49 protein-coding genes and 1 tRNA gene (1 of these 50 running past the window's edge) are annotated in these 56529 nt (G+C 72.0%); 17 read left to right on the top strand and 33 right to left on the bottom strand.

Going from position 1 to position 56529, the window contains the following annotated elements; translation table 11 throughout:
- Positions 1–153: 153 nt before the first annotated feature.
- Entirely contained in the window at positions 154–351 is a 198-nt protein-coding gene (locus ACZ60J_RS12460; RefSeq protein WP_469681171.1) for a hypothetical protein, read from the bottom strand.
- A gap of 98 nt (positions 352–449) precedes the next feature.
- Positions 450–2903 carry a tetratricopeptide repeat protein gene (locus ACZ60J_RS12465; RefSeq protein WP_469681173.1) on the bottom strand — a complete coding sequence of 818 codons (2454 nt, stop codon included), beginning with the start codon at positions 2901–2903 and terminating at the stop codon, positions 450–452.
- Positions 2904–3138: 235 nt separating this feature from the next.
- On the opposite strand from ACZ60J_RS12465, the gene ACZ60J_RS12470 reads away from it, so the two are divergent.
- The 3 genes from ACZ60J_RS12470 to ACZ60J_RS12480 all read left to right on the top strand — a co-directional run bounded on the left by ACZ60J_RS12470 (position 3139) and on the right by ACZ60J_RS12480 (position 4900).
- Positions 3139–3591, top strand: coding sequence for a carboxymuconolactone decarboxylase family protein (locus tag ACZ60J_RS12470; RefSeq protein WP_250740452.1), 453 nt, complete (start codon positions 3139–3141; stop codon positions 3589–3591).
- Positions 3592–3662: 71 nt separating this feature from the next.
- Positions 3663–4136, top strand: a complete 474-nt coding sequence (locus ACZ60J_RS12475) for an iron chaperone (RefSeq protein WP_469681175.1) — start codon at positions 3663–3665, stop codon at positions 4134–4136.
- A gap of 59 nt (positions 4137–4195) precedes the next feature.
- Positions 4196–4900, top strand: coding sequence for a 4'-phosphopantetheinyl transferase family protein (locus tag ACZ60J_RS12480; RefSeq protein WP_469681177.1), 705 nt, complete (start codon positions 4196–4198; stop codon positions 4898–4900).
- 10 nt (positions 4901–4910) lie between these two features.
- Here the strand turns inward: ACZ60J_RS12480 and ACZ60J_RS12485 are convergent, their stop codons facing one another.
- Entirely contained in the window at positions 4911–5939 is a 1029-nt protein-coding gene (locus tag ACZ60J_RS12485) for a phosphotransferase family protein (protein WP_469681179.1), read from the bottom strand.
- A 328-nt stretch (positions 5940–6267) separates the two neighbouring features.
- Between ACZ60J_RS12485 and ACZ60J_RS12490 the strand changes: the two genes are divergently transcribed.
- Positions 6268–7623, top strand: a complete 1356-nt coding sequence (locus ACZ60J_RS12490) for an ABC transporter ATP-binding protein (protein WP_469681181.1) — start codon at positions 6268–6270, stop codon at positions 7621–7623.
- Positions 7624–7646: 23 nt separating this feature from the next.
- Here ACZ60J_RS12490 and ACZ60J_RS12495 read toward each other — a convergent pair whose 3' ends face one another.
- A complete protein-coding gene (locus ACZ60J_RS12495; protein WP_469681183.1) occupies positions 7647–8966 on the bottom strand; it encodes an ROK family protein in 1320 nt (439 codons plus the stop codon).
- 183 nt (positions 8967–9149) lie between these two features.
- On the opposite strand from ACZ60J_RS12495, the gene ACZ60J_RS12500 reads away from it, so the two are divergent.
- The 8 genes from ACZ60J_RS12500 to ACZ60J_RS12535 all read left to right on the top strand — a co-directional run bounded on the left by ACZ60J_RS12500 (position 9150) and on the right by ACZ60J_RS12535 (position 22753).
- Positions 9150–10469 carry an ABC transporter substrate-binding protein gene (locus ACZ60J_RS12500; RefSeq protein WP_469681184.1) on the top strand — a complete coding sequence of 440 codons (1320 nt, stop codon included), beginning with the start codon at positions 9150–9152 and terminating at the stop codon, positions 10467–10469.
- 13 nt (positions 10470–10482) lie between these two features.
- The gene (locus ACZ60J_RS12505) at positions 10483–11478 is read left to right on the top strand and encodes a carbohydrate ABC transporter permease (protein WP_382970055.1); all 996 of its coding nucleotides are present in this window, start codon (positions 10483–10485) and stop codon (positions 11476–11478) included.
- Positions 11479–11521: 43 nt separating this feature from the next.
- A complete protein-coding gene (locus tag ACZ60J_RS12510) occupies positions 11522–12361 on the top strand; it encodes a carbohydrate ABC transporter permease (RefSeq protein ID WP_469681533.1) in 840 nt (279 codons plus the stop codon).
- Positions 12362–12393: 32 nt separating this feature from the next.
- The gene (locus tag ACZ60J_RS12515) at positions 12394–13749 is read left to right on the top strand and encodes a GH1 family beta-glucosidase (protein WP_469681186.1); all 1356 of its coding nucleotides are present in this window, start codon (positions 12394–12396) and stop codon (positions 13747–13749) included.
- A 473-nt stretch (positions 13750–14222) separates the two neighbouring features.
- Positions 14223–16427: a discoidin domain-containing protein gene (locus ACZ60J_RS12520; RefSeq protein ID WP_469681188.1), complete on the top strand. Its 2205-nt coding sequence runs from the start codon at positions 14223–14225 to the stop codon at positions 16425–16427.
- 224 nt (positions 16428–16651) lie between these two features.
- Positions 16652–18826 carry a discoidin domain-containing protein gene (locus tag ACZ60J_RS12525; RefSeq protein ID WP_469681190.1) on the top strand — a complete coding sequence of 725 codons (2175 nt, stop codon included), beginning with the start codon at positions 16652–16654 and terminating at the stop codon, positions 18824–18826.
- Positions 18827–18963: 137 nt separating this feature from the next.
- The gene (locus ACZ60J_RS12530) at positions 18964–21399 is read left to right on the top strand and encodes a glycoside hydrolase family 3 C-terminal domain-containing protein (RefSeq protein WP_469681192.1); all 2436 of its coding nucleotides are present in this window, start codon (positions 18964–18966) and stop codon (positions 21397–21399) included.
- Positions 21400–21604: 205 nt separating this feature from the next.
- The gene (locus tag ACZ60J_RS12535) at positions 21605–22753 is read left to right on the top strand and encodes a PucR family transcriptional regulator (RefSeq protein ID WP_469681194.1); all 1149 of its coding nucleotides are present in this window, start codon (positions 21605–21607) and stop codon (positions 22751–22753) included.
- 14 nt (positions 22754–22767) lie between these two features.
- On the opposite strand, the gene ACZ60J_RS12540 is transcribed toward ACZ60J_RS12535, so the two are convergent.
- From ACZ60J_RS12540 to ACZ60J_RS12585, 10 genes are all read right to left on the bottom strand, one after another.
- Complete coding sequence (locus ACZ60J_RS12540; RefSeq protein ID WP_469681196.1) at positions 22768–24207, bottom strand: carboxylesterase/lipase family protein; 1440 nt, start codon at positions 24205–24207, stop codon at positions 22768–22770.
- Positions 24204–25055, bottom strand: coding sequence for an alpha/beta hydrolase family protein (locus ACZ60J_RS12545; protein WP_469681198.1), 852 nt, complete (start codon positions 25053–25055; stop codon positions 24204–24206). The genes ACZ60J_RS12540 and ACZ60J_RS12545 overlap by 4 nt, the downstream gene beginning before the upstream one ends.
- Positions 25056–25293: 238 nt before the next feature.
- On the bottom strand, positions 25294–26379 hold the full coding sequence (locus tag ACZ60J_RS12550) for a hypothetical protein (protein ID WP_469681200.1): 1086 nt from the start codon (positions 26377–26379) through the stop codon (positions 25294–25296).
- Positions 26380–26448: 69 nt separating this feature from the next.
- Positions 26449–27450 carry a TIGR03842 family LLM class F420-dependent oxidoreductase gene (locus tag ACZ60J_RS12555; RefSeq protein WP_469681202.1) on the bottom strand — a complete coding sequence of 334 codons (1002 nt, stop codon included), beginning with the start codon at positions 27448–27450 and terminating at the stop codon, positions 26449–26451.
- A gap of 29 nt (positions 27451–27479) precedes the next feature.
- On the bottom strand, positions 27480–28880 hold the full coding sequence (gene hydA / locus ACZ60J_RS12560) for a dihydropyrimidinase (RefSeq protein ID WP_469681204.1): 1401 nt from the start codon (positions 28878–28880) through the stop codon (positions 27480–27482).
- 17 nt (positions 28881–28897) lie between these two features.
- Positions 28898–30193, bottom strand: coding sequence for an aspartate aminotransferase family protein (locus ACZ60J_RS12565; protein WP_469681206.1), 1296 nt, complete (start codon positions 30191–30193; stop codon positions 28898–28900).
- The gene (locus tag ACZ60J_RS12570) at positions 30190–31032 is read right to left on the bottom strand and encodes a nitrilase-related carbon-nitrogen hydrolase (RefSeq protein WP_469681208.1); all 843 of its coding nucleotides are present in this window, start codon (positions 31030–31032) and stop codon (positions 30190–30192) included. Before ACZ60J_RS12570 ends, ACZ60J_RS12565 begins: the two co-directional genes overlap by 4 nt.
- A gap of 172 nt (positions 31033–31204) precedes the next feature.
- Positions 31205–32707, bottom strand: coding sequence for a hypothetical protein (locus tag ACZ60J_RS12575; protein ID WP_469681210.1), 1503 nt, complete (start codon positions 32705–32707; stop codon positions 31205–31207).
- Positions 32708–32752: 45 nt separating this feature from the next.
- Positions 32753–33151, bottom strand: coding sequence for a PPOX class F420-dependent oxidoreductase (locus ACZ60J_RS12580; protein ID WP_469681212.1), 399 nt, complete (start codon positions 33149–33151; stop codon positions 32753–32755).
- Positions 33152–33173: 22 nt separating this feature from the next.
- Entirely contained in the window at positions 33174–33602 is a 429-nt protein-coding gene (locus ACZ60J_RS12585; RefSeq protein ID WP_469681214.1) for a MarR family winged helix-turn-helix transcriptional regulator, read from the bottom strand.
- 134 nt (positions 33603–33736) lie between these two features.
- Between ACZ60J_RS12585 and ACZ60J_RS12590 the strand changes: the two genes are divergently transcribed.
- Complete coding sequence (locus ACZ60J_RS12590; protein WP_469681216.1) at positions 33737–34621, top strand: MBL fold metallo-hydrolase; 885 nt, start codon at positions 33737–33739, stop codon at positions 34619–34621.
- 70 nt (positions 34622–34691) lie between these two features.
- On the opposite strand, the gene ACZ60J_RS12595 is transcribed toward ACZ60J_RS12590, so the two are convergent.
- Both ACZ60J_RS12595 and ACZ60J_RS12600 read right to left on the bottom strand, forming a co-directional pair.
- Entirely contained in the window at positions 34692–35909 is a 1218-nt protein-coding gene (locus ACZ60J_RS12595) for an alginate lyase family protein (protein WP_469681218.1), read from the bottom strand.
- Positions 35910–36051: 142 nt separating this feature from the next.
- Complete coding sequence (locus tag ACZ60J_RS12600) at positions 36052–36303, bottom strand: helix-turn-helix domain-containing protein (protein WP_469681220.1); 252 nt, start codon at positions 36301–36303, stop codon at positions 36052–36054.
- Between the two features lie 64 nt (positions 36304–36367).
- Between ACZ60J_RS12600 and map the strand changes: the two genes are divergently transcribed.
- Positions 36368–37135 (top strand): type I methionyl aminopeptidase, encoded by a 768-nt coding sequence (gene map, locus ACZ60J_RS12605; RefSeq protein ID WP_469681222.1) that lies wholly within the window; start codon positions 36368–36370, stop codon positions 37133–37135.
- 18 nt (positions 37136–37153) lie between these two features.
- On the opposite strand, the gene ggt is transcribed toward map, so the two are convergent.
- A complete protein-coding gene (gene ggt, locus ACZ60J_RS12610; RefSeq protein ID WP_469681224.1) occupies positions 37154–38953 on the bottom strand; it encodes a gamma-glutamyltransferase in 1800 nt (599 codons plus the stop codon).
- A 101-nt stretch (positions 38954–39054) separates the two neighbouring features.
- Here ggt and ACZ60J_RS12615 point away from each other — a divergent pair, with 101 nt between their 5' ends.
- Complete coding sequence (locus ACZ60J_RS12615) at positions 39055–39780, top strand: hypothetical protein (protein WP_469681226.1); 726 nt, start codon at positions 39055–39057, stop codon at positions 39778–39780.
- On the opposite strand, the gene ACZ60J_RS12620 is transcribed toward ACZ60J_RS12615, so the two are convergent.
- The 6 genes from ACZ60J_RS12620 to ACZ60J_RS12645 form a co-directional block, all read right to left on the bottom strand.
- Positions 39740–40996: a cytochrome P450 gene (locus ACZ60J_RS12620; protein WP_469681228.1), complete on the bottom strand. Its 1257-nt coding sequence runs from the start codon at positions 40994–40996 to the stop codon at positions 39740–39742. The genes ACZ60J_RS12615 and ACZ60J_RS12620 overlap by 41 nt on opposite strands.
- 61 nt (positions 40997–41057) lie before the next feature.
- Positions 41058–41603, bottom strand: a complete 546-nt coding sequence (locus ACZ60J_RS12625; protein ID WP_469681230.1) for a hypothetical protein — start codon at positions 41601–41603, stop codon at positions 41058–41060.
- The gene (locus tag ACZ60J_RS12630) at positions 41600–43048 is read right to left on the bottom strand and encodes an ATP-binding protein (protein ID WP_469681232.1); all 1449 of its coding nucleotides are present in this window, start codon (positions 43046–43048) and stop codon (positions 41600–41602) included. The genes ACZ60J_RS12625 and ACZ60J_RS12630 overlap by 4 nt, the downstream gene beginning before the upstream one ends.
- Positions 43049–43057: 9 nt before the next feature.
- Positions 43058–43741, bottom strand: coding sequence for a response regulator (locus tag ACZ60J_RS12635; protein ID WP_469681234.1), 684 nt, complete (start codon positions 43739–43741; stop codon positions 43058–43060).
- Between the two features lie 78 nt (positions 43742–43819).
- Positions 43820–45544: a murein biosynthesis integral membrane protein MurJ gene (gene murJ, locus ACZ60J_RS12640; protein WP_469681236.1), complete on the bottom strand. Its 1725-nt coding sequence runs from the start codon at positions 45542–45544 to the stop codon at positions 43820–43822.
- Positions 45541–46716, bottom strand: coding sequence for a lipid II:glycine glycyltransferase FemX (locus ACZ60J_RS12645; RefSeq protein ID WP_469681238.1), 1176 nt, complete (start codon positions 46714–46716; stop codon positions 45541–45543). Before ACZ60J_RS12645 ends, murJ begins: the two co-directional genes overlap by 4 nt.
- A gap of 210 nt (positions 46717–46926) precedes the next feature.
- Between ACZ60J_RS12645 and ACZ60J_RS12650 the strand changes: the two genes are divergently transcribed.
- Both ACZ60J_RS12650 and ACZ60J_RS12655 read left to right on the top strand, forming a co-directional pair.
- Positions 46927–48156 (top strand): L,D-transpeptidase, encoded by a 1230-nt coding sequence (locus ACZ60J_RS12650; RefSeq protein WP_469681240.1) that lies wholly within the window; start codon positions 46927–46929, stop codon positions 48154–48156.
- A 124-nt stretch (positions 48157–48280) separates the two neighbouring features.
- A complete protein-coding gene (locus ACZ60J_RS12655) occupies positions 48281–49927 on the top strand; it encodes a CocE/NonD family hydrolase (protein WP_469681242.1) in 1647 nt (548 codons plus the stop codon).
- Between the two features lie 49 nt (positions 49928–49976).
- Here the strand turns inward: ACZ60J_RS12655 and ACZ60J_RS12660 are convergent, their stop codons facing one another.
- The 10 genes from ACZ60J_RS12660 to ACZ60J_RS12705 all read right to left on the bottom strand — a co-directional run.
- Entirely contained in the window at positions 49977–50864 is an 888-nt protein-coding gene (locus ACZ60J_RS12660; RefSeq protein WP_469681244.1) for an amino acid ABC transporter permease, read from the bottom strand.
- Positions 50861–51505, bottom strand: a complete 645-nt coding sequence (locus ACZ60J_RS12665; RefSeq protein WP_469681246.1) for an amino acid ABC transporter permease — start codon at positions 51503–51505, stop codon at positions 50861–50863. The genes ACZ60J_RS12660 and ACZ60J_RS12665 overlap by 4 nt, the downstream gene beginning before the upstream one ends.
- 17 nt (positions 51506–51522) lie before the next feature.
- Positions 51523–52428, bottom strand: a complete 906-nt coding sequence (locus ACZ60J_RS12670; protein ID WP_469681248.1) for a glutamate ABC transporter substrate-binding protein — start codon at positions 52426–52428, stop codon at positions 51523–51525.
- A gap of 11 nt (positions 52429–52439) precedes the next feature.
- Positions 52440–53183, bottom strand: a complete 744-nt coding sequence (locus ACZ60J_RS12675; protein ID WP_469681250.1) for an amino acid ABC transporter ATP-binding protein — start codon at positions 53181–53183, stop codon at positions 52440–52442.
- A 125-nt stretch (positions 53184–53308) separates the two neighbouring features.
- The gene (locus ACZ60J_RS12680) at positions 53309–53749 is read right to left on the bottom strand and encodes a DUF6278 family protein (protein ID WP_469681252.1); all 441 of its coding nucleotides are present in this window, start codon (positions 53747–53749) and stop codon (positions 53309–53311) included.
- Positions 53750–54017: 268 nt separating this feature from the next.
- A complete protein-coding gene (locus tag ACZ60J_RS12685) occupies positions 54018–54797 on the bottom strand; it encodes an exodeoxyribonuclease III (protein ID WP_274550217.1) in 780 nt (259 codons plus the stop codon).
- Between the two features lie 30 nt (positions 54798–54827).
- Positions 54828–55460, bottom strand: coding sequence for an MBL fold metallo-hydrolase (locus ACZ60J_RS12690; RefSeq protein ID WP_469681254.1), 633 nt, complete (start codon positions 55458–55460; stop codon positions 54828–54830).
- A 43-nt stretch (positions 55461–55503) separates the two neighbouring features.
- Positions 55504–55578, bottom strand: a tRNA-Trp gene (locus tag ACZ60J_RS12695).
- Positions 55579–55608: 30 nt separating this feature from the next.
- On the bottom strand, positions 55609–56199 hold the full coding sequence (locus ACZ60J_RS12700; protein WP_469681256.1) for a hypothetical protein: 591 nt from the start codon (positions 56197–56199) through the stop codon (positions 55609–55611).
- Positions 56196–56529, bottom strand: the 3' portion of a protein-coding gene (locus tag ACZ60J_RS12705; protein ID WP_274550214.1) for an ROK family glucokinase. The gene runs 830 nt beyond the window's last position; only the last 334 of its 1164 coding nucleotides appear in the window; its start codon lies beyond the right edge, outside the window; it ends in the stop codon at positions 56196–56198. The genes ACZ60J_RS12700 and ACZ60J_RS12705 overlap by 4 nt, the downstream gene beginning before the upstream one ends.

Here is a 56529-nt window from a genome sequence, read left to right on the forward strand (position 1 = left end):
AACCCCACCGCCGGACCCGGCGGGCGGCCGGCCCCCGGGTGGACCGCGGATGAACGCACCGCCGGGCGGACGGCGGGGTCCGCGGCCCCCGGACCAGCGGCCGGGGGGCGCAGACGCCGTGGCCGTAGCCGTGGCCGTAGCCGTAGCCGGGGATCAGTGCTCGAAGTTGCCGTCCTGGAGGTACTGCGGGCCCTGCGCCCCTTGCAGGTACTGCGCGCCCTGCTCCCCGAACGCACCGGGCCCGACCTGCGGCGCGACGCAGCTGTGGTTGTCCGCGAAGGCCGGGCCGGCGCCCAGCACGGCCAGGGCGAAGGCGGCGGTGGCGGCCGTGGCAGCGGCTCTGATGTTCATGCGGGTCCCCCCGGGTCCGGCCGGCCCCTGGTCGGGCCGGCTCGGGAACAGGCTGTCAGGACCGGCCGCAGGCCTGCAACGGCATCGGGGAGATGCGCTCAGCCCACCCCGGCTCCGAGGTCCTCCAGGAGCGACAGTCCCGCCGCCCGGTGCTCGGCGGCCGCGGCCGGATCCGTGTCGGCCAGCAGGACCGCGATGCCCTCGTGGGCCAGTGCCTCCTCGTGCCGGTACCCGAGCCCGGGGGCCAGCTCCAGCGTCTGCCGGTGCAGGCCCAGGGCCTCCTCGGGCAGTCCGGCGAGCCGGCAGGTCTCGGCGTAGGCGCCCAGGAAGCGGACCTTCCAGTGGTCCTCGAACAACTCGTCCAGCAGGGCGAACGCCTCCCGGTGGCTGGTCAGGGCCTCCTCGTACCGGCCCATCCGGCGCAGCCCGACGCCCAGGCAGTTGAGGGACCACGCCTCGTTGTTCACGTGCCCGTCCTCGCGGGCCAGGGCCAGCGCCCGGTGCAGGTGCTCCGACGCCTCCTCGGGCGACTCCTCGGCGATGGCCACGCCGAGGGTGATGCGGGCCGTCAGGGTGGGCGGCCACGCGGGGTCGGGGTGGGGCACCTCCAGCACCTCCCGGGCCCGCCGCGCCGCCTCCTCGCGGTCGCCCAGCTGGAGCAGCGCCCAGGCCTCCGAGGCGGCCGCGTGGGCCGCGCCCGCCGGGAGGCCGGCTTCGCCGTACAGCTTCCCGGCCAGCCGGAAGAGTTCGAGCGGCTCCTCGGCACTGCCCCGGTCCCAGCTCAGATAGCCGCGGCGCAGGGCCAGTTCGGCCTCCGAGCGGGTGTCCCCCGCCTGCACCACCCGTAGCCCGGCGGCCTCGTACGCCGCTGCGGCCTCGGCCATCCGGCCCGCGTTGTAGCGCGCGAAGCCCAGGTCGCTGTAGGCCTCGGCGAGGCGCAGCGGGTCTCCCAGGCGTTCGGCGGCGGCCAGCGAGCGCTCGAAGAGGTGGTTGAGGTGGGTCGTGCCGCAGCGCCGTGCGAAGTACGCGCGCAGGAAGCGCGGCAGCTCGCACACGTGCGTGTCCGCCCCGACGGCGACCGCCGTCTCGAAAGCGGCGATCATCGTCTCGTATTCCGAGGTGAGCCAGGCGCAGGCCGCGTGCTTGTCGGCGAACCGCGGCAGTTCGGCCGGGGCGCGGCCCGCGGAGGGCAGCCGTCCCGGCGAGAGGACCGGCATCGCCGCGTCGGCCGCGGCCGCCGCGTGCACGAAGTAGTCGAGGAAGCGGCCCAGCGCACGCTCCCGCTCGGCCGGGGAGTCCTGCTGCGCGCAGGCGCCGCGCGCGTGCTGGTGCACCAGGTCGTGCAGCCGGTAGCGGCCCGCCGCCGGCTGCTGCACCAGGTGCGCGTCGACCAGGTCCTCCAGCATCTCCCGGGCGTCGCGCAGCGGTACGTCCGCCAGGGCAGCGGCCGCGTACGCGTCGAAGGAGCCGCCGGGCAGCAGGCCCAGCATCCGGAACAACCGGGCCTGGGCCCGGTCCAGTTGCCGTACGGACATGGCGAAGGCGGTGTCGAACTCGCTCGTGCCCTCCGCCAGCCGCTCCACGAGAATGCCCACCGTCCAGCCGGGCCGGTGCCGCAGCCGGGCCGCGGCCAGCCGCAGGGCCAGCGGCAGGTGGCCGCAGAGCCGCAGCACCTCGGCGGCGGACTCCGGTTCGCGGGCGATGCGGCCTTCGGGGCCGCCCGGGTCTCCGCTGGCCCGGGCGAGCAGCTCCGCGCTCTCCTGCGGGCTGAGCACGTCGAGCGAGACCGGCGGCACCTCGTCCAGGCCGAGCAGCCGGTTGCGGCTGGTGATCAGGACGACGGAGTCGCCGGCGCCGGGCAGCAGCGGACGGACCTGCTCCGCGTCGGCCGCGTTGTCGAGGACCACCAGGGCGCGCCGGTCCGCCAGCTCGGCGCGCCAGCAGGCCGCCAGCTGGTCGAGGCCCTCCTGCGGGACCCTCTCGGACGGCACGTCGAGCGCCCCGAGCAGCATCCGCAGCGCCGAGTCGGGATCGAGGGGGGCCCGGCCCTCGGTGAAACCGTGCAGGTCCACGTAGATCTGGGCGTCCGGGTAGTCGGCGGCGAGCCCGTGGGCGACGTGCACCGTCAGGCAGGTCTTGCCCACCCCCGCCATGCCGTCGACGACGACGCCCCGGTGGCTTTCCACTGCGGCGAGCACGGCGGCGATCCGGCTCTCGCGCCCGGTGAAGTCGGGGACGTCGCGCGGCAGACCGTTGCGGGGCCGCGGCTGGACCTGGCGGCTGGTCCTGGGTGGTGCCGGCAGCGGGTTGGCGGATCCGCGCTCCCAGAGGGGGCGCAGCGGGCGGGGATCGCGTTTGACCAGGCGGCAGAGGGCGACCACCGCGGGCCAGGGCGGCGCGGTCTGGCCGCTGAGGTAGCGCGAGAGCGAGGAGGAGCTCAGTCCCGCTTCCTTCGCGAGGGCCCGTACGCCGAGCCCGGAGAGCTCCTGGAGCAGCCGGAGCCGTGCGGCCAGCTCGTCCTGCGGGTCGGCTCCGGCCGTCCGCCGTTCCATGTCCACGGTTCCCCCCGTATCCCTGTCCCGCAGCGCCCGAATTATCTCGGCCCTCATCTGCGCTGGTCAAGGATGTTCCGGCTGTCCCAGGGTGTCCCACCGCCATCGTCGCGACGGGCCGCTGCGGCTGTTATGGAGTCACACCCCGAGGGGGGCACCGGAAACCCGGAGCAACCCCGGAGGGCCGCAAGACCCGTAGAAGACCCGCAGCAGACCAGTAGAGGAGCACACCGAGATGCAGTCCCGCATGCAGAACCCCGCCGTCGTCCTGTCCGGTGCGATGCAGCCCATCCAGGAGATCTTCAAGGCCGTCCACTCCGGTGGGGTGGACGGGCAGACGCTGGAACTGGTCCACCTGCGGGTGAGCCAGATCAACGGGTGCAGTTCCTGTGTCGACAGCGGCGCCAAGGCGGCCCGCAAGGCCGGGGTGAGCGAGGAGCGGCTGGCCACGGTCTCCGTCTGGCGCGAGACCCCCTACTTCACCGAAGAGGAGCGGGCGGCCCTCCTGCTGGCCGAGGCCGCGACCCGGCTGGCGGACCGTCCCGACGCGGTGAGCGACGAGGTCTGGGACACGGCCGCCACCTACTTCGACGAGAAGCAGCTCGCGGCGCTCGTCCTGATGATCGGCGTGACGAACCTGTTCAACCGGCTCAACGCCACGACGCGCCAGATCGCCGGCTCGTGGTGACGACGGGGACGGACCGCCCCGCTTCCCAGTCCGACCAGCCCGGCCACCCGACCCCTGTGAGGAAAACCGTCATGCCGAACACGAACACGAACACCGACCGATCCGCGAAGAGCTCGTTCGACGGGTTCAGCGACGAGGAACGCGCCGCGATGAAGGACCACGCCAAGGAGCTCAAGGCGGCCGCGCGCCGCGGATCCCGCGCCGACAAGGCGGCGGAGGAGGAGGCCGCCGTGGTCGCGAAGATCGCCGAGATGAAGGACTCCGACCGGGTCATGGCGGAGCGGATCCACGCGATCGTCAAGGCGAGCGCGCCCGGCCTCGCACCGAAGCTCTGGTACGGGATGCCGGCGTACGCCCGGGACGGCAAGGTGGTCTGTTTCTTCCAGAGCGCGGAGAAGTTCAAGGCCCGCTTCGCGACGCTCGGCTTCAGCGACCAGGCCCACCTCGACGAGGGCTCCATGTGGCCGACCTCCTACGCCCTGACACGGCTGACGGCCGCGAACGAGGAGATGATCGCCACCCTGGTGAAGAACGCGGCACACTGAGAGGCACACTGAGAGGTAGCCTGCCGACGGCCGGCGCCGGACCTAGGAGAACACCGATCGTGCTCACGCCCCACGTCCTCACGATCGGTGCGGAGCTCCCGCCCGCCGCGCAGGCACCGTCCGACGCGTCGACAGCCGTGTGGCTGGTCGACACCGACGACCGGGAGGGTGCGGCCGCCCGGCTGGCTCCGGAGACCCTGGACCCGGCCGAGCAACAGCGTGCGGCCTCCTTCAAGCGCAAGGAGGACCGGCGCCGCTACGTCACCTCCCACGTGGCGCTGCGGGTGCTGCTCGGGGCCTGGCTGGACCTCCCCCCGGGGCGGGTGCGGATCGGCCGCGCCCCGTGCCCCGGGTGCGACGGTCCCCACGGACGTCCGATGTCCGCGGACGGGCCCGTCCACTTCTCCCTGTCGCACAGCGACCGGCTCGCCCTGCTCGCGGTGGGCCCGATGCCGGTGGGCGCCGACGTGGAGACGCTGCCCGCGGCATCGGCCGTGGCCGAACTGGCCGGGCAGCTGCACCCGCAGGAGACCGCGGAGCTGAAGGCCCTGGCCCCGGAAGAGCGGCCCGCGGCCTTCGGCCGCGTCTGGGTGCGCAAGGAGGCGTACCTCAAGGGCCTGGGCATAGGCCTCGCCCGGGGCCTCGCCCTCGACTACGTCGGCGCCGGCGACACCCCGGCGACCGGCCTGCCCGACTGGTCCCTGACGGACGTGGCCGTCCCGGCGGGCTTCACCGGCGCCGTGGCCGTGGGCACCGGCGACTGACCGCGGCGCCCTACCGCAGGAGATCGAGGGCCGCCCGCAGGTCGGTGGCGGCCAGGGTGGTGAGCGGCGCCCGCGCCTGCGGGTCGTAGCCGCGCGGGACTCCTTCGACCAGGACGATCAGGGCCAGGTAGGCGCGGTACATCGCGATCCGCCGGCGCTCGTCGGGCACGAGCGGTGCGGAGCGGTAGCCGGCCAGGAAGGCCGGGTCCCGGGTGATGTCGTCGAAGAGCGCGGTGGATACGAGGTCGGCGAGCGGATCGCCCCAGAAGGACCTCTCGCCGTCGAGGATTCCGGTGATCTCCAGGCGTCCGTCCCGCTCGGCGAGCAGGATGTTGCCCTCCCACAGGTCGAAGTGGACCAGTGAGGGGGTCGTCACCTGCTCGAGGAGCCGACCCCGGGCGCGGACGAGGGCGAGCACCTCGTCCGGGTCGACGGGCAGCGGGGGCCGGAAGCGCCGGGCGTCCGCGCAGACGTCGGCCAGCATGCCCTCGAAGGCGGTCCGCCAGCTCGTGGCGGCGCCGGCCGGCGGACGCGCGTACGGATAGCCGAACGAGGAACCCCGCACCCGGTGGAGTCCGCGGACGAGGCGCCCGAGGTCGGTGCGCAGCCTGGCCCGGTCCTCGGCTCCGATCCCGGGGCTCAGGTGCTCCCAGGTCTCACCGTCCAGGTGGGTCATCAGGAGGTAGTCGCCGTCGGTCGGGCCGTCGCCGTCGGCCGGGCCGTCGCCGTCGGTCGCGCTCCGGTCGAAGCCGGTCGCCACGACTGCGGGCACCGGAAGTCCGGCCACCGTCGAGGCGTGCCGGTAGAAGTCGGCTTCCGTGCGCATCAGCGCGTGCTCGTAGGTCATGAGGGGTGTGCCCGCGGGTGGCGCGACCTTGAGCACGGCCGACTCCCGTCCCGCGCCCCGGTCCAGGGTGATCAGGTGGACGGAGTTGAAGGTGCCGCCCGCCAGCTCCCGGCTGCCGAGCACCTGGGTGTCCGGCCCGCGGGCGTGCGCGATCGCGCGGGCGATCTGCTCGTCGGTCGGTGTCCGCTTCATCGTGCGTGTCCTCCGGTCGGAGAGCGGCCCGAGGCGCCGGTCCGGCATGGGAGAGCGCTCTCCCGCACCGGGAACCTAACGCTTGTTCCCGGCCACGGTCAAGGAAGCGGGACGATCAACTCACCTCCCGGAGAAGGCGGTTTCCCCAGCGGGGCACACGGGTCGCCGTAGACGGCGTGACGGCGGAGCCGGCCGCCGGGGGTGGGCGGGGATCGATTTTCGGATGTTGCGTCAAGGCGTTCCCTCACAGGGGTGGCCTCCGCTAGCTTCTGACCTCAACTCCCCCACCCCCCTCCCACACCCCATTCCCAGCTCCGGGCGGATCGTTATGAGTCGTTCCATCGCGTTGCGCGATGTCAGCAAGAGATACGGGCGGGGCTCCCTCGCCGTCGACCGCGTCTCCCTCACCGTCGAGCCGGGCGAGTTCCTGGTTCTGCTGGGGCCCTCGGGCTGCGGCAAGTCCACCGTCCTGCGGATGATCGCGGGGCTGGAGGAGATCACCGAGGGTGCGCTGTACCTCGACGGCGAGTACGCCAATCACGTGCCGCCGAGCGAGCGGGACATCGCGATGGTGTTCCAGAGCTTCGCGCTGTACCCGAACATGACGGGCCGCGCCAACATCGGATTCCCGCTCAAGCTGCGCGACCCCCGCGGCGATCACGAGCCCCAAGTGGAAGCCACGGCACGGATGCTGGGCATCGAGGACCTCCTCGACCGCTTCCCCGGGCAGCTCTCCGGCGGCGAGCGCCAGCGGGTGGCGATGGGCCGGGCCATCTCCCGGCAGCCGTCGGTGTTCCTGATGGACGAGCCGCTCTCCAGCCTGGACTCGAAGCTCCGCACCCACCTGCGGGCCGAGATCGCCCGGCTGACCGCCGAACTCGGCGTCACCACGGTCTACGTGACGCACGACCAGTCCGAGGCCATGTCCCTCGGGCACCGGGTGGCGGTCATGCGGGGAGGCGTCCTCCAGCAGGTCAGCTCACCGCGGGACACCTACGCCCTGCCGGCGAACGTGTTCGTCGCGGCCTTCATCGGAACACCCCGCATCAGCCTGCTCCAGGCCGTCGTCCACGCGCCGCTGGACGCGGGCATGTGGATCGACCTGGGACGCCACCGGCTCGCCCTTCCCCAACCGCTGAGCCACGACCACCAGTTGCTCCGGATCCAGCAGGGGCGCCCGGTCATCGTCGGCCTGCGTTCGGAGGCGGTACGGATCGCACCGCCCAGCCAGGCACGACCGGGCGAGGTGGCGATGACGGGCATCGTCGAGCACGTCGAGTACCAGGGACACGAGGCGCTGGTCCACGTGGACACGGGCTCGCGCCCCGCGGTGGTGGCGGAGCTGGAGTCGGCCCGGCAGCCGGCCGCCGGTCCCGGACGCTCCGCCCGGCGGCGCCAGAGCGGCCTCGCCCGGCTCAAGGACCGGGCCGCCGGGCGGCTGTCCGGGTCGGTGGCCGTCCTGGACGCGCCGCCGGAGTCCGCCCCGGCGCCCGAGACGGGCATCGACCCACAACGGCTGGGGGCGGTGCGCAGCGACCTCGTGGTGCGCACGGGACCGCACGTCCGGGTGCGGGTCGGCGCCCAGATCCCGCTGCTGGTGGACCTCGCGCAGCTGTACGTCTTCGACCACGCGGGGCGCCGGGTGTCCCCGGCCGGGGACGGGCTCGCCCCGCTGGAGAGGTAGCGCCGCGCGCCGCCGCCCCGGCCTCAGTGCGCCGCCCGCTCCTGGAGCGTGGTCCGCCAGGCCGGGAGCGGCTCCTCGCGTTCGGGTTCCGTGCGGTGCCCGCCGCGGGCGAAGAAGTCGGCGAGGGGCAGGATTCCCGCGCCGACGGTGACGGCGTCGGGGCCGAAGGTGCCCAGGTCGACGCGGACGTTGGCCGCCGGGTACGACAGGGCGTAGGAGGTGGCGTAGGACCGTACGGAGTCCAGGAAGCGGGTGCCGAGCTGCAGGCCGGCCCAGCCGCCGACGAGGATGCGTTCGGGCTGGAAGAGGTTGATCAGGTCGGAGAACCCCGCGCCGAGGTACTCGGCGGTCTCCTCCAGGACGGCCAGGGCGGTCGCGTCGGCCTGCGGGACGGCGCCGTCGGGGCCCGGCCCGGGGTAGGCGGCGGCGAGCATCGCGGTCAGGGCGGTCTCCTCGTCGGCGTCGGCCGGGGGACGTCCGCCGGCCTCGGCCCAGCGTTCCAGGAGGGCCTCGGCCCCCGCGTACGCCTCCAGGCAGCCCTGGGCTCCGCAGCGGCAGCGGCGCCCGCGGACGCGCACGGTCAGGTGGCCCCACTCGATGGCGCGGCCGGTCCGGGTGTCGTCGCTGACCACGCAGGCGCCGACGCCGGAGCCGAAGAGCACGACGACGGCGTTGTGGGCCCCGCGTCCGGCGCCGAACCACATCTCGGCCTGGCCGAGGGTCTTGGCCCCGTTGTCGATGTAGTACGGGACGGCTTCGGGCAGCAGGTGGGAGTCGCGCAGCATCCGCTCCAGGGGGACCGCGTCCCAGCCGATGGTCTGGCCGTGGACGACGGCGCCGTCGGCGGTCCGCGCGACGATGCCGGGGACGCCGATGCCGACGCCCAGGAGCCGTTCGGGGGCGATGCCGGCCCTGCGCAGGACCTCGGCGATGCCCTCGCGGAGGTGCTGCACGACGACGGTGACGTCGTAGCGGTCGATGCGGCGGGGCCCGGCCGCCTCCAGGGGCCGTTCCACGCGGGCGAGTTCGGTCAGGGTCAGGTCGAAGAGCTCGATGCGGATGCGGGTCTCGCCGACGTCCACACCGATCATGTAACCGCTGGTCGGGCTGACGCGGAGCAGGGTCCGGGGGCGCCCGCCGGCCGACTCCACGCTTCCCGCTTCCTCCACCAGGCCGTCGGCGACGAGCTCCGCGACCACGTTGCTGATCGATCCGGAGCTCAGCCCCGTGGCGGGGCCCAGCGAGAAGCGGCTCAGGGGACCGTCGAAATACAACCGTTGCAATACGGCGGTTCGGTTCTCCCGCCGCAGGTCACGCACTGTCCGGCCGCTACGTACTCGCACTCTGTCCCCTGACTCCGATGCCCATAACTGCAAGATACCTGCGTGAACGCTCTTGACGAGTCCTTCGCTTGAGGTTTAACTCACATCCTAAATTAAGCCATGTGGTTTTGGGGGCGAACCGCGGAACGTCCGCCCCCACCCCGCAGTCGGCATCCCGTTCCTTCCTGAAAGGCCCATGGAGCCATGCGCAGAATCAGAGTCGCAGCGGTCGGCGCCGTCACCCTCTCCCTCGTCCTCGGGGCGGCCGCCTGTGGTGGTGGCGGTTCCACCGACGGGAGCGGGTCCAACGAGCAGCCGAAGACGCTGACCTACTGGGCCTCCAACCAGGGATCGAGCCTGGAAGTCGACAAGCAGGTCCTCCAGCCGGAGCTCGACAAGTTCGAGAAGCAGACGGGGATCAAGGTCAAGCTCGAGGTCGTGCCGTGGGGCGACCTGCTCAACCGCATCCTGACCGCGACCACCTCGGGCCAGGGCCCCGACGTCCTGAACATCGGAAACACCTGGAGCGCCTCGCTCCAGGCCAGCGGCGCGCTGCTGCCGTGGGACGCCAAGAACTTCGAGAAGATCGGCGGCAAGGACCGCTTCGTGGAGTCCGCGCTCGGCTCCACCGGCGTCCAGGGCCAGGACCCGGCGGCCGTCCCGCTGTACTCGATGGCCTACGCGCTCTACTACAACAAGAAGGCGTTCGCCGACGCCGGCGTCACCAAGCCGCCGACCACCTGGGACGAGGTGATCGCCACCGGCAAGCAGCTGACCAAGGACGGCAAGGCCGGACTCGGCGTCGAGGGCTCCAACCTGTCCAACAACATCCACCAGGTCTTCGTCCTGGGCAAGCAGCACGGCGCGGACTTCTTCACCGCGGACGGCAAGGCCGACTTCACCTCCGACGGCGCGGTCAAGGCCGTGAAGCAGTACGTCGACCTGATGGCCGACGCGCAGATCGTCGCCAAGGGCAACGCCGAGTACTCGCAGAACCAGTCGCTGAGCGACTTCGCCAAGGGCAAGACCGCCATGGTCCTGTGGCAGACCGCCTCGGCCACCTTCGCCGCGCAGGGCATGAAGGAGGACGAGTGGGGCGTGGTCCCGGCCCCCGTGCAGTCAGGTGCACCGGGGACGGGCACGTCCACCAACTCCATGGTGGCCGGCATCAACATGGCCGTCTTCAAGAACACCAAGAACATCGACGGCGCCACCAAGTTCGTGAACTTCATGACCGGTGACGAGGAGCAGAAGATCCTCAACAAGGCCTACGGCTCCATCCCGCCGGTGAAGTCCGCGCAGACCGACCCCGCCTTCAACACCCCCGGCCTGTCCGTCCTGCGCGACACGCTCGCCAAGAGCGCCTCCGCCCTCCCGCAGGTTCCCGAGGAGTCGCAGTTCGAGACGGTGGTGGGCACCGCGGTCAAGGAGCTCTTCGCCGACGCGGCGGCCGGCCGGCCGGTCACCACGGAGTCGGTGAAGGCCAAGCTCGAGAAGGCCCAGCAGCAGATGCCCAAGAAGTAGGCACGGACACCTCATGACCACCACCGCACCCCCTCGTACGGGCAAGCGGACGGTACGGAAGAACCACCCCGGAGCGGCGCCTCGCACCCGCCGCTCCGGGCGGCTCCGCCGGATCTCCCTGCCGTACCTGCTGCTGCTCCCCGCACTCGTCCTCGAACTCCTGGTCCACCTGATCCCGATGGTCATCGGCATCGTGGTCAGCTTCAAGGAACTCACCCAGTTCTACCTCCGCGACTGGGGCAACGCTCCCTGGTCCGGCCTGGACAACTACGCGCTGACCGTGGACTTCGACGCACCGGTCGGCCAGGCACTGCTGAGCTCCTTCTTCACCACGTGCCTGTTCACCTTCTTCTCCGTCGGCCTGTGCTGGCTGATCGGCACGGCGGCCGCGATCTTCATGCAGGAGACGTTCAAGGGCCGGGGCATCCTGCGCACCATCTTCCTGGTGCCGTACGCACTGCCCGTCTACGCCGCCGTCATCACCTGGGCCTTCATGTTCCAGCGCGACAACGGCCTGGTGAACCACGTCATCCACGACCAGCTCGGGCTCACCGACAGCCCGCCGTTCTGGCTCATCGGCGACAACGCCTTCGTCACCCTGCTGGTCGTCTCGGTCTGGAAGGGCTGGCCCTTCGCCTTCCTCATCATGATGGCCGGCCTGCAGAACATCCCCCGCGAGATCTACGAGGCCGCGGCCCTGGACGGGGCGGGCGTCTGGCAGCAGATCCGCCGCATCACGCTCCCCTCGCTGCGCCCGGTCAACCAGGTGCTGATCCTGGTGCTGTTCCTGTGGACGTTCAACGACTTCAACACGCCGTTCGTCCTGTTCGGGAAATCGGCACCGGCGTCGGCCGACCTGATCTCCATCCACATCTACCAGTCCTCGTTCCAGACCTGGAACTTCGGCACCGGATCCGCGATGTCCGTCCTGCTGCTGCTGTTCCTGCTCGTCGTGACCGGCCTCTACCTCCTGTTCACCTCCCGAGGAAGGAGCGCCACCGATGCCTAGGCACACTCAGGCGGCACTGTCCGCGTCGCGGTCCCGGTCGCCCATGGCGCCCCCCAAGTCGTTCCTCGTGAGCCGGCTGATCTTCCTGACGCTCCTCACCGGGTTCGTCCTGCTGCCCGTGTACGTCATGATCTCCAGCTCGCTGAAACCGCTGCAGGACGTGTCGGGGAAGTTCCAGTGGATCCCCTCCGGCCTGACCGTCCAGCCGTACTTCGACATCTGGAAGACCGTCCCCCTCGGCGACTACTTCATGAACTCGCTGATCGTGGCCGGTTCGGCGACCGTCTTCTCCGTCGTCATCGCGATCTTCGCGGCCTACGGCGTGAGTCGCTACTCCTTCCGCGGCAAGCGGGTCTTCACCGTCACCGTGCTGTCGACGCAGATGTTCCCCGGCATCCTCTTCCTGCTGCCGCTCTTCCTCATCTACGTCAACATCGGCAACGCCACCGGGATCGCGCTGTTCGGCTCGCGCGCCGGGCTGATCCTCACCTACCTGACGTTCTCGCTGCCGTTCTCGATCTGGATGCTGATCGGGTACTTCGACTCGGTCCCCCGGGACCTCGACGAGGCCGCCAAGGTCGACGGCTGCGGTCCGCTCGGCGCCCTCTTCCGCGTCATCGTGCCCGCCGCGATCCCCGGCATCGTCGCCGTCGCCGTCTACGCCTTCATGACGGCCTGGGGCGAGGTGCTGTTCGCCTCGGTGATGACCAACGACGCGACCCGCACCCTCGCGGTGGGCCTGCAGGGCTACTCGACACAGAACGACGTGTACTGGAACCAGGTCATGGCCGCCTCGCTCGTCGTGAGCCTGCCCGTCGTCGGCGGCTTCCTCCTCCTCCAGCGCTACCTCGTCACCGGGCTGACCGCCGGCGCGGTCAAGTAGCCCCACCTCCCACGACTTCAGAAAGGTCTGCTGTGTCGGATTTCATTGACCTCGGCGCCTTCCCCCGGAACTTCGCCTGGGGCACGGCCACTTCCGCGTACCAGATAGAGGGAGCCGTCAAGGAGGACGGCCGCGGTCCGTCCATCTGGGACACGTTCTCCCATACCCCCGGCAAGGTCGACAACGGCGACACCGGCGACGAGGCCTGCGACCACTACCACCGCTGGCCCGAGGACATCTCCCTCATGAAGCGGCTGGGCACCAACGCCTACCGCATGTCGATCGCCTGGCCGCGCATCGTCCCCGACGGCTCCGGACCGGTCAACGCCCGGGGCCTCGACTTCTACGACAAGGTGGTCGACGGACTCCTGGAAGCCGGCATCACCCCCTCGGTGACCCTCTACCACTGGGACCTCCCCCAGGCCCTGCAGGACCGCGGCGGCTGGACCGTCCGCGAGACCGCCGAGCACCTGGCCGCCTACACCTCCGCCGTCGCGGAGCGCCTCGGCGACCGCGTCACCCAGTGGGCGACGCTCAACGAACCGCTCTGCTCGGGCTGGATCGGCCACCTGGAGGGCCGCATGGCCCCCGGCCTGACCGACCTGACCGCCGCCGTCCGCGCCTCCTACCACCTCCTGCTGGGCCACGGCCTGGCCGCGCAGGCCATCCGTGCCGCAGCACCCGGCGCGCAGATCGGCCTCGTCACCAACCACTCCACGGTGGTACCCGTCTCCGACTCCCCCGAGGACGTCGCCGCCGCCGTCCGCATGGACGGACACACCAACCGCTGGTGGCTCGATCCCGTCTACGGGCGCGGCTTCCCCACCGACATGCGCGAGCTGTACGGCGTGGAGCTGCCCGAGCGCCCCGGCGACCTGGAGACCATCGCCGCACCCCTCGACTGGCACGGCCTCAACTACTACTTCCCCGCCACCGTCGCCGACGACCCGGCCGGACCGGTCCCCTTCGCCCGCGAGGTCCGCCTGCCGGACGTACCGCGCACCGGCCTGGACTGGCAGATCGACGCCAACGGCATCGAATCCCTGCTGCTGCGCCTCACCCACGACTACGGCGTGCAGAAGCTCTACGTCACCGAGAACGGCTCCGCGTTCCCCGACACCGTCGGCCCCGACGGCGCGGTCGACGACCCCGAGCGCACCGCCTACCTCGAGCAGCACCTGGCGGCCTGCGCCCGCGCCGTCCGCCAGGGCGCCCCGCTGGCCGGCTACTACGCCTGGTCCCTGCTGGACAACTTCGAGTGGGCCTACGGCTACGACAAGCGCTTCGGCCTCGTCCACGTCGACTACACGACCCAGCAGCGCACCGTGAAGACCAGCGGCCGCCGCTACGCGGACATCGTCCGCAGCCACCGGGAGCTCCACGCGTAGGCCGTCGCCACCCCCTTCCCCCTCCCCGCCTGAGCCCCGGGGCCCTCGCCCCTCGACCCCGCGGAACGCTCGGCCGGAACACCCGGCCGAGCCCGCGGCGGTGCTCCCGGGCAGCCGGACCAAGCATCCGGAACTTCCCCTGCCACATGCCTACCGGCCCGCGCGCGCCGGTGCCTATGGTGTGGCTCCGGAGCATCCCGGGCCCAGCACCCTCCCGGCTCCCCACGGGAGGGTTGCCGTGCGCCCGGGCGCGGACCCGGCCACGCCGGGTCGCCCGATCAGCAGCCGGGCCATCACCACCCCACAGCAGCCGTAAGCAGCCCGAGGCCACCCTTGGGCTGCTTACGGCTGCCCGCTTATCGGAACTTAATGAAAGCCAAAAGAAAAGGCGTCACGGTTCTTGACCGGCCGATCGCGTTACGGGCAAGGTCTGGAGAGCGCTCTCCCGTTTCAGGTTCGTTAAAGGAGCACCAATGCCCACTGGCATACCTGTCGATGCGTTGCCACGCGGACGACGTCCCGCCTCCACCCGCAGGGGGATCGCCGGGGCGGTCACGACCGCCCTCGTCGGCGGCCTGCTCGCGCTGGCACCGACGGTCCCCGCGGCCTCGGCCGAGCCCGTGCCGGTTTCCCAGGGCAAGGCGGTCACGGCCTCCAGCCAGGAGCACTACGGCACCCCGGCGGCCGACGCCGTCGACGGCAACAACGGCTCGCGCTGGTCCAGCGCCGCCTCCGACGCCCAGTGGCTGCAGGTGGACCTCGGCGCCGCGACCGAGCTGAGCAAGGTCGTCCTGCAGTGGGAGGCCGCCTACGCCAAGGCGTACCGGATCGAGCTTTCGACCAACGGCACCGACTGGTCCACGGCCTACTCCACGGCCACCGGCGCCGGCGGCACCGAGACCGTGAACATCACCGGGACCGCCCGCTACGTCCGCATGCAGGGCGTGTCCAGGGCCACCGGCTACGGCTACTCGCTCTGGGAGTTCAAGGTGTTCGGCACCAGCGGCGGAGGCACCGGCCCGACCCTGCCGGGCGGCGGCGACCTCGGCCCGAACGTGCACATCGTGGATCCGTCGACCCCCGGCATCCAGGCCCAGCTGGACCAGGTCTTCCAGGAGCAGGAGTCGGCGCAGTTCGGCAGCGGCCGGCACGCCTTCCTCCTCAAGCCGGGCACGTACAACAACATCAACGCCCAGATCGGCTTCTACACCCAGATCGCCGGCCTCGGCCTGCGCCCGGGCGACACCACCATCAACGGTGACGTGACGGTCGACGCGGGCTGGTTCAACGGCAACGCGACCCAGAACTTCTGGCGCGGTGCGGAGGGCCTGACCGTCAACCCGGTCAGCGGCACCAACCGGTGGGCGGTCTCGCAGGCGTCGTCCTTCCGCCGCATGCACGTCAAGGGCGCGCTCAACCTGGCGCCGAACGGCTACGGCTGGGCCAGCGGCGGCTACATCGCCGACTCCAAGGTCGACGGCCAGATCGGCAACTACTCGCAGCAGCAGTGGTACACCCGCGACAGCACCATCGGCGGCTGGTCCAACAGCGTGTGGAACCAGACCTTCTCGGGCGTCGAGGGTGCTCCGGCCACCGGCTTCCCCGAGCCCCGCTACACCACGCTCGACACCACGCCCGTCTCCCGCGAGAAGCCCTACCTCTACCTCGACGGGAACGAGTACAAGGTCTTCGCGCCGGCCAAGCGCACCAACGCCCGCGGCACCACCTGGGCGGGCGGCACCCCGCAGGGCGATTCCGTGCCGCTCAGCCAGTTCTACGTGGTCAAGCCCGGCGCCACCGCCGCCACGATCAACCAGGCGCTGGCCCAGGGCCTGAACCTGCTGTTCACACCCGGCGTCTACCACGTCGACCAGACCATCAACGTGAACCGCGCGAACACCATCGTGCTCGGCCTCGGCCTCGCCACGATCATCCCGGACAACGGTGTCACCGCGATGAAGGTCGCCGACGTCGACGGCGTCCGCCTCGCCGGCTTCCTGATCGATGCCGGACCGGTCAACTCCCCGACCCTGCTGGAACTCGGCCCGCAGAACTCCTCCGCCGACCACGCCGCCAACCCCACCACCGTGCAGGACGTGTACATCCGCGTCGGCGGGGCGGGCCCCGGCAAGGCCACCACCAGCGTGGTCGTCAACAGCGACGACGCGATCGTCGACCACACCTGGGTGTGGCGCGCCGACCACGGCGAGGGCGTGGGCTGGGAGACCAACCGCGCCGACTACGGGGTGCGGGTGAACGGTGACGACGTCCTGGCCACGGGCCTGTTCGTCGAGCACTTCAACAAGTACGACGTCGAGTGGTACGGCGAGCGCGGCAAGACGGTCTTCTACCAGAACGAGAAGGCCTACGACGCCCCGAACCAGGCCGCCATCCAGAACGGCGCCACCAAGGGCTACGCCGCCTACCGGGTCGACGACTCGGTCACCACCCACGAGGCGTGGGGCCTGGGCAGCTACTGCAACTACAACGTGGACCCGAACATCCGCCAGGACCACGGTTTCAAGGCCCCGGTCAAGCCCGGCGTCAAGTTCCACAGCCTCCTGACGGTGTCGCTCGGCGGCAACGGCCACTACGAGCACGTCATCAACGACACCGGGGCGTCCACGGTCCCCGCCGGCACCTCGACGGTTCCCTCCACGGTGGTCTCGTACCCCTGAGCCGTCCGGCCTCCCCCGCCGGTTCCGCCCCCTGTGCGGAACCGCCTCCCGACACCCCGGGCCCGGATTCCTCCCTGCCGCCGCGGCCCGGGGGCACCACCGCACGACCGGCCCCACCGCACGACCGGCCTCCGCCGACCCGCCGGAGCCGCACCCACTCCCCTGGGCCGGGTGAACCGATCTCCGCGCCCCGGCCCAGGGGCCCCCTCACACCAGGAGCCGCAATGTTCCCCCCTCCCGCCACGAGAAGCACGCTCCGCCGCACGCGCGGCGCGGCCGCCCTCGCCACCCTGGGCGCGCTCCTCGCGTCCTCGCTCACCCTGGCCGCAGCCCCCACCGCGGTGGCCGCCGACTCCCTGCTCTCCCAGGGCAAGCCGGCCACCGCCTCCTCCCAGGAGGGCGAGGGCTACTCCGCGGCCGCCGCCTTCGACGGCAACCTCACCGGCACGCGCTGGGCCAGCCAGTGGCGCGACGCCGAATGGATCCAGGTCGACCTGGGCGCGAGCCGCAACCTCAGCCGCGTCGTCCTCACCTGGGAGGGCGCCTTCGGCAAGAACTACGAGATCCAGGTCTCGGACGACGGGGCGAACTGGCGCACGGCCAAGACCGTCACCGGCAGCGACGGCGGCACCGACGAGATCGCCATCTCCGGCAGCGGCCGGTACGTGCGGATGAACGGCCTGGTCCGCTCCAGCGGCTACGGCTACTCCCTCTGGGAGTTCCAGGTCTACGGCACCACCACGACGGAGCCCCCCGCCCAGGGCGCCGTCCGCGTGGCCGGCTCCCAGGGCAACTGGCAGCTGACCGTCGGCGGGCAGCCGTACACGGTCAAGGGCCTCACCTGGGGCCCGTCCTTCGCGGACGCCCCGAAGTACATGCCCGACGTGAAGTCCATGGGCGTCAACACCATCCGCACCTGGGGCACGGACGCGTCGAGCAAGCCCCTGCTGGACACGGCCGCGGCGAACGGCATCCGGGTCGTCAACGGGTTCTGGCTGCAGCCCGGCGGCGGCCCCGGCTCGGGCGGCTGCGTCAACTACGTCACCGACGCCACGTACAAGAGCAACATGCTGACCGAGTTCGCGAAGTGGGTGGACACCTACAAGTCGCACCCGGCCACGCTGATGTGGAACGTCGGCAACGAGTCCGTCCTCGGCCTGCAGAACTGCTACAGCGGCACCGAACTGGAGGCGCAGCGCAACGCCTACACCACGTTCGTCAACGACGTCGCGAAGAAGATCCACTCCATCGACCCGGACCACCCGGTGACCTCGACCGACGCCTGGACGGGCGCGTGGCCGTACTACAAGCGCAACGCCCCGGACCTGGACCTGTACTCGATGAACTCCTACGGAGACATCTGCGGGGTGAAGCAGGACTGGGTGGACGGCGGTTACACCAAGCCCTACATCATCACCGAGACGGGCCCGGCCGGCGAGTGGGAGGTGCCGAACGACGCCAACGGCATCCCCGACCAGAAGACCGACGTCCAGAAGGCCGAGGGCTACACGCAGGCGTGGAACTGCATCACCGGCCACCAGGGCGTGGCCCTGGGCGCCACGATGTTCCACTACGGCATCGAGCACGACTTCGGCGGCATCTGGTTCAACCTGCTGCCCGACGGGCTCAAGACGCTGGCGTACTACGCGGTGAAGAAGGCCTACACCGGGTCCACCGCGGGCGACAACACGCCGCCGGTCGTGAGCAACATGGTCGTCGACAAGGCCTCGGGCGCCCCGGCCGGCGGTGAGTTCACCGTCCGCGCCAACATCACCGACCCGCAGAACGACCCGCTGACGTACAAGATCTTCCTCAGCGGCAACTACGCGAACGGCGACAAGCGGCTGGTCGAGGCGCAATGGCGCTCGACGGGCAACGGGACCTTCGCGGTCACCGCTCCCGAGAAGCTCGGCGTCTGGAAGGTGTACATCCAGGCCGAGGACGGCCGCGGCAACGCGGGCATCGAGACCAAGTCCGTCAAGGTGGTCGCCCCGCCCGTGAGCGGCACGAACGTGGCGCTGAACAAGCCGACGACCGCCTCCTCCTTCCAGGCCTCGTACGGCGACTGCCCCTGCGCGCCGGGCAAGGCGACCGACGGCAACACCGGCACCCGCTGGGCCAGCGACTGGAGCGACCCGCAGTGGATCTCCGTGGACCTCGGTTCCTCCACCGCGATCCGCACCCTGCAGCTGGTTTGGGACCCCGCGTACGCCAAGTCCTACGAGGTGCAGCTCTCCGACGACGGCACCAACTGGCGCACGGTGCACTCCACGACGACCGGCAACGGTGACATCGACACGATCAACGTGTCGGCGAGCGCCCGCCACGTGCGGCTGAACCTGACCGCCCGCGGCACCGGATGGGGCTACTCCCTCCACGAGTTCGGCATCTACAGCTGACCCGCTGACGATGCGGTCCTGAACGCGGAGCACCGGCCGTCCTGACCCGGTCGGCCCTCCGTACGGGCCCGGCCCTCCCCGTGTGGACAACGGGGCGGGCCGGGCCCTCTCCTGCTGATGACGTGAATGGGGTGGGGATGAGCGAGGACGTGCTCGACCGGCTGCTGGACAAGCTCGACCTGACACAGAAGGTACGGCTGCTGTCCGGGGCCACGACGTGGCGGACCGCCGGCGAACAGGCGGTCGGGCTGCGGGAGATGGTGACATCCGACGGCCCGGCAGGGGTGCGGGGGGAGGCCTGGGACGAGCGGCTCACCTCCGCGCTGCTGCCCTCGGCGTCCGCGATCGGCGCGCTGTGGGACGAGGACCTGGTCGAGGAGCTGGGGGGCCTGCTCGCTTCGGAGGCGGTGCGCAAGGGCGTGGACGTCGTCCTGGCGCCGACGCTCAACCTGCACCGCACGCCGCTGGGCGGCCGCCACTTCGAGTGCTTCTCGGAGGATCCCGTACTGACGGGCCGCACGGGCGCGGCGCTCGTACGGGGCATCCAGGCGGCGGGGGTGGCCGCCACGGCCAAGCACTACGTGGCCAACGACTCCGAGACCGGCCGGATGCACGTGGACGTACGTGCCTGCGAGCGGGTGCTGCGGGAGGTGTACCTGGCTCCGTTCGAGGCCGCCGTGGGGGCGGGCGTGTGGCTGGTGATGGCCGGCTACAACGGTGTGAACGGGGCGACGATGACCGCCAGTCCACTGCTCGCCGAACCCCTCAAGGGCGAGTGGGGCTTCGACGGGGTGGTGGTCTCCGACTGGGGCGCCCTGCGGTCGGCCCTGGAACCGGCGCTCGGCGCACTGGACTTGGCGATGCCGGGACCGCACGGCCCGTGGGAGGCTTCCCTCGTCCGGGCCGTACAGGACGGCCACGTCCCCGAGCGGGCCGTCGACGAGAAGGTGCGGCGCCTGCTGCGGCTGGCCGGACGCGTGGGGGCACTCGAACCGCACCGGCCCCCGCGCACCCCGGCGTTCGGGCCGCAGGACACGCGGACGCTGCTGCGCCGCACCGCGGCCGCCGGATCCGTGCTGCTGAGCAACCGCGCGGTGCTCCCGCTCGACCCGTCCGCGCTGGCGGAGGTCGCCGTCATCGGCGTGCACGCCGACTCCCCGCGCCTCCAGGGCGGAGGCAGCGCAGGGGTCTTCCCCGCGCACGCGGTCACTCCGCTCGACGGGATCCGGGCCCGGCTGGAGGGCCTGGCCCGGGTCGTGCACGTACCGGGTCCGGGACTGGACGTCCCCCCGGCGCCCCTCGACACCGGCTGGTGCAGCGACCCGCGATCGGGACGGCCCGGCGTGCTGCTGCGCCTGCTGGACGAGGCGGGCCGCGAGCTGCATGCGGAACACCGGCTGTCAGGGCGCCAGTTGGAGCCCCCCGTGACGCCCGACGCGCGAACGGTGGAGATCAGCGCGCTCGTACGGCCGACCGCGACGGGGGAATGGACCTTCGGCATCGCCGGCTTCGGCCGCATGAGCCTGACCCTCGGCGAACGGACCGTACTGGACGGCGCGTTCCCGTGCACCACCGACGACCCGGCCGTCGTCCATGTGAACCCGCCCCTCCACACGGTGCGGGCGACCCTGGACACCACGGAACCCGTCCTCCTGACGGCCCGGCGGGAGCTGGTCCCCGGGGCCGGGCGCGCCACGGTCGTCGCGGCGGCGGCGCCGGAGCCCGGGGTGGCGGCCGCGCTCGCCGAAGCGGTGCGGGCGGCCCGCGACGCGGACGCCGTGATCGTGGTCGTCGGCACGACCGAACACACCGAGACCGAGGGCCACGACCGCGGCGACCTCTGCCTGGGCGGCCACCAGGACGAGCTGGTTAGCTCCGTGGCGGCCGTCAACCGGCGCACCGTCGCCGTGGTCAACAGCGGCGGCCCCGTCGAACTGCCCTGGCGCGACGAGGTGGGCGCGGTGCTGCTCACCTGGTTCCCCGGGCAGGAGGCGGGTGCCGGGCTCGCCGACGTCCTGTTCGGGGACGCCGAGCCGGGCGGCCGCCTCCCCACCACGTGGGCGGCCGCCCTGGCCGACGCGCCCGTCACCCACGCGCACCCGGTCGACGGGCGCCTCGCCTACGACGACGGCCTGCACATCGGGCACCGGGCCTGGCTCCGCACCGGGCGGCGTCCCGCCTACTGGTTCGGGCACGGCCTGGGCTACACCACCTGGGAGTACGGCACGGTCCACGCCCCGGCGGAGGTCACGGAGGGCTCCTCGTTCACGGTCCGCGTCCAGGTGCGCAACACGGGCGACCGGGCCGGCCGCGAGGTGGTGCAGGTGTACCTCGCCCGCCCTGATTCCGCCGTCGAGCGACCGGTCCGCTGGTTCGCCGGCTACGCCGCGGTCCACGCGGAAGCCGGCGCGTCGTCGACCGCCGTCGTGGAGGTCCCGGCCGGCGCGCTGCGGCACTGGTCGGAGGCCCGGGCGGCCTGGTGCACGGAGCCCGGGACGTACCGGATCATCGTAGGCCGCTCGGCCGGCGCCCCGTCATGGAGCGGAACGGTGGAGGTCCGCGGCTCCCGGTGAACCACCGGGCTCCCGGCGGCGGCAAAGGCCGTCGCCGGGGCCCGCGAGGAGCATGCCCGCGGCAAGGCCGGCCGTGAAGGTCCCCTTTGCGGGGCCCACCGGCCCGCCCGGGCGGGCGGGCGGGTGCACGAAGGAGAAGGGCGTGACCGGACGGCTTCCCCGCGCCCGATTGACGGCGCGGCCGGGGCGGTGTGACGATGCGCCGATGTCGGACCTGCACGCCCGGATGGCCGCCCGGGCCGGTGACCTCACCGCCGTCGTGGTCGCGCGCTGTGCGGCGGAGGCGCCGTTCTACGGGGCGCTGCCCCGGGCCGCGCTCCAGGGCGAAGTGGCGCGGTCCATCGCGGCGGTGAACGCTCTGCTGCTCAGGGCGCTGCGCGAGGGCGGCGCGGGTGCGATGGGTCCGGGCGACGTGACCCGGCTCATCGAGTGGTCGGCGCGCCGGGCCGAGGAGCGCGTCCCCCTCGAAGCGGTGATCACCGCGTACCTGATCGGCGCCGAGGTGTGGTGGCAGACGCTGGCGGAGGTCGCGGAGCCGGGTGAGCTGGCCGGTGCGGGCGGCACGCTGCTGGCCTGCCTGCACGCCGCGCTGCCCGCGGTCGTCCTCGCCCACCAGAACGCCCGGGACGACCTCCACAGCGAGGACAAGCGGGTACGGCGAGCCCTGCTCGGCGCCCTGCTGGCGGGACGCCCCCACGAGGAACTGGCGGACGTGGCACGGATGGACGTGGCGGGTGAGCACGAGGTGGTCGCCTTCGCGTTCGCGGCCGATCCGCCGGCGAGGCTGGTGCAGTCCTCGCTCGACGCCTTCACGGGGACCCCCGTGCTGATGGACCACGTCGCCGGCATCGCCCTCCTGCCGGGCCGGCCCGACGTACCGGGCCTGGTGGCCCGGCTGGAGAAGGACGCGGGGCAGTCCGTGCTCGCCGCCGCAGCCCGCTCCTGCGGCCCGGCGGCCGTCCCGGCGGCGGCGCAGGAGGCCGGTCGCGTACTGGATCTCGTACGACGTCTGCGCCGCCCGCCCGGGTGCTACCGCCTCGACGACGTCCTGCTGGAGCACCAGATCGCGCGCCCCGGGGACGGGCTCGTGCGGCTCGCGGCCAAACTCGATCCCCTGGACGAGCACCCCTTCCTGCTCCGGACGCTGCGCGTGTTCGTGGAGCAGGGGCAGAGCCGCCGCCGGACGGCGTCGGAGCTGTGCGTGCACCGCAACACGCTGGACTACCGGTTGCAGCGGGTGAGTGCGCTGACCGGCCTCGACCTCGCGGTCCCCGCGCAGGCGCGGCTGATCGAGGCGGCGCTCGTCGCCAGGGACCTGGCCGGGACCGCGGATCACCGCGAGGCCACCGGCTGAGGCGGATCCCCGGGTCAGAGCCAGGCCCGGAGTTCCTCGTGCCGTGGTGCGAGGGCCGGGCCTGCACCGGGGTGGTCGAAGACCATGACCGGCCGGTCCGCGTTCCAGCCGGGCCAGCCGGGGTCCCCGGTCGCGGCGAAGGCGACCCAGGCCCGGTGCATGGAGTCGGCCAGGGGCTGGGGGGCGCCGGGCCCGGTCAGGTCCTCGGCGGCTCCCAGGTTGTCGAAGACGAAGCCGAGTTCCAGCGCATGGCAGGCCCCGAGCCCCATCACGGGTGAGCGCCAGGCGAATTCGTAGACGAAGGTGCGCTCGGGCCGGGAGTCGGCGAGCCGGTTGAGCGGCCCCCGCAGCAGCAGGTCGGTGGCCATCTCTCCGAGGATCTCACCGGGTGTGGCGTCCGGCCGGGTGGCCCGGTACAGCCGTGCCACCCGGTGGGGGACGCGGAACTTCAGCAGGGCCAGCCGCAGGGTGAGCCGGCTGATCCGGTCGACGGTTCCGCCGGGTACGAACCACAGCCGGTACTCCTCCCGGTTGCAGCCCAGCAGCAGGTCCGCCCGGGGCAGGGCCGGGTCGGCGGGGACCACGTCGCCGTCGGTCACGATGTGGAATCCCGGGCCGCCGCCGATGGGGTCCGACCGGTCGACCACGGCGGCCTGCGCGTCCAGCAGCAGGTCCCGGTCCACCGCCGCGAACGCCTCGGCGGTGGCCGGGATCCGCAGCCTCTTCGCCATCGCCCGCACGGCCTTCGCGCCGGCGCGGCGCGGCACCGTGTGCGGCGGGCCGCTCTGCAGGACCGCCCTGCGGAACAGTCCGGCCGCGCGGGGGCTCGTCATGAGGGCCGCGATGGCGATCGCGCCGGCGGACTCCCCGCACACGGTCACCCTCGCCGGATCTCCGCCGAAGGCGGCGATGTTGTCACGGACCCAGGTCAGGGCCGCGATCTGGTCGAGGAGGCCGCGGTTGTCGGGGGCGTCGGGGAAGACCCCGAACCCTTCGACGCCCAGCCGGTAGTTGACGGAGACGAGGACCACCCCGTCGCGGGCGAAGGCACGCCCGTCGTAGAGCGGGAGGCTCGACGAGCCGTTGCGCAGGGAGCCCCCGTGGATCCAGACCATGACGGGCAGCCGGCCGGCGCCGACGGACGGCGTCCAGACGTTGAGGTTGAGGCAGTCGTCACCGGCGATGTCCGGATCGGGGATCAGCCGGTCCAGGGGCGGACGGTACGGGCGCTTGGGTGCGGTGGGCCCGTACTCCAGCGCGTCCCGCACCCCTTCCCAGGGCTCGGCGGGGGCGGGGGCGCGGAAGCGGTGGGCGCCGAAGGGCGGGGCGGCGTACGGGATGCCGAGGAAGGCGGCGACCCCGTGCCGGTACCGGCCCCGGACCTTGCCCTGACCGGTGGTCGCGAGGATGTCCCGGGCGGCATCGGTCCCGGTACCGGCGTCCGTACCGGTCACCGGGTGGCGAGGGTGTTGCGGCGGACGTCGGACCAGGTGCCGGTGTCGGTGCAGATCCCGCAGCCCGGCCCGAGGAACCGGGCGCGCGCCGCCTGGTCCCCCATCAGGTGGGCCTTGAACCAGGCGGTGGTGGGCGCGGCGAACGGGCCGGGGTCGCCCACGACGGTGAAGTGGTCGGCGCCGCGCAGTTCCCCGTAGACGGCCGGGATGTGGTCGGCGTCGTCGTAGAAGGCCTTGACGAGGAAGGGGAAGACGATGCTGTCCTTCTGCCCGGCCAGGAGGAGCGCGGGTACGCGCACGCCGTCGATGTCGGCGAGCGGCCCGGGCTGGATGGGCAGGACGGTGTCGATCCGCGGGTCCGCCCCGACGACGATGGCGGCGGCTCCGCCCTGCGAGTGGCCGGAGGCGCCGATGTGCTCCAGGTCGACGCGGTCGTGGAAGGGGCTGCCGGGATCGGCGTCGCGGCGGGTGAGCAGGTCGATGCCGGCCCGCATGGAGATGCCGAGGTTGGACTGCGGGGTGTTGGCGGCGGCGACGATGAAGCCCTGACTGGCCCAGTGCAGCAGCAGCTCGCGGTAGACGACGGGGAAGGCGAAGGTCCCGTTCCCCCACACGATCACGGGGTGGCGGCGGTCGCTGGTCGCGATGTCGCGCGGGTAGTACAGGGTGGTCACCGCCCCGACCTCCACCTCGGTGGCGTAGGGACCGGGGGCGCCGTAGTCGGTCGATGCCGCCCCGGCCGGGGCCGCCCCGGTTCCGGTGGAGGCCGCCGCCGTGCCCGCGCCGGCCGGGGCCGTCAGCAGGAGCAGGGAGGCGGTCAGGGGGACGAGCAGTTTCTTCCAGAGCACAGCGGACTCCCGATGCCGTCATGGTGAACCGGACCGTACGTCCGGCTCACTCCTTGTCTGACGGCACATCCTGGGGCCACGGCCCGAAGCCCGTCTCTGGGCAAGCGCGGCAAGCACGGACCCCCGACTTCGTGCAACCTGCCGAGAGGCACGGGCCCGGCGGGGGTGCCATGCTCGGTTCCGCCGTGATCGACGGCCCGGTGCCGGCCTGACCGCGGGCCGGCACCGGGCTCTGCGATCAGAAGAGGTTCGCGTAGTACTTCTGGATGTTGGGGAGCGCCTGCAGCCTCTGCTTTTCGGCGGGGTGGTGGGTGATGAGGTGGCGGATCCGAGCGTTCAGGTCGGGGTTCGGCTCCTGGACGAAGCCCGCCTGCAGCAGCAGGTCGCAGTACCTTCTGATCGCCGTCAGATCGGCGTGCCCCGCCGCGAGGGGGCAGAGCGTGGCCTTGACGTCGGCTTCCCAGGCCGGTGGGAAGAAGGCCGGCTTGCAGTCGGCGAGCTTCTTCCCGACCACCCAGGCGCTGCCCACCATCGCCGTGGAGTGGACGTTCTGCCCGATCGTGACAGAACCCGTCGGGAGGGTGATGGTGCCCTGGGTAGTGAGCGTCGGTGTCAGGGAGTCGACCCAGCCGGCCGTGCAGTACGGCGTGCCCCAGACGATCGTCCCGAAGGCCCCGCTCTTCGCTATGGCCGCCACCACGCCCCTCGGGTTGGTGAGGTCTCCGCCGAAGTCGTGTTGCCAGACGTCGCTGCCCACGGCGCTCAGTGCGTTGTACCCCCCGGCCTGCCCGCCCGGGGTGACCCCGACGATCTGCGGGATCTTCGCGTAGGCGTTGCCCTTGCGGAGCCAGTACTTCAGCGCGTGGGCGGGGCTGGTGCAGAACAGCTCCCCGCTCGCGGTGGCCCCGAGCTCGACGCGCTGCCCGGCGACCGTCGCGTACACGGCGGCCTTCTTGTACCGGAGGGCGTCGCCGACCACGGAGAAGAAGACGGCGTTGAAGGCGTCTGCGGGCTCGCCGAGCGCGATGGAGGTAAGGCAGTGCGCCCCCGCGGTTTCGAGCACGGGCCGTCCCAGGGGCTGCAGGGGCTGGACGGGGGCGGCGAGGACGGGCGCGCGGACATCGACGCCCGGGAAGGAAGGCTGCAGGGCGGCGCCCAGGGCCGCGAGTTCGTCGACCAGGTCCAGGACCGTCACGAGGCGCGCATAGTGCCCGTTCCCGGTCATGGTGCTGATCTCGGCGGCTATCTTCCCCGTATCGGGTATCTCGCCGCCGAACCAGCGCAGGAGGTTCGGGTACGGAGCGGGTGGGGTCTGTGTGCTCATGGCTTTCCCCTTCGTCTCGTCTCGGTCGGTCCTGTCCTCTCGGCGCGTCCGGGTGCTGCGCCTGCGCCGTCAGCCGTTCAGTGCCGGGATGACGTCGGCGCCGTACGCGTCGATGGTCGTTTCCCGGGCGTCGTGCATGTTGTACACGGCGAACTGGTCGACGCCGAGGGCTTGCAGGGCGCGGAGCTTCTCGATGTGCGCCTCGGCCGGGCCCAGGAGGCAGAAGCGGTCGACGATCTCGTCGGGGACGAAGTCGGTGGAGGGGTTTCCGGCGCGGCCGTGGTGGCTGTAGTCGTAGCCCTGGCGGGCTTTGACGTACTCGGTGAGTTCGTCCGGGACCATCGAGGAGTGTTCGCCGTAGCGGGAGACGAGGTCGGCGACGTGGTTGCCGACCATCCCGCCGAACCAGCGGCACTGGTCGCGTGCGTGCGCGAGGTCGTCCCCCACGTACGCCGGGGCCGCCACGCAGATGGTGATCGAGGCGGGATCGCGGCCGGCTTCCACGGCAGCCTGGCGGACCGCCTTGATCATCCATTCGGTGAGGTAGGGGTCGGCGAGCTGGAGGATGAACCCGTCCGCCTTCTGCCCTGCCAGGGCGAGGGCCTTGGGCCCGTACGCGGCCATCCAGACGGGCAGCTTCCCGTCCGTGATCCAGGGGATCCGGATGGGGTTGCCGTCCACCTGCGCCTCCCGGCCCTCCGCCAGGTCCCGGATGACCTCGATGGCCTCGCCGAGGCGGGCCAGGGTGTTGGGCGCGCGTCCGGCGACCCGCATCGCCGAGTCGCCGCGGCCGATCCCGCAGACCGTGCGGTTGCCGTACATGTCGTTCAGCGTCGCGAAGGTGGAGGCGGTCACCTCCCAGGTGCGGGTGCCCGGGTTGGTGACCATGGGACCGACGTGCATGCGCTGGGTGTTGGCCAGGATCTGGCTGTAGATGACGAACGGCTCCTGCCAGAGCACCGCGGAGTCGAAGGTCCAGCCGTAGCGGAAGCCGTTGCGCTCGCCGCGCTTCATGAGGCTGATCACCTGGGAGGCGGGCGGATCGGTTTGCAGGACGAGGCCGAAGTCCATGGCTGGCTGCTCCTTGCTGCGTGCGGTGCTTACAGGTACTGGCAGGTGGAGCGGTGGATGAAGGCCCCGTGCCCGGCCCGGCCGGTGAACTCGCGCCGTTCGATGACGAGTTCGCCGCGCGAGAGGACCGTGTCGACGCGTCCGGTGATCCGCCTGCCCTCGTACGCCGAGTAGTCCACGTTCATGTGGTGCGTCTCGGCGGAGATGACCTGCTCGGCGTGCGGATCGTAGAGGACGATGTCGGCGTCGGAGCCCGGCGCGATGGTGCCCTTCTGCGGGTAGAGGCCGAACATCCGGGCCGGGGTCGCGCACGCGATCTCGATCCAGCGGCGGCGGCTGATGTGCCCGTCCAGGACGGCCTGGTGGAGGAGGTCCATACGGTTCTCCACACCGGGGAGACCGTTGGGGATCTTCGAGAAGTCGCCCCGGCCCAGCTCCTTCTGGCCCCGGAAGCAGAACGGACAGTGGTCGGTGGACACCACCTGGAGGTCGTTCGTCCGCAGCCCCCGCCACAGCGCCGCCTGGTGCTCGCGGGGCCGCAGCGGGGTCGAGCAGACGTACTTGGCGCCCTGGAAGTCGGGCTCTTCGAGGTTGTCGGTGGACAGGAAGAGGTACTGCGGGCAGGTCTCGCCGAAGACGGGGAGACCCTTGTCGCGGGCCGCCGCCAGCTCGGCCACCGCCTCCTCCGCCGAGACGTGGACCACGTACAGCGGCGAGCCGGCGACCCGCGCGAGCTGGATCGCGCGGTGCGTGGCCTCCGCCTCCAGCAGGACCTTGCGGACCTCGCCGTGGTGGCGGGGGTCCGTCTCCCCTCGGGCCAGGGCCTGTTCGACGAGCACGTCGATCGCGATGCCGTTCTCGGCGTGCATCATGATCAGCCCGCCGTTGCCCGAGGCCCGCTGCATCGCGCGCAGGATCTGGCCGTCGTCGCTGTAGAAGACCCCGGGGTAGGCCATGAACAGCTTGAAGGAGGTGACCCCCTCCCCCACCAGGTGGTCCATCTCCTTCAGGGTCCGCTCGTTGACGTCCGAGAGGATCATGTGGAAGGCGTAGTCGACGGCGCACTGGCCGTCGGCCTTGGCGTACCAGGTGTCGAGGCCCTCGCGCAGGGCGTGCCCCGGCGTCTGGACGGCGAAGTCCACGATGGTGGTGGTGCCGCCCCAGGCCGCGGCCCGGGTGCCGGTCTCGAAGGTGTCGGATGCGGAAGTGCCGCCGAAGGGCAGCTCCATGTGGGTGTGGGCGTCGACCCCGCCGGGGATGACGTACTTCCCGCTCGCGTCGATCGTCCGGTCGGCCGTCCAGGTCTCGGCGGCCGCCGTGCCGTGTGCCGCGAGGGCGGCGACCCGGCCGTCCTCGATCAGCACGTCGGCGTGGAGCTCGTCGGATGCGGTGATGACGAGCCCGCCGCGGATGAGGGTGCGGATGGTCATGTACGTCTCCCCCGGTGCTAGGCGATGCTTCTGAGGGCCTCGGCGAGGATCTCGGCGCCCTCTTCCGCCTCGGCGACGGTGAGGGAGAGCGGCGGCGCGATGCGCAGCACGCTGGTGTTGTGGCCGCCGCCCTTGCCGAGCAGCAGGCCGCCGGCCCGGGCGGCCTCCAGTACGGCGGCGGCCGCGTCCGGGTCGGCCTGGTCGGTGCCGGGTTTCGTCAGCTCCAGGCCGGCCATCAGGCCCCGGCCGCGCACCTCCCGTACCGCGGGCACGGTCGCCGCGATGGCCCGCAGCCGCTCCAGCAGCAGGCCGCCGACGCGGCGGGCGTTGCCCTGGAGGTCGTGTTCGAGGAGGTAGGCGAGATTGGCCACGCCGGCGGCCATCGTGACCGGTGAACCGCCGAAGGTGGAGATGGAGTTGGAGTCGAGGCAGTTCATCACCTCGGCGCGGGCCACGAATCCGCCGATGGACATGCCGTTGCCGATGCCCTTGGCGAAGGTGATGATGTCCGGCGGGCCGTTCTGGGCGTGGGCCTGCCAGCCCCAGAAGTGCTCGCCGGTACGGCCCCAGCCGGTCTGCACCTCGTCGCTGATCCAGAGGATGCCGTGCCGGTCGAGGACCTCGCGGAAGGACCCGTAGAGCCCGTCGGGCGGCGAGGTGAACCCGCCCACGCCCTGCACCGGTTCGGCGATGAGGGCCGCGACCCCGCCCCGCGCCTGGCCGAGCACGTCCTCCAGGTCGGCGAGGGCCGCGGCGGTGAAGGCGGTGTCGTCGAGGTGGGCGAAGGGGCCGCGGGTGCGGACCGCGCCGTGGACGTAGTACGTCTGGAGCGGCGAGAGGCTGGTCGGGGACCAGCCGCGGTTGCCGGTGATCGAGACGGTGGAGAAGGACCGGCCGTGGTAGCTGTTGCGCATCGCCAGGATCTGGTTGGAGCGGCGGTACGTCGTCGCGAGCAGCAGGGCGGTGTCGTTGGCCTCGGTGCCGGAGGTGGTGAAGAAGACCCGGGCGTCGGGGATGCCGGACAGCGCCGCGACCCGCTCGGCCAGTTCGATCATCGGGCGGTTGAGGTACAGGGTGGAGGAGTGGATGATCCGCCCGGCCTGTTCGGCGACGGCCTTGGTGACCTCGGGCAGGGCGTGGGCGGTCATCGTGGTGAGGATGCCGCCGAAGAAGTCGAGGTAGCGGTTGCCGTCCGCGTCCCAGACGTGGCGGCCCTCGCCGTGGGTGAGTTCGATGGGGCGGTCGTAGTAGAGCGCGAGCCAGTCGGGCAGGACGGAGCGGTGCCGGCTGTGCAGGGGGATCGGGTTGGTCACGGCTGTACGAGTCCTCCGTAGGCGTCGGGGCGGCGGTCGCGGTAGAAGGCCCACTGGTCGCGGACCTCCTTGATGAGGTCGAAGTCGAGGTCGCGGACGAGGAGTTCCTCCTCCTTGTCGCTGGCGACCTCCCCGACGAACTGGCCGCGCGGGTCGACGAAGTAGCTGGTGCCGTAGAAGTCGTTGTCGCCGTACTCCTCTTGGCCGACGCGGTTGATGGCGGCGACGAAGTACTCGTTGGCGACGGCGGAGGCGGGCTGCTCCAGCTGCCACAGGTACCCAGAGAGCCCGCGGGAGGTGGCGGACGGGTTGTAGACCAACTGGGCTCCGGCGAGGCCGAGTTCCCGCCAGCCTTCGGGGAAGTGGCGGTCGTAGCAGATGTAGACGCCGACCTTGCCCACGGCGGTGTCGAAGACGGGGAATCCGAGGTTGCCCGGGCGGAAGTAGTACTTCTCCCAGAAGCCCCTGACCTGGGGGATGTGGTGCTTGCGGTACTTGCCGAGGTAGCTGCCGTCGGCGTCGATGACCGCGGCGGTGTTGTAGTAGAAGCCCTCGGACTCCAGCTCGAAGACCGGCACGACGATCACCATGCCGGTCTCGCGGGCGAGGTCCTGCATCCGCCGGACCGTGGGGCCGTCGGGGACGGCCTCGGCCCACCGGTAGTGCTCGGGCTCCTGGACCTGGCAGAAGTAGGGGGCGTTGAAGACTTCCTGGAAGCCGATGATCTGCGCGCCCTGGGCGGCGGCCCGGCGGGCGTGCTCCTCGTGTTTGGCGATCATCGACTCGGTGTCTCCGGTCCAGGTGGCCTGGACGAGTGCGGCGCGGACGACTTGGGCCATGAGCTGCTCCTCGCGACGGGTACGCCGGCTTCTACGCACGTAGAGGGTGCAGATGGCTGCGCGTAGGGAGTTGAAGGTAGGCCTCGGCCAGGCCGGGGGCAAGACCGCCTTGCACGGTTGGAGTAGTCGATCAGCAAACGCAGGAGTTACGTCGGCACGTGGTCGTTTCCGGTCAGGAGACGGGCAGATTCGCGACTCGAAGGGCGTGCAACAGGTCACGGTGATGAGGCCCCGAGAGGGCTTCGGCGGCGCGGAGCAGCCGGGGCGCGAACCACCGGGGATCCCGGCGGGCGAGCCGGGCCGACTCCTCGGCGGTGCGGACCCGGACGAAGGCGGCGAGCAGGGCGTCGGCCTCCGGGGTGTGACCGGACTCCCCGAGGACCAGGGCGATCTCGGCGATCTCGGCGGCCGGACGGGCCGCGCCCTGGCGCAGCAGGGCGTCGCGGTCGGCCGGCCCGAGCACGGCGGCGGCCGCGGCGAACCGGGCCGGCGGCAGGGAGGCCGCCTCCCAGAGCAGGGTGGCCCAGTCCGCGGACAGCCCGGCCCGCACCAGCTCCTCCCCCAGCAGCGCCAGCCGCTCGGCGGGCCCGGCGGCGGCCTCGCAGAGCAAGGCGTGCGCCTCCCCGCTCCGCCCTTGCCCCCGCAGGGCCACGAGTCCCTCCACGAACCCCCCGGCTCCCGGGAGGGGCGCCCCGTCCGGGGCGCCGGGCCCGCGTCCGCCGTGGCCGGTGGCGGCGGACGGCTGCCCCGGATCCGGCACTTCGGAGCCCCCGCGGGCGGGCTCGCGCAGGCCTCCGGGAGCCCGGCCGGCGTGGCCGGACCCGCCTGCCGGAGTGTCCGGCGCCGGCCCCGGTTCCCCCGCCGGGGCGGGGTCGGACCCCGTGCGGGCGGGCCTCCCGAAGCGGGCGCCGCGCAGCGGCGTGCCGGACGCCGGATGCCCCGGGGGCACGGCCGCCGCCCGGGCTTCCGGTGCTGACGCACCCCCGTAGCGGGCCCCGCCGCTGCGCCGCGCACCGCGCAGCCACCGCCCCTCGGCCCGCCCGACGGGCTCCGCCACCGCCTCCGCCTCCGTGGCGGGCGTTGTGCCCGGGGAGGTCGCCGCACGCTGTGCGGGTACGGCGTTCAGGGGGTCCGGCTGCGGCGGCGCCGGGTGTCCGGGGCTGCGGTCGGGTCCCGGGGTCACCGCGTGCAGGCGGGCCGCCAGGTCCTCGTGGCGGGCCGCGGCGCGGGCGGCGTCGTCGCGGGTCCAGGAGAGTTCCCGGGACAGGGCCTCCGCCTCCGCCGGGTCCGCCGATTCCGCGAGCCGCGCCGACAGCACGCGCAGGGCCGCCCGGGCCCGGGCCTGCTGCTCGGCGGCCGAGGCGAGGAGGGTGCGCAGTTCCTCCACCCCGCCCGGCAGCCGGTCCCAGACCCCGACCGCGGCGGCCCGCAGACCGGCCGCGTACTGCGTCTCCCGGGCGATCGCCACCGCACCGGTCGTGGCGGCCAAGTCGCCGAGCAGTGACTCCAGTACGTCCCAGGGAGGCATCGCGGCCCCGTCCAGACAGGCCCGCATCCCCTCCGGGTCCCGCCGCAGGAACTCCCCGTACCAGCCCGTCCCGGGATCCAGTCGCTGCGTCAATCCCCGCATGTATCCGGAGAGTTGGCCGATCACCTGCGAAATCGCGGTCTCCATCCCCGCATTGGACCGCACGGGTGTTACGGGCGGGCTACAGGAGTCTCAAAGCTTGGCGGCGGGCGGGGCAAGCCTGACCGCGATCGCGGTGTGAGGCCGCCCGCGCCGGACGATGGCGGCCGGCACGTCGAGCAGCCAGAACTGCCAGGTGTACTTGCGCAGCATCAGCTTCCGCACCCGCTTGAGCCCCGCGTCGTCCAGCAGCCGCGCCTCGCCCTCGTAGACCGCGGCCCCGTCGGCCACGTTCCCGCGTACGTCGCAGGCCACGACCGTGACCCGGCCGTCGTTGCGGATCCGCTTCACCTTCCACGCGTCGTCGCGCGTCCACACGTACAGCTCGTCGCCGTCCGCCACCGCCCACACCGGCGTGGCCACGGCCGTGCCGTTCTTGCGGAAGGTGGTGAGACTGACGTACCTCGCCCTGCCCAGCTCCACGATCGTCATGCGCCCGACCCTACGCGGCCGGTCAACGGGAGGTGACGACCCGCTCCAGCAGGCTCCGCAGCACGTCCTGCTCCTCCGGGCCCAGCCCGGACACCGGCGAATCCACGGAGAGGAGGTCGAGGAGCCTGGCGCGCAGGTCGGCCCCCTCGGGCGTGAGGACGAGCTGCTTGGCGCGGCGGTCGGTGGGGTGCGGGTGGCGCTCGATCAGGTGCTGCTTCTCCAGCTTGTCGACGACGAAGGTGGCGTTGGACGGCTCGCAGCTCATGCGCTCGGCGAGCTCCCGCATGGTCATCGGCCCGCTCATCTCGCGCAGCGCGGTGGCCTGGGACGCGGTGAGGCCCAGCGTGGTGGCGCGCTCGCGTACGTGCTCGGCGATCCGGTGGGCCAGCCCGTCCACCAGCCCGCACAGCTGCCGCTCGGCAATGGCCTGGCGCTCGGGAGGTGTCGTCATGGGGCCAGTTTATCAAGTCCCTCAAGCCAGAATATTTACAACTTGAATGATTCAAGCTTGATGCTTATGGTTGGCCCCACCACCTCGGCAGACCGGTCCGAGGCGGCCTGACGACCACTCACACAGGAGTTCCCATGCCCGATCTGACGACGACTCACGACGAACGACTGCACCGGCCCGCGGGCATCCGCTCCCTGTGGCTGGGCGACACGAAGGTCTCCTACGTGCCGGACGGCGACGTACGGCTCCGGCCGCTGCCCCTGCTCCCCGACACCACCGACGAGGTATGGGCCGCCCACCCGGAGTACCTGGACGGCACGGGCCACCTCGTGGCGGGCGTCGGCGGCCTGCTGGTGGAGCACGGCGGCCGGGCCCTGCTGATCGACGCGGGCTTCGGCCCGCAGACGTTCAGCGCCCCGGACGGCCCCCTCGGCGTGATCCACGGAGGCGCCCTCCCCGACAGCCTGGCCGCACTCGGCCGCGCCCCCGAGGACATCGAGGCGGTGGCCTTCACCCACCTCCACTCCGACCACATCGGCTGGGCCGTCCACCCCTCCCCCGACAGCGGGCTGCCCCTCTTCCCGCGCGCCGAGTTCCTGATCGCCGAGCCCGAGTGGGACCGGCTCGACCTGCTGGCGGCCGAGGGCACGAGCGAGCGGGTCGCCGCCCTCGCACCGCGCGTGCGCACCCTCACGGACGGCCAGGAGGTCTTCCCGGGCGTCCACGTGCGGATCACCCCCGGCCACACCGTCGGGCACGCCGAGTACGTGATCACCGGGGGCGGGCGGCGCCTGATCGCCTTCGGTGACGCCGTGCACTCGCCCCTCCAGATCGATCACCCGGACTGGTCCTCGGCGTTCGACCACGACCTCGCCCGGACCGCCGTCCACCGCCGCCGGCTCGTGGCCGAGCTGGCGGAGCCGGACACCATCGGCTTCGGCATCCACTTCGCCGACGTGGCGTTCGGGCACGTGCGGCAGGGCGGGGACGGCCCGGCCTGGCACCCCGTGGACGCCTGACCCGAGAACGACCACGCCCGCGGCCGCGGCGCGCCGCCGCGGTCCGCCCCGCCCCCGCCCCGCCCGCGCCTCAGGCGACCGGCACCGGCTCCCCGTGGGTGAGGGTCTCCCACGCGACGAACAGGTCGTCCGTCCCGGCCGGCCGCGTCTTCTCGACCAGCTCACGGGTGTACGGGAGTTTCGCCCCCGTCCGCACCGCGTAGTGCTGGAGCGCGACTTCCAGGTCGGGCCCCATCGTGCGCTCCAGCTTGCCGCCGCACAGCCACCCGGGGGCCTCTTCGCCCAGCTGGTACCTGGAGTGGAACTCCAGTGCCGCCCGGAGCCGCTCGCCCTGCTCCCCGTACAGGTCGACGCCCTGGTGCCAGGCCGTCTCGGCGATGTGCGCGGCGGCCGCGAGCGCGTAGCCGACGTGCATGAGGTTGCGGCAGGTCTCCTGGGCGACGCCGTCGACGTACGTCCCCTGGCCGAACCAGTACGCCGCGACCTTGTCCGGGGAGTCGATGGCGGTGCGCGGCGGGGCCAGCGGGTGGGCGCCGTCCCGCTTGAGGTAGAAGTACGCCGGGACGCGCTCCCGGAACCGCTCCAGCGACTCCTCGAAGACGGCCCGGTCCTCCAGGAAGACGGAGATGCCCAGGGCGGCGTCGGTCATGGCCAGCTCCCAGTTGCCGTTGTACGCCGGCACCTGCGCGCGGACGGCCGGGAGGTAGGCGGTGCGCAGCATCTCCTTGAAGCGGGCGACCCGTTCCTCCCCCCACGCCGGGTAGTCGGCGTGGATGATCTCGGCGGCGCGCGCCCAGGTGGAGCCGGACCAGGCGGCCTGGAGGCCGGCGTTGTCCTCGGCGTGGCGCTTCATCACGGCCGACCAGCCGTCCATGATCTGCACGGCCTTGCGGGCGTGGGCGGTCTTGCCGTTCACCGACCACAGCAGGGCGTGCGTGTAGGCGGCGATCGCGTCCTGGCGTTCGTCCAGGCATGACTGCGGCCCCGAGTTGAAGGGGCAGGGCACCACGTCGGCCGGGTGCGCCCCGTAGTCGAGGGAGGCGTAGCGGCTCTTCAGGAGCGCCTGGTACGCCGAGTTCCACGGCTCCTTGCCGGCGGCGACCATCTGCTTCGCGTGCAGGAGCCGGGTGTGGCTGACGACGACGCCCGGGTGGCGGAAGACCACGTCGCCCGGGTCCCCGGCGTGGGCCCGGCCCTCGGGCGCGGCGCAGGCCGCGAGGAGCAGGCCGCCCGCGAGGAGGGCGCCCACGAGTCCGAGGCCGAGTCGCTTGGATGTGGATGCGTTCATGTCTGACACGCCTTCACGCTTGCCCCGCGCCCCGGCGCTCTCACCGCCGATTGGGCCGTTCGGCCCGTGGGCCCGCCCTAACGGCACGCCGAAGGGCGGGCCCGGCGGCCGAACGGCCGCGGCCCGCCCGCTCCTGCGGACCTCACACGGACACGAGGGCGCAGCGCCGCAGCACTTCGTCCAGGGAGAGCCCGAGGGCCTCCGCCAGGGCGGCGACGGTGAAGAAGGCCGGGGTCGGGGCCCGGCCGGTCTCGATCTTGCGGAGGGTTTCGGCGGAGAGTCCGGCGCTGGCCGCGACCTCGACCATGCTGCGGCCACCTCGGGCTTGGCGCAACAGGGCGCCGAGCCGCTCGCCGCGCTCGCGCTCTTCGGGGGTGAGGGGGGTACGGACCATGCCCTCATGCTACCCCGGAACCCAATAAGTATCCCGTTACAGTTATACCGGTATAGTTATTGGCATGGTGGAACTGAAGACAGACCAATCGATCGACCGGATGCGCGCCGCGGGCCGCGTCGTCGCCCACGCCCTCGCCGCCGTCCGGGAACGGGCCGCCGTCGGGGTCTCCCTGCTGGAGCTCGACCTGGCCGCGCGCGAGGTGCTCCGCGAGGCCGGCGCGAGCTCGCCCTTCCTCGGCTACCGGCCGCGGTTCGCCCCGGTCCCCTTCCCCGCCGTCATCTGCGCCTCCGTCAACGACGCGATCGTGCACGGCATCCCCGACGACTACCGGCTGCGCGACGGCGACCTGGTCAGCATCGACTGCGGCGCGAAGCTGGGCGGCTGGTGCGGCGACGCGGCCGTCAGCTTCACGGTCGGCCGGGCCCGCCCCGACGACCTGCGGCTCATCCGGACCGCCGAGGCCGCCCTCGCGGCGGGCATCGCCGCCGCCCGGCCCGGCAACCGCATCGGCGACATCGCCCACGCCATCGGCACGGCCGGCCGCGCCGCCGGGTACGGCATCCCCGACGGCTTCGGCGGCCACGGCATCGGACGCTCCATGCACGAGGAGCCGGGCGTACCCAACGAGGGCCCGGCGGGGCAGGGTACGAAGCTGCGCGCCGGCATGGTGATCGCGATCGAGCCGATGCTCATCGCGGGCGGCACGGACGACTACGCCTGCGACGCGGACGGCTGGACCCTGCGGACCGTCGACGGCAGCCGCGCCGCGCACGCCGAGCACACGGTCGCGATCACCGCCGACGGCCCCAGGATCCTCACCGCCCTGTAGGCCTAAGGCCCTGCAGGCCTACGGCCGGCCGTGCGGGTGCACCACCATGGCCGAGCCCCCGCCCCGCCGGGTCGTCTCGGCCGCGGCCAGCCACCGCCCGTCGGGCAGCCGCTGGACCCCGGTGGCCGCACCGATCTCCGGGTTCTGCCGGAAGCCCTGTCCGAGGGCCTCCAGCTCGGCCCGCACCGGGCTGTTCCACAGGCCCGGCTCCAGCTCGGTGGTGGTCTGGTTGCGCTGGCTGGCCCGTGGCGCCGCGATGGCGTCGACCAGCGGCAGCCCGCGGTCCAGGTGCCCGGTCAGGGTCTGGAGCACCGTGGTGATGATGGTCGCGCCGCCCGGGGAACCCAGCGCCAGCACCGGGCGCCCGTGCTCCAGCACGATGGTCGGGGACATCGACGAGCGCGGCCGCTTGCCGGGACCCGGCAGGTTGGGGTCGGGGACGCCGGGCGCCGCCGGGGCGAAGGAGAAGTCGGTCAGCTCGTTGTTGAGCAGGAAGCCGCGCCCCGGGACGGTGATGGCGCTGCCGCCGGTCGACTCGATGGTCAGCGTGTAGGAGACCACGTTGCCCCAGCGGTCGGCGACGGTCAGGTGCGTGGTGTTCTCCCCCTCGTACGTGGTCGGGGCGGGCTGCCCGGAGCCGCCGCAGGCGACCGGGTGCCGGGGATCGCCCGGTGCCAGCGGGCTGGTCAGCGCCTTGGCCGGGTCGATCAGGCAGCCGCGCGTGTCCGCGTAACCCTGCGACAGCAGCTCCTTCGTGGGCACGTCCTCGGCGGCCGGGTCGCCGACCCAGCGGCCGCGGTCGGCGAAGGAGATCCGGGAGGCCTCGATGAAGCGGTGCAGGTACTGGGCTTCGGTGAGCGCGCCGAGGTCGGTGCGCTCCAGGATGTTCAGCGCCTCGCCGACGGTGGTGCCGCCGGAGGAGGACGGGGCCATGCTGTACACGTCCAGGCCGCGGTAGCCGACCCGGGTCGGGTCCTGCCGCTTGGTCGCGTACGCGCGCAGGTCCCCGGTGGTCAGATCCCCGGAGCGGACCACGCGGGTGGCGGCCGGGTCCACCGGGCGCTTGCGCACGGCCCGGACGATGTCCTCGGCCAGCGGGCCCCGGTAGAGCGCGCCCGCACCCTTGCGCCTCAGCTCCGCGTACGTGGCCGCCAGGTCGGGGTTCTTGAAGGTGGAGCCGACCACGGGGAGGGCTCCGCCGGGCAGGAAGAGCCTGCTGGTGTCGGGGAAGTCCCGGAAGCGGGCCTCGTTCAGCTCGGTCTGGGCCCGGAAGGTGGGGTCCACGGTGAAGCCCTCGCGGGCCAGCTTCTCGGCGGGCTTGAGGAGCTGGCCCAGCGAGCGGGTGCCCCAGGACTCCAGCGCGCTCTGCCAGGTCGCCGGGGTGCCGGGGACTCCGACGCCGCGGCCGCTGGTCTGGCCCTCGGCGAAGGGGATGGGCAGGCCGTTCTCCTGGAACAGCCCGGCGGTGGCCGTCGCCGGGGCGGTCTCGCGGCCGTCGATGGTGCGCACCCGGCCGGAGCGGGCGTCGTAGTACACGAAGTAGCCGCCCCCGCCGATGCCCGCGGAGTACGGCTCGGTGACCCCGAGCGCGGCGGCCGTCGCGACGGCGGCGTCCACGGCGTTGCCGCCCGAGCGCAGGACGGCGATGCCGACCGCGCTGGCGTCGGCGTCGACGCTGGCGACGGCCCCGCCGTAGCCGGCGGCGACCGGGGCCTTGGGCGGGGTGGCGCTCCGCGACGACGGGGCACCGGCCCCGGTCGAGACGAGCGCCCCGGCGAGCGCGAGGAGCGCTAAGTGACGTGCGGCGGGACCGCGCATTCGGTTCCTCCAGTCGACTGCCTGTCAGACCTTCGAGCGGCAGCGTAACTTCCGTGCACCCACCGCGTCATGAAGGCCGTGTGACGGCTACGATCCGCCGCATGAATGAGGACGTCCGCAACATCGTGCTCGGGGTGATTGCCACTGCGCTCAGCGGCGGGTTCGGCTGGTTCACCCGGACCTATCTGTGGCGCCGCGCCCTGCGCCGCAAGCAGGCCTTCTTCGGGCTGCCGGCCGGATCGGACTGCCTGTTCGTGGTCAACCGGCAGATGGGCGGCACCGATTCCTCCCTGCACCGCAACGACGCCTTCGCGCTGCTGGAGATATCCGCGCTGATCAAGGACTGCGGGGCGAACGTGCAGATCGTCACCCACGACGGAGCCCGGCAGGGCTTCGGCGAGCGGGCCGAGTTCTGCGTGGGCGGCCCCTCCTCCAACGCCCGGACGACGGCCCATCTGGCCTCCATGCTCCCGGGGGTGCGGATCATCGTCTCGTCCGAGCCGGTACCGGACCGCGGGGCCATCACCGTCGGCGGGGAGACGTACCGCTGGGTCAAGGGCCTCGTCGAGTACGTCCTGCTGGCGCGGCTGACCACCGGGCAGGGATCCAGGCCGGTCTTCCTGCTGTGCGGGCAGACGGCCATCAGCAACCAGGCCGCCGCCCGCTACCTGGCCCGGCACCACCGCAGGCTGGCGGGCTCCTACAAGGACGACTCCTTCTGCATCCTGCTCAAGGTGGTCAACTCCGATGCCTACGGCCCCGACGTGACGGAGCTGGTCGCCGACGTCACCGCGCCGGCCCGGACACCCGCAGCGGCAGCCGCGTGATCCCGTTGATGAAGTTCGACACCAACCGGCGCGGCGGGCCCGCCAGTTCCGGTGCCGGCATGGCGGCGATCCACTCCTCGTAGAGGACGCGGAGCTGGAGCCGCGCGAAATGGGCGCCCAGGCACACGTGCGGGCCGTCGCCGAAGGAGACGTGCGGGTTCGGTGCGCGGCCGAGGTCGAGGCGGTCCGGGTCGGTGAAGACGCGCTCGTCGTGGTTGGCCGAGGCGTGGAACACCACCACCTTGTCGCCGGCCCGGATCCGCTGCCCGGCGAGCTCGGTGTCGACGGCGGCCGTGCGGCGAAAGCTCAGCACCGGCGGGTGGACGCGCAGGAGTTCCTCGACCGCCCGGTCCATCGGGGCCCGGCCCTCGGCGAGGCCGCCGTAGGCGTCCGGGTCGCGGGCCAGGGCGAGCAGGCCGCCGGGCGCGGCGCTGCGCACGGTGTCGTTGCCCGCGACGGTGAGCAGGAAGAAGAACATCTCCAGCTCCGCGTCCTCCAGCCCGGCGAGCGCCAGGGTGGTCATCACGTCGTCTGCGGGGTGGGCCCGTTTGTACGCGGCCAGTTCGCGGGCGTACGCGAACATCTCCCCCAGCAGCGCCGGCGAGCGCGGGTTCAGCGGCTTGCCGTCCGGGCCGAGCAGCGGAGCCGGGGCGTCCTCGGGATCCTGGTACCCGATGATCCGTACGGTCCACTCCAGCAGGAGCCCCCGGTCGGCGGCCGGGACGCCCAGCAGGTCGGTGAGGTTCAGCAGCGCGTACGTGTCGGTGACGGTGTGCACCAGGTCGGCGGACCCGTCCTCGGCGCCGTCGCGGGCGGCGCGCAGCAGCGTACGGGCCCGGCCCCGGACCCGGGCGGCGAAGGCGTCGATCCGGGCCGGGGTGAAGGCGCGGGCCACGGTCCGGCGCAGGGTCCCGTGCTCGGGGGGATCCTGGTTGAGCATGGTGCGCCGCAGGAACGGCAGGTCCGCCGGGTCGGGGTCGCGGATCTGGGTGGCGCCCAGGTGCGAGGAGTACGTGCGGTGGTCGCGCAGCACCCGGACCACGTCGGCGTGCCGGGTGACGGCCCGGAAGCCGGGTCCGGCGGGCCAGCCGAGCACCTCCGGCTCGCTCTGCCAGGCCACCGGGTGCCGGTCGCGCAGCAGGCGGTAGCGGTCGTACGGGACGCCTTCGGCGTAGAGGCGCGGGTCGAAGACGTCGGGGGCCGGTCCTTGGTCCATGCGCACACGGTGGCGGGGAGCGGCCCGGGCCCGCAAGGGGCTCGTCGGGTGGCGGCCCGGCTCAGCCCTCCGGCTCGGCCTCGCACACGGCGCTGTGCTCCTTGCCGTCGGAGCCGGTGAGGATGACCTCGGGGGCCGGCCTGACGGCCACCGCCGCGAGGGCCGTGCACGCCAGTTGACGGCGGGCGGTTGCGGACAGCGGCTCGACCGGGATGGGCAGGACCACGCGGAGGGCCTTGTCGTCGACGGCGACCTTGACCGGTCCGCGGGCCGTGCCCCTGGCCCCGGATTCGAGGGAGACGGCGTCCGGTGCCGGGATCTCGGTGGTCAGACCGGCCTCCCGCGCGGCCTCGCTCGGCCCTTCCAGCAGCATCCCGATGGTGAACCCGACGTCCGGGCGCTGCACCCGGTCGCTGACCGGGAGCGGAACGAGCGCGCCGTCGGGGGCGATGAAGTAGATGAGGCCGGGGTCCGGCGCGGTGGCCAGTTTCACGGTCCCGGCGCGGCCGCTTTCGACGACCCCGGTGGTGGCGATGCCGCAGCCGGTGGCGAGCAGCAGCGGGACGGTCAGCGCGGCCGCGGGCACGACCTTGCGCAGGCGGTTCATACGCGGGGCTCCAGCGGCATGTCGAGGGTGAAGAGCGCGCCGCCGCCGGGGCCGTTGGCCGCGTGCAGGGTACCGCCGTGCAGGCGGACGTTCTCCAGCGTGATGGCCAGGCCCAGGCCGCTGCCCGTGGAGCGGGTGCGGGCGGCGTCGGCCTTGAAGAAGCGGTCGAAGATGTGCGGCAGCACCTCGGGGGCGATGCCGGGCCCGCTGTCGGCGACCTCGACGAGCAGCCGCTCGCCCTCGGGCCGGGTCTCGGTGCGGACGCGCACGCGGACCGGGGTCCCGCCGTGCTTGAGGGCGTTGCCGACGAGGTTGGCGAGGACCACGTCGAAGCGGCGCGGGTCGAGCCGGGCACGGACGTCGGGGGGCAGGTCGGTGCTGACCCGCCCGTCGGTCCAGTGGCGGCGCTCCAGGGTCTTGGTGACGGTCTCGGCGACGTCGACCTCGTCGAGGTTGAGCTCGGCGGCGCGGGCGTCGAAGCGGGAGATCTCCATGAGGTCTTCGACGAGCACGGCGAGCTTCCCCGTCTCGGCACTGATCAGGCGCAGCGCCTTGGCGGTGTCGGCGTCGAGCTCCTCGGCGCCCTCGTCGAGGACCTCGGTGACGGCGAGCATCCCGGCGAGCGGGGTGCGCAGTTCGTGGGAGACGTCGGCGGCGAAGCGGCGGGCACGGGCTTCGGCCTCCTGGAGTTCGCTGACCGACTGTTCGAGTGCGCGGGCCGTCTCGTTGAAGGTGCGGGCGAGTCCGGCGAGTTCGTCGGAGCCGCGCACCTCGATCCGGGTGTCGAGCCGGCCGCGTCCGAGCCGCTGGGCGGCCTTGCGCATGTCCCGTACGGGGCGCAGGACGCTGCGCGCCGCGAGCAGGGCCGGGATCAGGGCGATCGCGAGACCCGGTACGGCGCCCGTCCGGGCGGCGGTGACCAGGGCCTCCACGGTGGTCTGCTCGGTGTCCAGGGGCAGGACCGCGTAGAACACCGCGCCGGTGGTCTCGTAGGCCTCGTCGTGCTTGAAGACGGCGGGCATGCCGACGACGAGGGAGAGGTTGCCGTTGGCGTCCTGCGTGCGCTGGAAGGCGCCGTGCGGATGGGCGGCCACCTGGCTGCGGAGCTGTCCGGTGACGGAGGGCGAGGTGGTCGCGCCGCCGGGGTTGGAGGTGGCGCGGAGCTTTCCGTACTCCCCGTAGACGATCCAGGGGTGCGGCTGGCCGCGCTTGCCCAGCTCCCCGACGAGCCGCTGGAGTTCGGCCTGTCCCATGGGCAGTTGGGTGTACTGGGAGTCGACCAGGTCGCGCAGGGTGCTGACGGCGGTGTCCTGGCTCTGCTTGAGGATCGCGTTGCGGGCCTGCTGGTAGGTGAGTGCGGCCGTGCTCACCGCGCAGATGGCGGCGACCAGCAGGAAGGCGGCGATCAGCCGGGTGCGCAGGCCCAGCGGTGCGAAGCGTCTCATGCGGGCCGCTTACAGCGGGCCGAAGCGGTAGCCGAAGCCTCGCACGGTCTGGATGTAGCGGGGGGCGGCGTCGGGGTTCTCGATCTTGTGGCGCAGGCGGCGTACGCAGGCGTCCACCAGCCGGGCGTCGGCGTGGTAGCTGTGCTCCCAGACGTATTCGAGGAGCTGCTGGCGGGAGAAGACCTGCTCGGGCGAGGCCGACAGGTGCAGCAGGAGCTTGATCTCGCTGGGGGCCAGGGGGACGCGCTCGCCGTTCTTGGCGACGGTGAGCCCGGCGCGGTCGACGGCCAGCTCGCCGTGGAACTCCACGTCGGGGCGGCCTCCGGCGGGCTCGCTGAGGCGGCGCAGCACGGCCTTGATGCGGGCTTCGATGACCTCGGTGCGGGCGGGTTTGACGATGTAGTCGTCGGCTCCGGCTTCCAGGCCGACGACTATGTCGAAGTCGTCCCCGCGTGCGGTGAGCATGATGATCGGGACCTGGCTGGTCTCGCGGATCCGCCGGCACACCTGGACGCCGTTGATGCCGGGCAGCATGAGGTCGAGCAGGACGAGCTCCGGGTGGAAGCTCGCCATGAGGTCGAGTCCGGCCTCGCCGGTCTCGGCGGCGCTCACGTCGTGGCCCCTGCGGCGCAGGCCGAGACCCACGCCCTCCCGGATGGAAGGGTCGTCCTCGATCAGCAGTACGCGTGGCATCGGGTCAGTATTCCAGGCTCGTGGATCAGTCCCCTCCCCCTTTCGGCCGATAACGGTGCGCTCGGAAGGGGGGACGGCCTAGCGGCCGGTCTTGCGGCGTACGGAGTCCAGCAGGTCGGTGATCTCCGTCAGCCGCAGGGGGCGGGCGAGGAGTACGACGCCGAGGACGATCACCGCGGTTCCCGCCGCGACCCCGGCGAAGTTCCCGAGGGGGCCGGCCAGGTTCCCGAACCGGTCGAGGCAGTAGGCGGCCGCGTACCCGGCGGCGCCCGCCGGGACGCAGGCGGCGAGGAGCCGCAGGTGGGTGCGGACGGCGGTGTTCCGGCGTTCCGTACGGGTTCCGGTGCGCGGGCCGAGCCGCCGGGACAGGACGTACGCGGTGACGGCCGCGCCCACGAGGTAGGCGATCGAGCAGGCCGCGGCCATGCCGGTGACGGCCCAGCGCGCCGGCAACAGGAGGTACGCGGCGCCCGAGAGCCCGGCGTTGAGGGCGGCGATGGTGAGGTTGAGGAAGAAGGGGGTCCGGGTGTCGGACAGGGCGTAGAAGCCGCGGGAGAGCACGTACTGCGCGGAGTAGGCGATCAGGCCGGGTGCGAAGGCCGCGAGCATGCCGGCCATGACGGCGACGTCGGCGGGGCCGGTGCGCCCGTACTCGAAGACGCTGCCGGTCACCCAGGGGGCCAGGGCCGCGAAGAGCGCGGCGGCGGGGACGATCAGGGCCCCGCTGGAGCGCAGCGCGTAGGAGACGTCCTTGCGCACGCGCCCGAGGTCGCCGTCGGTGGCGGCGGAGCTCATCCGGGGCATGAGGGCGGTGACGAGGGAGACGGTGATGATGCCCTGCGGGACCATCCACAGCAGGTAGGCGTTGCTGTAGGCGGTGTATCCGGCGCCGCCGGCGAGGCCCTCGGCGACGGCGTGCGCGCCGGTGGCGGTGGAGAGCCGGGTCACGACCCAGTACGCGAGCTGGTTGGTCAGCACGAGCAGCACGAGCCAGCCGGCGTTGCGCAGCGGGCGGGCCAGTCCGCTGCCGCGCCAGTCGAAGCGGGGGCGCCAGCGGAAGCGGGCGGCGCGCAGCGAGGGGATCAGGCCGAGGGCCTGGACGACGATGCCGGCGGTGGTGCCGATGCCGAGGAGCCGGGTGTCGGCGGCGCTCAGGCCGTCGCCGGCGCCGTGGGAGACGGTGAGGAAGAGTCCGAAGACGGCGATGACGACGAGGTTGTTGAGGACCGGGGTCCACATCATGGCGCCGAACCGGCCGCGGGCGTTGAGCACCTGTCCGAGCAGCGTGAACAGCCCGTAGAACAGGATCTGCGGGAGGCAGTACCGGGCCAGGGCCACGGTGACGGACTCCTGGCCGCCGCTGTATCCGGTGTACAGGGAGACGATGAGCGGGGCGGCGAGGACCGCGGCGGCGGTGAGGACCAGCAGCGCGGCCGTGCAGACGGTGAGCAGCCGGTCGGTGTAGGCGCGGCCGCCGTCCTCGTGCTCCTTGGCGGCGCGGACCAGCTCGGGGACGAAGACGGCGTTGAGGGCGCCGCCGATGAGCAGGATGTACAGGATGTTCGGGACGGTGTTGGCGACCGCGTAGCCGTCGCCGAGCAGGGTGGTGCCGAGGGCGGCGACGATCACGGCGGAGCGGACGAAGCCGGTGGCGCGGGAGACGACCGAGCCGGCGGCCATGAGCGCGCCGCTGCGCAGCACCGAGGTCTTCTTCGGTGCTGCGCGGTCGGTGCGGGCCTCGGCCGCGGGCTCCGCCCCGGCCTCTGTCGCGGCCTGGGCCGCTCTGGGGTCTGCGAGGGTCACCGGCGGGCCATGTACGCCTGGAACGCCTTGTAGAGGGCCGTGTTCGCGTATCCGTCCATGGAGGTCTCCCACTCGCCGAGGGTTTCGACGACCTGTCCGCCGGTGCCGAGCTTCCAGCGCAGCAGCCCGAAGGAACGTTCGTCGGGGTCGAGGGTGGAGGGTACCCCGCGCATGTCGTATTCGTCCGCTCCGAGTGCATGTGCGTCACACATCATGCGCCACTGAAGGGCATTGCTGGGGCGGACCTCGCGGCGGTGGTCGGCGGAGGCGCCGGTCTGGTACCAGACCCGGCTGCCGGCCACGATCATGGTGTGCGCGGCGAGGATCTCCCCCTGGTACATGCCCAGGTAGAGGCGCATGCGGCCGGGCTCTTCGGCGTTCAGGGCCTCGTACTGCTGCTCGTAGTACGCGAGCGAGCGGCCGAGCCGGAAGCCGTCGCGCTCCTCGGTGATGCGCAGCAGCCGGTAGAACTCCGGGAGCTCGGCGGCCGTGCCGACGACCGTCTCGACCCCCGCCTTCGTGGCCTTGCGCACATTGCGCCGCCACTCCTGGTTCAGGCCCGACCACAGGTCGTCGAGGGTGCGCCCGGCGAGCGGGACGCGGAAGACGTGGCGGGGCTGGGCGTCGCCGTCGTCCTCGCCTCCGCAGCGCTTCCAGCCGCGGGTGCGCAGCCGGTCGGCGAGCGCGGCGCCGACCGGGTCCACCTCGGTGGCGAGCACGTCGGAGATCTGCCGGCCCGGACCGGTGCCCGCCTTGGCGGTGGCCGCGTCCCAGCGGCGGTAGGCGGGGGTGGGCCCGATGCGGACGGCGAAGGCGCCGGAGGCCTTGAGGTGGTTCTTGAGGGGGGTCAGCCAGCGGTCGACGTCGGGGTCGGCCCAGTCGGCGACGGGCCCCTCGGGGAGGTAGGCGAAGTATTTGCGGGTGCCCGGGAATTGACGGTAGAGAACGAGTCCGGCACCTTCTATTTCACCGCCGGGACAGTGCCATCCGACCCTTTCCGACCGCCAAAGGTCCTTTACCGCACCCCAGGACGGGTACTGGAGAAAGCTGGCCCGGCCGTGCCGGGAAAGGAATCCCAGGTATTCCGCTTCGGACAGCGGGCGCACGGTGAGCTCCCTGCCCCGGCTTCGGGTCTGGTCCTGCTGGGTGGGGGTCACGAGCAGTGCACACACGGCTGATCGGCCTTCCTGTCCGTCCGGATCGGTGGATGCACAGGACTCTCACAGGTGTCCATGACCGCCGTGCGCGGCGATTGTGACCGGACGATGACCGTCTTGCTGCGGTCCATGTCACACAAGAAGTACTGAACTTTTCTTCATGTTCCGCAACCTAGAGTTGCCCCGTTCGCATCTTCCTTTGCGAACGATCATTGCTTACGCGCCATGAAAGGGCCTTCGTTGAGCCGCACACGCCCGGTCTTCTCTGTACGCAGCCGAACCGCCGTGGCGGCCGGTACCGCATTGCTGGCCGCCTCGCTGGCCGCCTGCGGGGGCGGTGGCACGTCGGGGGGCGGAGCGGCCAAGGCGGAGATGAAGCCGAAGCCCGACATGGCCGTCTCGGTGAACCTCACCGGTGACCAGGTCAAGGCCGGCGCACCGGTGACCGTGACGATCGCCGAGGGCAAGCTCGCGGCGGTGAAGGTCACGGACGCCAAGGGCGGCGAACTGGCCGGGCAGATATCCGCCGACGGGAAGACCTGGACCTCGCAGGGCAACGCCCTGCCCTCGGCCGAGTACAAGGTCGAGGCCCAGAACACGGACAGCCAGAGCGCCACGACGACGTTCAAGACCTCGGCCCCCGACAAGGTCAACAAGGTCTCGATCAACATCCCCAAGGGCAGCACCGTGGGCGTGGGCATGCCGGTCTCGATCGTCTTCGACAACCCGGTGAAGGACAAGGCCGCGGTCGAGAAGCAGTTGAAGGTCACCACCTCGAACAACACCGAGGGGTCCTGGGGCTGGATCAAGGACTACTCGGGCAAGGACCGGGTGGACTGGCGGCCCAAGGAGTACTGGAAGTCCGGCACCGACGTGAAGGTCCAGATGAACCTGAACGGCGTCGACTCCGGCGCCGGCGGCGGGATGTTCGTCAAGGACTACGTCACCGAGTTCAAGATCGGCAAGGACCGCCAGGTGAAGGTGGACCTCGACACGAAGAAGGCGACGGTCACCGAGGACGGCCAGACCGTCAGCACCATCCCGATCTCGGCGGGCACGCCCGGCGGCAAGAAGGCTTCCTGGGACGGGAAGATGGTGATGATGAAGAAGGAGGGCACCATCCGGATGGACTCCCAGACGGTGGGCCTGGGCGACTCCTACGACAAGATGGTCGACTACTCGATCCGGCTGACCTGGTCGGGCATGTACGTGCACGCCGCCCCGTGGAACACCGCCAACTTCGGCCGCGCCAACACCAGCTCCGGCTGCGTGGGCATGAGCGACGAGAACGCCAAGGCGTTCTTCGCGGCGGCCCAGGACGGCGACCCCTTCGAGGTCGTGGGGCAGGGCTCCAAGGGCAACCCGGAGGTCGGCAACGGCTACGGCGAGTGGAACATGACCTGGGAGCAGTGGCAGGCCAAGAGCGCCCTCACCGGGACCCCCCAGACCGGCTGATCCACACCGACTGACCATTGTTCAATCGTTACCGCCACGTAACTTACTCATGGGTTACTGCCGGTAAGCACCTCCCGTTACCGTCGGGTCACTTTGACACCCCGGCACACGCGAGGAGCGAGCGATGGTCCGCACGGTCCGCACCACCAGCACCGCGACTGCCCTGGCAGCCGTACTGGCAGCAGCCGCCCTGGGCCTGGCCCCCCATCAGGCCCAGGCGGCCCCCGCCACCCCGACCGCCACCGCCTCGGCGAGCTCGGAAGCCACGGAAGCCACAGAAGCCACGGCAGCCACGTCGGCGGTTAGCTTCCACGACATCCCCGGCTCCGGCGGCATCACCCTCAAGGGCAACGTCTTCACCCCGGCGGGCGCCGGCAGCGCCGCCGCCACCGGCTCCAAGTACCCCCTGATCGTGCTGCCGACCAGCTGGGGCATGCCGCAGATCGAATACATCGCCCAGGCCAAGAAGCTCGCCGACTCCGGCTACGTGGTGGTCGGTTACACCTCCCGCGGCTTCTGGCTCTCCGGCGGCGAGATCGAGACCGCCGGCCCGGCGGACACCGCCGACGTCTCCGCCGTCATCGACTGGGCGCTCGCCAACACCCCGGCCGACGCCGCGCACATCGGCCTGGGCGGGGTCTCGTACGGCGCGGGCATCAGCCTGCTGGCCTCCGCGAGCGATCCGCGGATCAAGGCCGTGGTCGCGCTCAGCGGCTGGGCCGATCTCATCGAGTCCATCTACTCCGGTCGCACCCAGCACCTCCAGGCCGCCGCCCTGCTCGGCGGCGCCGGCTTCCTCACCGGACGCCCCGGGCCCGAACTCCGGCAGATCCTCGGCGACTTCCTCGGCTCGAACCTGGACCGGGAACCGCAGATGATCGAGTGGGGCAAGAAGCGCTCGGCCGCGGAGAAGGTGGACGCGATCAACGCCAACGGCGCCGCGATCATGCTCGGCAACGCCTGGGGCGACACCATCTTCCCGCCCAACCAGTACGCGAAGTTCTTCGAGGAGCTGACCGGCCCCAAGCGCCTGGAGTTCCGCCCCGGCGACCACGCCACCGCCGAGGCCACCGGGCTGCTCGGACTGCCCAACGACACCTGGACCAACGCCCACCGCTGGTTCGACCGCTACCTCAAGGGCGCGGCCAACGGCATCGACGCCGAAGCCCCGGTGCAGATCAAGCCTCGTAGCGACGGCGGCTACGAGGGCTACGCCGACTGGAAGTCGGTCGGCGCCGGCGGCGCCGAGAAGCTGATGCTCTCCGACAGCGAGCACCTGTTCACCGGCATCGACTCCGGCGCCAACGGCGGGATCGTCCTGCTCTCCAACCTCCTCGACCAGATCGCCCAGGCGCCCCCCACGGCCTCCGTCCCGCTGCTCCCCCGCGCCTTCGCCGCCGTCTGGCAGTCGCAGCGCTACGAGGAGGAGCGCCGCATCCGGGGCACGGTCGCCCTGCACACCACCGTCACGCCCACGAAGTCCGACGGCACCTTCGTCGCGTACCTCTACGACGTGGGCCCGCTCGGCATCGGCAAGCTGATCAGCAACGCCCCGTACACCTTCCACGACAAGCCGGCCGGCCGGCCCTTCGGCGTGGACCTGGAGCTGTTCTCCACCGCCTACGACGTCCCGGCCGGGCACCGCCTCGCGGTGGTCGTCGACACCGTCGACCCGCTGTACATCGAGCACAACCCGACCGGCGGGCAGCTGACCTTCTCCTCGCCGCGCACCGATCCCTCGTACGTCTCGGTGCCGCTGCGCGAGCAGTGATCCGCGGCTGCTGCCGTGCCGGGTGTGGCTCTGGGGAACGCCCCGCGGGTCAGATCCGGCCCGGCAGCGCCGTTCCGGGGTCGGCCACGTCGATGTCGATGCCGACCGCCTTGGTCTTGAGGTTGCCGCGCTCGCGCCGGGCCACCCAGGTGGCGAACCAGGACAGGAGCATGCACAGACCGATGTAGATCGGCGAGATGATCATCACGACGGGGATGAAGGGGAGGTCGTAGTCCAGGTTGGAGGCGATCAGCTTGCCCGCGTGCAGGAACTCCTCGTAGGTGATCAGGTAGCCGAGCGAGGTGTCCTTCAGGGCGACCACCAGCTGGCTGATGATCGTGGGCAGCATCGCCCGGACCCCCTGCGGGGCCAGGACGTAGGTCATCACCTGGGTCTTGCGCATGCCCAGGGCGTACGCGGCTTCGCGCTGGCCCTTCTCCACCGAGTTGATGCCGGTCCGGAAGACCTCGGCCAGCACCGAGCCGTTGTACAGGGTCAGTCCGGCGACCAGCGCGGGCAGCGGCTGGACCTTGAGCGCGACGAAGATGAAGAAGATCATCACCAGCACCGGCATGGCCCGGAAGAACTCCACGCACAGCGTGCACAGCCAGCGCACCGGCCGGTGGACCGAGAGCCGGCCCGTCGCGAGCACCGCCCCGAACACGAGCGAGAGCACCGAGGCGTAGGCGAAGGCCTTGAGGGTGTTCCACAGGCCCTTGAGCAGCAGCTCCTGGATGCCCTCGTAGGTGAAGGGGCTCCACTTGGCGGCGGTGAACTGGTTCGTGTCGAAGAGCAGGTAGAGCAGCCAGCCGAGCAGCCCGAGGATGACGAGCGTCGATCCGATCCCGTAGAACATGTGGCGGCGCTGGGCGCGCGGGCCCGGCAGGTCGTAGAGGGCGGTGGACTCCAGGTCACCGTGGAGCGCGTGCGCGGTCATCGGGCGACTCCGTAGCGCTTTTCGAGCACGTTGAACAGCGCGCTGATGGACAGGGTGATGATCAGGTAGCCGACCGCGATCCAGACGAAGGTCCAGATGATGCTGTAGCCCAGCTCGTTGAGGGTCTTGTACGTGCCCAGCAGCTCGGTGACGCTGAAGGCCCCGGCGATCGCGGAGTTCTTGGCGAGCGCGATCAGCGTGGAGCCGATGGGCGGGATGACGGACCGGAAGGCCTGGGGCAGGACGACGGTGCCCAGGGTCTGGCCGAAGGACATGCCGAGGCTGCGGGCCGCCTCGCCCTGGCCCTTGGGCACGGTGTTGATGCCGGAGCGCAGGACCTCGCAGACGAAGGCCGAGGTGTAGCAGCCCAGCGCCAGCACCGCGAAGAGCTGGAAGGGCAGGACCAGGCCGAAGCGGGGCAGGCCGAGCAGCACGGCGAAGAAGAGCAGGGTGAGCGGGGTGTTGCGCAGGATGGTCACCCAGACGGTGCCGAAGACCCGGAAGGAGCCGACGGGGGCGACGCGGAAGGAGGCCATCAGGAATCCGAGGACCAGGGCCAGGAGGGAGGCGTAGACCGTGAGTTCCACGGTCCCGAGGAAGCCCTTCCCGTAGAGCGAGAAGTTGTCGGTGAGTACGTCCATGGCGGTGCGCTCTCCCCTCAGCTCGCCGGGTAGCGGTCGATGGCGGGCGGTGTCGGCGCGGGCTGGCCGGAGAGGCCGAGCGTGGCCTCGTAGGCCTTCTTCCAGTTGCCGTTCTTCTCGTTCGCGGCGAGGGCGTCGTCGAGGGCGAACCGCAGGGCGTTGTCGGAGCGCGGTACACCGATGCCGTACGGCTCCTCGGAGAAGGGCGTGCCGACCACCTTGAGCTCCTCGGGGACCTTGGCCGCGTAGCCGAGGAGGATGGAGTCGTCGGTGGAGACGGCGTCGACCTGGTAGGTCAGCAGGTTGTCCACGCAGACCGAGTACGTGTCGTAGGCGACGAGCACCGCCCGCGGGAACTCCTTCTGGAGCCGCTGGTAGGGGGTGGAGCCCGCTGCCGAGCAGACCTTCTTGCCGGCGAGGTCCTCGGGGCCCTTGATGTCCGTCTCCCCCTTGCGCACCAGCAGGGACTGGCCCGCCATGTAGTAGGGGCCGGCGAAGCCGACCTGCTTCTTGCGGTTGTCGTTGATCGTGTAGGTGCCGACGTAGTAGTCGATCTGGCCGTTCTGCAGGGCCGTCTCGCGGTTGGCGGAGGCGATCGTCTTGAACTCGATCGTCTTGGGGTCGAAGCCGAGCGAGGCCGACATCATCTTGGCGATCTCGACGTCGAAGCCGGAGTAGCGGCTGCTCGCCGGATCCTTCTCCCCCATGTAGGGCTGGTCCTCCTTGGCGCCGACCACGAGGTGGCCGCGCCGCTTGGCCTTCGTCCAGGTCGGGGAGTCCAGCAGCTGGAAGCCGGTCGCCACCTGGTAGACGGGCAGGTCCTCGGGCTGCGGACCCTTGACGGGCGGGCTGCCGGCCTTTCCGCAGGCGGTGGCGGCCAGCAGCAGCGCGGCCAGGGCCAGTGCGCGCAGGGTGTGCTTCATCGGACCGCCCCTCAGTGCTTGAGGATCTTGGAGAGGAAGTCCCTGGCCCGGTCGCTCTCGGGGGCGGTGAAGAAGGCCTCCGGGGTCCGGTCCTCGACGATCTTCCCGTCGGCCATGAACACGACGCGGTTGGCGGCGGAGCGCGCGAAGCCCATCTCGTGGGTGACCACGACCATGGTCATGCCCTCCGCGGCGAGCTGCTGCATGACCTCCAGCACCTCGTTGATCATCTCCGGGTCGAGCGCGGAGGTGGGCTCGTCGAAGAGGAGCGCCTTGGGGTTCATGGCGAGCGCCCGGGCGATGGCCACGCGCTGCTGCTGGCCGCCGGAGAGCTGGGCCGGGAACTTGTCGGCCTGGTTCGCGAGGCCGACCCGTTCCAGCAGCTCGCGGGAGCGCTTGTCCGCCTCTTCCTTCCCCCGCTTCCTGACCTTGACCTGGGCGAGGGAGACGTTGGCGAGGACCGTCTTGTGCGCGAAGAGGTTGAAGGACTGGAAGACCATCCCCACGTCCGCGCGGAGCGCGGCGAGCTCCTTGCCCTCGGCCGGCAGCGGCTTCCCGTCGAGCGTGATCGTGCCCGACTCGACGGTCTCCAGCCGGTTGATCGCCCGGCACAGGGTCGATTTCCCGGAGCCGGAGGGGCCGATGACCACCACCACCTCCCCGCGGCCGACGGTGAGGTTGATGTCCTGGAGGACGTGCAGTTGTCCGAAGTGCTTGTTGACGTCCCGCAGCTCGATCAACGGATCGACGGCCATACGCTGCCCTGCCCACTTGTCGGTGTGTCGAGGTCAGCGCAAACTATCCAGCCGCGGAAGGGCACTTCACCGCGACACGCTTAAAAGCCGCATAAAGGCCCGCGAGGTCAGCCTTCCGTGGAGCGTCAGCCCTCCGAGGCCTCGGCGTACGCCTGGCTGAGCTCGGGGGATCCCGTCATCGCCCAGGACACCCCCGACTCGACCACGTTCAGCTCGCGGCCCGAGGCCAGCCGGATCATCGGCTGCCCGTTGGGCCACACCTGCCAGGCGGCGCCCGGAACGGAGCGGATGATCACGGTCCCGAGGTAGAAGCCCGCGTCGTTGCCGAGCCACGGGGTGATCTCCGGATCCCGGCGCCAACGCGGCATCAGCTGGTCGATCTCCTCCAACGAGCCCGGGCTCTCGTCGAGTTCGAGCCCGGCCGAGCGCGCCTGGGCGCGCAGCATCTCGCATTCCGCGAACAACTCGTTGATGCCCTCCGGGTCGTCCGCGAGGGCCGCGGCGAGTCCCGCGCCCCGGTCCGTTTCATGTCGGTTGATCCAGTTGGCCAGGAAAGGGATGTTCATGGGGCCAGCCTGACACCAGGATGCACGACCGGCCATAGGGCGCGCCTGAGGAACCGGGGCCGGACCCGGCCGGGACGGCCGCCGGACCCGGCCGGGACGGCCGCTAGGCCGTCTCTTTCGGATCTTGTCGGCCGAGTCCGCGGTGTCCGGTGCCGTGGCTGGGCGTGCTGTCGGGGCGTTCGCGTACTGGGCGTACGTGGTCGTCTCGGCAGTGCGGCCAGGCGCGGTGCCGGGCGCCGCGGGCCCGGCACGATCCGAAAGAGACGGCCTAGACCTCCAGGTCGACGACGACCGGCGCGTGGTCGGACGCGCCCTTGCCCTTGCGCTCCTCGCGGTCCACGTAGGAGTCGGTGACGGCCTTGGTGAAGGCCTCGTTCCCGTAGACCAGGTCGATGCGCATGCCGCGGTTCTTCGGGAAGGCCAGCATCCGGTAGTCCCAGAAGGTGTACGGCCGGTCGTACTTGAGCGCGCGCGGGAAGACGTCGGAGAGCCCGGCCGTGCGCAGGGCCTCCAGGGCGGCGCGCTCGGCGGGGGTGACGTGGGTGAGGCCCTCGAAGACGGCCGGGTCGTAGACGTCCTCGTCGGTCGGGGCCACGTTGAAGTCGCCGAGCACCGCGAAGGGGCGCTCCCCCGCCGCATCCTCGGCGACGGCGGCGGACAGGGCCCGGAACCAGTCCAGCTTGTAGCCGTAGTGGTCGTGCTCGACCTCGCGGCCGTTGGGCACGTACACCGACCAGACGCGCACGCCGCCGCAGGTGGCGGAGATGGCGCGGGGCTCCTGGACGCCCTCGTAGTCGGGCCCGCCGGGCAGGCCGGTGACCACGTCCTCCAGACCGACCTTGGAGAGCAGCGCGACGCCGTTCCACCGTCCGGTGGCGTTGACGGCCGACTCGTAGCCCAGCGCGCGGAGCTCCTCGTACGGGAACTGCTCCGCGGAGCACTTGGTCTCCTGGATGCACACGACATCGGCGGCGGAGCTCTCCAGCCAGGCCAGCAGGCGCGGCAGCCGGGCGGTGATCGAGTTGACGTTGAACGTGGCGATACGCATGCCGTCCAACCTACCGCCCGGCACCGACAGTCACAGTTCGGTGGTGGCCCCGGCGGTGAGTCGTTCGTACGCGGCGCCGCCGAGGCTGCCGATCTGCGTTGTGTAGATCGGCATGATGAGGTCGGTCAGACCTGCGTCGTGGATGGCGAGGGTCTGGCGGGGCTTGACCTCGCGGACGTAGTCGATCACTTCGGCGATCTTGTTCCAGGGCGCGTGCACCGGGAGCATGAGGGTCTCGACGGGGGTCTCGGGCACGGTCAGCGCGTCGCCGGGATGGAAGACGGAGCCGTCCACCAGATAGCCGACGTTGGTGATCCGCGGGATGTCGGGGTGGATCACGGCGTGCAGTTCGCCGTGCACCTGGACGTCGAAGCCCGCCGCGCTGAAGGCGTCCCCGTGGCCCACGGTGTGCACGCGGCCCGGATAGGCGGCGGCCAGCTTCTGCGCGACGCTGCCCAGGGTCCACAGCTGCGCCGCCGGGTTCGCGTCGAGGGCGGCGCGGATCCGGCCCTCGTCGAAGTGGTCGAGGTGCTCGTGGGTGACGAGCAGGACGTCGGCGCCGAGGCCGGCGTCCGGTTCGCTGAAGGCGCCCGGGTCGATGACGAGCACGCGCCCGTCCTTCTCCAGCTGGACACAGGAGTGCAGCCGCTTGGTGAGCTTCATGATCCAAGGCTAGCGGCGCGGGCTCCGGTGCGCGGGGTGAAGACGGAGCCGACCGGATTCGAACCGGCGTCCTCGCGGTTTTGGAGACCGCGCGCGACGACCTCTGCGCTACGGCCCCGTCCCGGGCGGCACTCTACCGCCGCTCCGCCTAGGGCACTGCCGTGGAGACCACGTAGACCTTGGGGTACCCGGGGTGGCTCAGGTCCACGGTGATGTCGCGGGTGGGCCGGGGGTCCGGGGCGTCCAGGGTGATGCCGTACCAGCTGCCCTTCGAGCCCCAGCGCCAGCCCGCGGACGCGGTGTCGCTCGGGGAGATCGACACCCCGCGGGTCAGGTCCTCCCGGCTGGTGCCGACCTCGGCGAGGAAGGTGTCGAGCTCCTCGGGGGTGACCCCGAACTGCACGTACAGCCGGCTGGTGTGCCAGTTGTTGGTCTCCAGGTACCCGACCCGCGAGGCCTTCACCGGGATCGGGACCTCGTAGATGCTGCGCTGCACCTTGGAGGGCCAGCCGGTGCGGACCTTGGCGGCGCCGACCTTGGCGGCCTTGTCGCGGCCGCTCTGGCGGCTCTGCTGGGCGGAGACGGCGAGGTAGCCCGCCGGGACCCCGACCAGCAGCAGGATGATGATCGCCGTGATCCAGCGGCGCCGCACCACGTGCTTGCGGTCCTCGGCGGGGGCGGGCGCGCCGGACCCCGCGTCGGGAGACGGGGCCTGGCGGGGCAAAGAGGGCGGTGTCACTGCTGGTCCTGGTCCTCGGGGCCGGTGGTGGTGTCGCGCCGGCCGAACTGCGCGTAGCGCTCGTACCGCTCCACGCGCCGGCGCGTGGCACGGCGGAAGCGGCGGGCGACCAGCCGGGAGAGGTCGGCGGCGCCGACCATGCCGGCCTCGGGGCCGAGCTGCGCCTTGGCGATGCGGGCCTCGGGGCGGTAGCCGCGGCCGGTGAGGTGGCGGCGGAAGGCGTCCCGGGCGGGGCCGATCAGCAGGTCGTCGGCGGCGCTGACGCCGCCCCCGATGACGAAGCAGGAGGGGTCGAGGGCGGCCGCGAGGTTGGCGATGCCGACGCCGAGC

It is taken from the genome of Streptomyces sp. NPDC104226 (genome assembly GCF_055584085.1).

What these genes read in the sequence shown, in the direction of transcription:
- ACZ60J_RS12460 (WP_469681171.1), bottom strand. Translation starts at nt 351, where the DNA reads ATGAACATCAGAGCCGCTGCCACGGCCGCCACCGCCGCCTTCGCCCTG.
- ACZ60J_RS12465 (WP_469681173.1), bottom strand. Translation starts at nt 2,903, where the DNA reads ATGGAACGGCGGACGGCCGGAGCCGACCCGCAGGACGAGCTGGCCGCA.
- ACZ60J_RS12470 (WP_250740452.1), top strand. Translation starts at nt 3,139, where the DNA reads ATGCAGTCCCGCATGCAGAACCCCGCCGTCGTCCTGTCCGGTGCGATG.
- ACZ60J_RS12475 (WP_469681175.1), top strand. Translation starts at nt 3,663, where the DNA reads ATGCCGAACACGAACACGAACACCGACCGATCCGCGAAGAGCTCGTTC.
- ACZ60J_RS12485 (WP_469681179.1), bottom strand. Translation starts at nt 5,939, where the DNA reads ATGAAGCGGACACCGACCGACGAGCAGATCGCCCGCGCGATCGCGCAC.
- ACZ60J_RS12490 (WP_469681181.1), top strand. Translation starts at nt 6,268, where the DNA reads ATGAGTCGTTCCATCGCGTTGCGCGATGTCAGCAAGAGATACGGGCGG.
- ACZ60J_RS12500 (WP_469681184.1), top strand. Translation starts at nt 9,150, where the DNA reads ATGCGCAGAATCAGAGTCGCAGCGGTCGGCGCCGTCACCCTCTCCCTC.
- ACZ60J_RS12505 (WP_382970055.1), top strand. Translation starts at nt 10,483, where the DNA reads ATGACCACCACCGCACCCCCTCGTACGGGCAAGCGGACGGTACGGAAG.
- ACZ60J_RS12510 (WP_469681533.1), top strand. Translation starts at nt 11,522, where the DNA reads ATGGCGCCCCCCAAGTCGTTCCTCGTGAGCCGGCTGATCTTCCTGACG.
- ACZ60J_RS12520 (WP_469681188.1), top strand. Translation starts at nt 14,223, where the DNA reads ATGCCCACTGGCATACCTGTCGATGCGTTGCCACGCGGACGACGTCCC.
- ACZ60J_RS12525 (WP_469681190.1), top strand. Translation starts at nt 16,652, where the DNA reads ATGTTCCCCCCTCCCGCCACGAGAAGCACGCTCCGCCGCACGCGCGGC.
- ACZ60J_RS12530 (WP_469681192.1), top strand. Translation starts at nt 18,964, where the DNA reads ATGAGCGAGGACGTGCTCGACCGGCTGCTGGACAAGCTCGACCTGACA.
- ACZ60J_RS12535 (WP_469681194.1), top strand. Translation starts at nt 21,605, where the DNA reads ATGTCGGACCTGCACGCCCGGATGGCCGCCCGGGCCGGTGACCTCACC.
- ACZ60J_RS12550 (WP_469681200.1), bottom strand. Translation starts at nt 26,379, where the DNA reads ATGAGCACACAGACCCCACCCGCTCCGTACCCGAACCTCCTGCGCTGG.
- ACZ60J_RS12555 (WP_469681202.1), bottom strand. Translation starts at nt 27,450, where the DNA reads ATGGACTTCGGCCTCGTCCTGCAAACCGATCCGCCCGCCTCCCAGGTG.
- hydA (WP_469681204.1), bottom strand. Translation starts at nt 28,880, where the DNA reads ATGACCATCCGCACCCTCATCCGCGGCGGGCTCGTCATCACCGCATCC.
- ACZ60J_RS12570 (WP_469681208.1), bottom strand. Translation starts at nt 31,032, where the DNA reads ATGGCCCAAGTCGTCCGCGCCGCACTCGTCCAGGCCACCTGGACCGGA.
- ACZ60J_RS12575 (WP_469681210.1), bottom strand. Translation starts at nt 32,707, where the DNA reads ATGGAGACCGCGATTTCGCAGGTGATCGGCCAACTCTCCGGATACATG.
- ACZ60J_RS12580 (WP_469681212.1), bottom strand. Translation starts at nt 33,151, where the DNA reads ATGACGATCGTGGAGCTGGGCAGGGCGAGGTACGTCAGTCTCACCACC.
- ACZ60J_RS12585 (WP_469681214.1), bottom strand. Translation starts at nt 33,602, where the DNA reads ATGACGACACCTCCCGAGCGCCAGGCCATTGCCGAGCGGCAGCTGTGC.
- ACZ60J_RS12590 (WP_469681216.1), top strand. Translation starts at nt 33,737, where the DNA reads ATGCCCGATCTGACGACGACTCACGACGAACGACTGCACCGGCCCGCG.
- ACZ60J_RS12595 (WP_469681218.1), bottom strand. Translation starts at nt 35,909, where the DNA reads ATGAACGCATCCACATCCAAGCGACTCGGCCTCGGACTCGTGGGCGCC.
- ACZ60J_RS12600 (WP_469681220.1), bottom strand. Translation starts at nt 36,303, where the DNA reads ATGGTCCGTACCCCCCTCACCCCCGAAGAGCGCGAGCGCGGCGAGCGG.
- map (WP_469681222.1), top strand. Translation starts at nt 36,368, where the DNA reads ATGGTGGAACTGAAGACAGACCAATCGATCGACCGGATGCGCGCCGCG.
- ggt (WP_469681224.1), bottom strand. Translation starts at nt 38,953, where the DNA reads ATGCGCGGTCCCGCCGCACGTCACTTAGCGCTCCTCGCGCTCGCCGGG.
- ACZ60J_RS12615 (WP_469681226.1), top strand. Translation starts at nt 39,055, where the DNA reads ATGAATGAGGACGTCCGCAACATCGTGCTCGGGGTGATTGCCACTGCG.
- ACZ60J_RS12620 (WP_469681228.1), bottom strand. Translation starts at nt 40,996, where the DNA reads ATGGACCAAGGACCGGCCCCCGACGTCTTCGACCCGCGCCTCTACGCC.
- ACZ60J_RS12625 (WP_469681230.1), bottom strand. Translation starts at nt 41,603, where the DNA reads ATGAACCGCCTGCGCAAGGTCGTGCCCGCGGCCGCGCTGACCGTCCCG.
- ACZ60J_RS12630 (WP_469681232.1), bottom strand. Translation starts at nt 43,048, where the DNA reads ATGAGACGCTTCGCACCGCTGGGCCTGCGCACCCGGCTGATCGCCGCC.
- ACZ60J_RS12635 (WP_469681234.1), bottom strand. Translation starts at nt 43,741, where the DNA reads ATGCCACGCGTACTGCTGATCGAGGACGACCCTTCCATCCGGGAGGGC.
- ACZ60J_RS12650 (WP_469681240.1), top strand. Translation starts at nt 46,927, where the DNA reads ATGAAAGGGCCTTCGTTGAGCCGCACACGCCCGGTCTTCTCTGTACGC.
- ACZ60J_RS12655 (WP_469681242.1), top strand. Translation starts at nt 48,281, where the DNA reads ATGGTCCGCACGGTCCGCACCACCAGCACCGCGACTGCCCTGGCAGCC.
- ACZ60J_RS12660 (WP_469681244.1), bottom strand. Translation starts at nt 50,864, where the DNA reads ATGACCGCGCACGCGCTCCACGGTGACCTGGAGTCCACCGCCCTCTAC.
- ACZ60J_RS12665 (WP_469681246.1), bottom strand. Translation starts at nt 51,505, where the DNA reads ATGGACGTACTCACCGACAACTTCTCGCTCTACGGGAAGGGCTTCCTC.
- ACZ60J_RS12670 (WP_469681248.1), bottom strand. Translation starts at nt 52,428, where the DNA reads ATGAAGCACACCCTGCGCGCACTGGCCCTGGCCGCGCTGCTGCTGGCC.
- ACZ60J_RS12675 (WP_469681250.1), bottom strand. Translation starts at nt 53,183, where the DNA reads ATGGCCGTCGATCCGTTGATCGAGCTGCGGGACGTCAACAAGCACTTC.
- ACZ60J_RS12680 (WP_469681252.1), bottom strand. Translation starts at nt 53,749, where the DNA reads ATGAACATCCCTTTCCTGGCCAACTGGATCAACCGACATGAAACGGAC.
- ACZ60J_RS12685 (WP_274550217.1), bottom strand. Translation starts at nt 54,797, where the DNA reads ATGCGTATCGCCACGTTCAACGTCAACTCGATCACCGCCCGGCTGCCG.
- ACZ60J_RS12690 (WP_469681254.1), bottom strand. Translation starts at nt 55,460, where the DNA reads ATGAAGCTCACCAAGCGGCTGCACTCCTGTGTCCAGCTGGAGAAGGAC.